The following is a 57,671-nucleotide window of genomic DNA, read 5'->3' on the forward strand; positions in this document are numbered from 1 at the left end:
GGGATTTTGGATTTTGATAAAAACGTTGTAAGGTATAACCTTAAATTAGGATACTTTGATGGTTTAAAGGCTTTAAAAGGACTAAAGGGAGATAAGTATTATATCGAGCCGAAAGGGGAAAAGGAATATTTTATCCGTTACCTTATGAATTTAGAAGAAAGAAGAATTGAGAATTTAAAGGATATCTTTAGAGTAAATAAAGAAATTCCAGCAAAGAGAGCTTTGTTTGAAGTTATTATTCCTAAATTGTGCTCCTTATTGGATTTGAAAGTTGATGCCGATTACGATGAAATATTTTTAACTCTTTTAGAAAATCTGGCGGAGATTTATGAAATAGAGAGATTTAGGGTTTATACCTACGAAAAGCTAATTAGCGCTGTAAGGGAGAAAATTAATTGTGACAAAGAAGCTGTTGAGGAAGATAAAGAAGAAATAGAAGAAATAATAGAAAGTGTAATTAAAAAGATAGATGTGCTTTCTATATTTACTAAAAACGAAGTTATAAAGGAAGTCGGGAAAGTTATTTTTAGCTAACTTACTGTAAGACTGCTTAATTAGAGGACGGATAAAATGGAGATAGAGAGGTTGATAATCATTTTCTTGTGTGATATTATGAAACCAAAGAAATATGACCTTGTCTCTTTTAGGATGTATCCTTATGGAATTACAAGTGAAATACATGGATTTAGCAAAGGAGCAATTTTGAGTGCAAACACTTTGAGATTTGAAACTGTTTTTTTAATAGTTTTATGGCTTTTAGTGTAGGAAGAAGGAATAATGTATGATTATTTTACTTAGTATTATAGAGTTCGGTTGCGGCTCTTTGATGTTTTCTTATTGGATAGGTCGTATGGTAGGTAAAAGATTAGAGGAAATACGGGATGGAAATCCTGGAGCTTTTAATCTTGGCCATGCGGCTGGCTTTAAAATGGGTGTTATTTTTGAGTAGTGTTGGTAGTTATTTACTTTTACTATGGATGCTTAACTTTGTTGTGCTTTTATATAAAAGAAAGAAGGATATGAATGTTGTTTTAAAGGCCAAAATGGTAAAATAATGATGTATATTTTGTATACTTTAATTAAAATCAAGTTGGGAGTGTATGAAGTGGAATCCATTTATATTGCAATAACCGGATGTCAACATTATTACGGTACAAAAGTTTTGAAACCAGGCACGATTGTAAGATTAGAAAAGGATTTAGACAATGACTATGACGATGAAGCAATAGCTGTTACCCTTGCGCCATTAGGGCAAGTGGGATATGTAGCTAATAGTGTAGGAACTGTTCCAAGAGGATGTTATAGTGCAGGTCGAATTTATGATAAATTTGAAAATTACGCTTTTGCTATGATAAAATTTGTGACAAAAGACTTTGCCATTGCAGAATTTTTAGAAGAGGACTTTGTAAAAGTTACTATAAAGTTCCGATTAAAAGAAAAAAGAAAGAAAAAGTACAAAAATAAAACTTAAATGGTGAGAAAATATGGAATACAAACAAGTATCTATATTTGATAATGAAGTGAAAAAAAATAAACCTTTGGCCGACAGGATGAGACCCAAAACTTTAGATGAGTTTGTAGGTCAAGAACATCTTTTAGGTAAAGGGAAATTACTTAGGGAATTGATTGAAAAAGACAATATTACTTCAATGATTTTATGGGGGCCGCCAGGGGTAGGTAAAACTACCCTTGCTATGATTATAGCCAATATGACAAATTCTAAATTTGTCACCTTTAGTGCTGTTTTATCAGGCATCAAAGAGATAAAGGAGATAATGGCAAAAGCTGAATTGGATGCTATGTATGGAACTAGAACTGTTGTATTTATTGATGAAATTCATCGATTTAATAAAGCCCAGCAGGATGCTTTTTTGCCTCATGTGGAAAAGGGGAATATAATATTAATTGGTGCAACTACTGAAAATCCCTCTTTTGAGGTAAATTCTGCTCTTTTGTCTCGTTCTAAAGTTTTTGTCATGAAACCTCTTACAGAAGAGGATTTACTTATACTGCTTAAAAGAGCGTTAAAAGATGAACAAAATGGATTTGGCATGTACAAAATTGGTATAACAGATGAACAGCTCAAAAAAATTGCACTTTTTGCAAATGGTGATGCAAGGGTTGCTTTAAACACATTAGAAATTGCGGTTATGGGGGCTAAAGTAATTGAAGGGGAAAGAATTGTCACAGATGATATATTAGCTGATGCAATGCAGAAAAAGACTCTGCTTTACGACAAACAAGGAGAAGAACACTATAATTTAATATCTGCTTTTCATAAATCTTTAAGAAATAGCGATTGGGATGCGGCAGTGTATTGGCTTGCAAGGATGTTAGAAGCGGGAGAAGACCCTCTCTATGTCGCAAGAAGGATGATACGCTTTGCTTCTGAAGATATTGGGCTTGCAGATCCTCAAGCTCTTGAAATGGCTGTTGCAGCATATAATGCTTGCCATTATATTGGAATGCCTGAATGTAGTGTAAATCTGGCACAGGTGGCAATATATTTAGCGTTAGCTCCTAAATCTAATGCGGTATACGTGGCATATAATAAAGCTAAAAAAGATGCAGAAAAGACAATTGCTGAAAGTGTGCCTATGCATTTAAGAAATGCTCCTACAAAGCTTATGAAAGAATTAGGATATGGCAAAGGGTATAAGTATGCACACGACTTTGAAGAGAAAGTAACAGATATGCAATGTCTACCGGATAATCTTAAAGACAGGAAATACTATGTACCGACGGATTCTGGTTTTGAGAAGGACATACAAAGGAGATTAGAGCAAATCACCAACTTAAAAAAGAAAGGAAAATAATTTTGAGCTGTTTAATAAAAAGGGGCAGTTGCCCCTTTTTATTAAACAGCGTTTTTAGGTTCTTCCCATATGATGATGCCAGGTACAAATAACAAAATTATCAAAATGATGATTATAATCCAAATCCATTGGTTTTCATGGTGTTTGTGTTTGTCAGACATAAACTTACCTCCTTTTTTAGGTTGACTTCTACTTTATAATATGAAAGATATATTATAATGGCTACAAATTATAAAAGTCTCCTAGCAGTACGCACTGCAAGGAGACTTTATGTTTTTAAACATTTGGGCCTGATTTTTTGATATCATCAGTTACACCTTTGTATTTTTCCGAAAAAGAGAGTGGTATCTCCATCTTTGCCCATATTTGCAGAACAGTGCATAGATAAAACTCCGCGCTTTGGCATCAGATAGTTCATGAGGGTAAAGATTGACTTTTTGATTTCCCCTCCATACTGAGAGCCACCGATTATAATTAGTTTTTTAGTGAAACTTAATATAATAAAAGCTTCAGAATTTACACCGTCTAATTCAGGTATAGAGTTGAACTTTGGTGCAGCAATTAGCGTGTATTCGGGGATGTGATTTCTAAGTTCTTCTTCATTAGGGCGAATGAACAATTGGCGTGCCAGTAAACTCTGATACGCATATTCTGTTATAACTCTTATAGGAATTCTATATTGAAGGTCAGCACCTACAAAACCGTCAAATATAAAAATGTCTCGATTTTGTAAATAAGCAGTTAAGCGGTTGTACAACCTTTCAAATTTATCCATAGAAATAGCTTTATTATTTTCCCACCATATATCTTCATGAACTTCTGGTTCATCCACAATAAATTTATCATTTGGAGAACGACCTGTGTATTTACCGGTATAAACATTAAAAGCACCATTATTTGCAAGTACTCCTTCTCCTCTTTTTATAGCTTCTTCAACTAATTTAGGGACGGGAAGATTACGGTAAACGTTTTTAACATTGATTATATTTAATTTTTCAAGACCGTACATTTAATATGCCTCCTTTTAATTTTATAAAAGCTAATTTGCATTTTAATGTGTTTAAAATTGCAAAAATATCTTATAAAGTTTAAAATTAACATTTACAATAAAATTCTAACATTATTCAAATATTTTTTCAAGTGGTACAAAATTTTTGGCTAAAATTTAAGGGATTTATGTCGAAATTTATGATATAATAGAAAAAAGTCCTTATCAACTTGAAATCGACGTGACAAGGAGTGAAACTAATGGAAAAGTGCTTTTGTGGTGGCAAAATAGAGATACAAAATGTAGAATATAAGTTGGTAAGGGGGAAAAGGACTATAATAATTAAAGATGTGCCGGCATATGTTTGTCAAAAATGTGGTGCAGTCTATTATGATACAGAAGTGCTTGATGAGGCTTTTAAAAATAAAGATAAGTACGAATATATTTCAACAAAATAGCTTATAATTAAAATTGCCAAAAGGATAAAAGAGGTCAGGGGACAATTTATTATAAGTGTGTGTCAATACCTTTTTAATTAAATAGCGAGAAAGATAGACTACATTTTCATCATTTATGACTTTATCTATGTCAAAAAAAGCTGCGGCGTCATTTTCTATTCCGTCAGAAGTAGGAGTTCCTGAAACATAATCTAACAAAAAAACAATGTATATTTCCGAATTGCCATCGGGAAGTATTATACTTCTTATAGAAATGATATTTTTTACACGGGTTTCTATTGAAGTTTCTTCTTTTATTTCTCTTAAAACTGCATCGTCTATATTTTCACCGGTCTCCACATGGCCGCCGGGTATTATCCATTTGCCTTTAAATTGGCCGTAAGTATGCCTTACCAATAAAACTTTATTATCTTTTATGACAATACCGCCTACTCCTACAATTATTTGTTTCATAAAATCACCAACCGCTGTATTTTATTTATAAATTGATTATACCACATAAATTTTTTGCATTAAAATAAATTAGAAAATGGTGGGAAAATGAGATTAATCGTTGGAGAAAATGAAAAGGGTGTTATATTAGAAAATTTTTTGAGGAACAAAGGTTTTTCTAAAAGACTTATTAGAATTTATAAGTGGCAAGGAGAAATATTAGTAAATGGCGTAAAAGAAAATGTACAAAGAATTTTACAACCAGGGGATGTGATTGATTTAATCCTTCCTGAAAATGATTCGAATATTGCTCCGGAAAAAATGGGTTTGGATATATATTACGAGGATGAGGAAATTTTAATTGTTAATAAACCTGCTAATATGGTTGTTCATCCTACCAAAAGATATCAGAGTGGGACTCTTGCAAATGGGGTAGCGTGGTATTTTAAAGATAAAGGAATAAAGGCTTTGATTCGACCTGTTAATCGCTTAGATAAGGGTACGTCGGGTCTGGTTGTATTTGCCAAACGCCCTTTTATGCAGTATTATCTTCAAATTCTAAAGCCTATGAGTAAACTTTATTTTGCAGTAGTAGAAGGAAAAATGGAAGGGGAAGGTCGAATTGACCTTCCCATATCGAGAAAACCACAAAGTGGAATTGAAAGAATGGTATCCGAGGAAGGGGACAGAGCTATCACCAATTACAAAGTGGTAAAAAGCAGTAAAAGGTTTTCTCTCCTCAAGGTAAAAATTGAAACAGGAAGAACTCATCAAATAAGAGTTCATTTGAGCCATATTGGTCATCCTATTGTAGGAGATACATTGTACGGCTCTTCTGATGATTATATTAAAAGGCAAGCATTGCATGCATATAGACTTACTTTTGTACACCCTTTAGAAGAAAAAAGTATTTCTGTTTATTCACCTTTGCCACAAGATATACAAAATTTACTAAAATTATTCTAATCCTTCCAAGTCAAAATCGGGAATGTAGTCTTCACTGGCGCTTTCCATTTCTTGAATTAGTCCATTTTCAAGACCGATATCAAAGAAAAAATTTATAGCTTCATCATATTCTTTAGGAGTGATTTTTCTATTTATTTCTGGATACTTTTGAGCTTGATAATAAGGGGTATATTGACTCATTAAGCTTACATATATTTCTTTTGGGAGGTTTTCTTTAATCCACAAAAGAATTTTTTTAGTGTCCTCTACACATCCCGGCATTATGAGATGTCTTATCACTAAGCCTTTTTTTAGTATTCCTTCTTCATCAAATTGAGGTATTCCTACCTGTCTGTACATTTCTAATATTGCTTTTATTGCATGCTCAAAATAATTAGGGGCTTTGGAATATTTTTTTGCAAGAGTGTCATCGTAATACTTAAGGTCGGGAAGATATATGTCAATTAGTCCTTCCAACATTTTTAAAGTTTCTACATTTTCATAGGCGTTTGTATTATATACTATAGGTATTTGAAGCCCTTGCCTTTTTGCTAATAAAATCGCCTCTTTTATTGAGAAGACATGGATTGTAGGAGTAACAAGGTTTATGTTATGGGCACCTTGCTTTTGTAAATTTAAAAATACTTGTGCTAATTCTTCTACTGTTAGAAATTTACCAAATTGGTATTGACTTATTTCGTAATTTTGACAAAAGACACACTTTAGGTTACAACCACTGAAAAAAACTGTTCCAGAGCCTCTCGTACCACTTATAAAAGGCTCTTCCCAATGATGTAGATATGCTTTTGCTACTTTTACCTGCCAAGGAATGTTACAAAGTCCTTTTGACTTTGACCTGTCTACATTGCAGTTTCTTGGACATATATTGCATTTTATTGCTGGTTCCATAGAAATTCCCTCCACTCAATATTATATCATTCTTTATTTTTTTGTATAAAGCTTGTATTTTCTATATTTTACACTTGCAATTTAGTAAGATTTGTCGTAAACTATAATTGTAAACGAAAAACCAAATGAATCCTGTGAAGTTTGTATTAGGCTAATTTGTTTTCAACCAACGCACCTTTTTCGGGAATCCGGGTTCATCAGTGGAAGAAATGCCTGCTAAGACAGGACTTCAGAAGCTGATGACAGGGTACCCACCTGCGAGAGCGGGTATGAAAACATAGCCTTACGGCTTCGTGGGACAAAAATTAAAAGTCCTTCCGGAAGGAAGGGCTTTTAATTTTTGTTACAATAATGTATAATCCTAGTGAGGTGGTTTTATGAAAATTGCTATTGCGGGTGATATTTATGAATACCCAGAAGGGACAAAATTAGAGGATATTGCCAAAGATTTTGAGCATCTTTACAATGGGATAATAGTAGCTGCAAAAGTGGATAATGAGCTAAAAGATTTAAACTGCACAGTTTCAAAGGATAGCACAGTGGAATTTGTAGATACAACGATTGAGGAAGGTACGAGGATTTACAGAAGGAGTTTAACTTTTGTTTTTATTAAAGCTGTAAAAGAGCTACTTCCCGGTGCTACTGTAACTATAGAACACTCACTAGGTAAGGGTTTATACTGCGAAATACATGGTTACTCTTTAAACAATAAAATTGTCTCTATGATTAAAAAGCGGATGGAAGAAATAATAAAAAAAGACTTCAAAATAGAAAGAAAAATGTTACCTAAAGAAGAGGCAATAAAATTATTTAAAAAAGAAGGATTGACTGAGAAAATAAAATTGTTTAAAGATACTGACAAAGAGAAGGTTTCTGTTTATTATTGTGATGGTACAGTAGATTTTTTCTACAGCCCTTGTGTACCTTCTACAGGGTATCTAAAAGTATTTGATATACGTTTTTATTTTCCAGGCATTATTTTAATTGCTCCAGATGTATATAATCCCCGCTCTTTGCCTGTATTTGTGGATGTTCCAAAACTTGCTTCAATTTTTAAAGAGGCAGAGGACTGGGCAAGTATTTTAAACATAAGTTATGTTTCTTCTTTGAACGACATGATAAAACAAGGAAGAGGTAGAGATTTAATATTGGTTTCTGAAGCATTTCATGAGAAGAAAATATCCAAAATTGCAGATTATATAGCTTCAAACAAAATGATAAAAGTAGTGCTTATTGCTGGACCCTCTTCTTCAGGGAAAACCTCTTTTATTCATAGACTTAGTGTGCAGTTGAGGGTAAACGGACTAAAGCCTTTTCCGATATCATTAGACAATTATTTTGTGCCAAGAGAACTTACTCCGAAAGATGAGTTTGGAAATTACGACTTTGAGTCCATAGATGCATTAGATTTGCCACTTTTCAATGAGCATTTAATAAAGCTTATTCAAGGGGAAGAAGTAGAAATCCCTATTTTTAACTTTAAAACAGGGGAAAGAGAGCCAGAAGGAAGAAAAGTAAAACTTGACAAAAATCAAATTATTTTGATGGAAGGGATTCACGGTCTAAATGAAAAATTGACATTGCAAATACCCAAAGATAATAAATACAAAATATATGTAAGTGCTATTACGCAATTAAATCTTGACGAGCACAACAGAATACCTACTACTCAAACGAGGTTGATACGACGCATAGTGAGAGATAGCCAATTCCGGTCCAGCGATGCTGCAGAGACTATAAACATGTGGCCTATGGTCAGAAAAGGAGAAGAAAAATGGATTTTCCCTTATCAAGAACAAGCGGATGTCATGTTTAACTCTTTTTTACCTTATGAGCTACCTGTATTAAAAAAATATGCAGAGCCTTTGCTTAAGAAAGTTTCCCAAGACAATCCTGCTTATTCTATCGCTAAAGAAATATTAGAGTTTTTGAGTTATTTCCTTCCATTAGAAGATGAATTAGCAATACCTCCCAATTCTATCATAAGAGAATTTATAGGCGGCAGTTGCCTTGATGTTTAAGTTTAGGAATCCTCAATGGATTCCTACTCGATTTTGTAGAATTTTTGCAAAAAAAGAAGGAATATTTAAAGTTTTGTAGAAATAAAGAGAAAAGGCTTTATATTTTTTGCAAATGCCAAATTTACGTATTAAATCAGGAGGAAAGGGGGATAAAAATGAATATAAGTATAGATGAGAAGGTAAAGGAATACCTGAAAAAGAAGGGTGAGTCAGCCATAACAATCAAACTGGTGACTGCTGATAACTGCTGTGTACCCGGTGCCTTTCCATCAGTTGAGATTGGAAAGCCCAAGGATAATGAACTGGATAGGTTTAAGAGATTCGATATAGATGGTGTCGATATCTATGTGCATAAGATGATAGAGGTTAAGGAGAGAGGCCTTAAGATTTATATGGAGGGCCTATCATTCTTGAGCAGGCCAGCTGTAGATGGTGTAAAGGTTTTATAGGGGGGGTGAACTATGAGGATAGATATGGGAGATAAGGCCGGGCGCACATAAAGTAGGAATCCTCAATGGATTCCTACTTTATTTTGTAGAATTTTTGCAAAAAAAAGAAGGAATATTTAAAGTTTTGTAGAAATAATAAAAAAAGGCTTTACATTTTTTTGCAAATGGCAATGTTGTAATTAATGCAACTTAAAGAGGGGGGAATTTTATGCTTAAAAGTATCAAATTTAGGCTTTTGATGTACGGAGGTATTTTAGCTGGTGTAAACAGTATTTTAGTTGCTTTTACGGGTTATTGAAGGAGAAATAACAGTAACAGATCCTTACATTTCTTTAGCGACAAACGAAATTTGTACCACAATTGCAATTCCTGTTTACAATTCAGAGAAGAAAATAATAGGAGTTTTTGGAGGAGATGTGCAATTAGATAAATAAAATAGTACTTGTAAGCATAAAATATAATAAATATTACTTGAAATGTTGTTTTTGAAGTGGTATAATATCACTGAAATGGAATTTTGGTTTTTTGGGTTAATTTGATGTTTTGGGATAAAAAATAAAGTAGAGGAGGAATTATTATGAATGTGATTGACCCGCTTGTCAGTACCATTATTAACTATGTGGATAAAAACCCAGAGAAAAATTTAGACACGTTAGCCAACCTCATGTCAAAAATTGCAATAATGCCACGGCATAAACAACAGATAGAAAGTGTGAAAAGATTTTTAAATGATAAGGAGAGCAACTGGTACAAATTTACAGTAAAGGGCCTTAAAAATATTGACAAAAATATTTTAAAAACGTTAGTGGTTAATTTCTTAGTAAATGCCAGTTTGAAAGGTATTCCTAAGCAGCAAGAGTGGGAAGAAAAGTTAGGTGTTTCTGTGCCATGGGCAATTTTAATGGATCCAACAGAGGCTTGCAATCTCAGATGTGTTGGTTGTTGGGCAGGACAGTACAAACCCCATAATCTCTCCTTTGAAGTGATGGATAGAGTATGTGCAGAAGCGGAAGAGTTAGGTATATATTTTATAGTTTTATCAGGGGGAGAGCCTACTGTCAGGATGAAAGATATTATAAAACTTGCGGAAAGGCATAAAAACCAGGTATTCCATTTATTCACTAATGGAACTTTAATTGACGAAGATATGATAAAAGAGGTTAAAAGAGTCGGAAATATCACCTTTGCAGTAAGTATTAATGGTTTCAGAGAAAGTAACGATGCAATACGTGGAGAAGGTACTTTTGATAAAATTATGAGAGCAATGGATTTGATGAGAGAAAATGGATTGCTGTTTGGATATTCAGCTACATATACAAGAACAAATGTAGAGGAAATTTCAAGTGATGAATTTGTAGATATGATGATAGATAAAGGTGCATATTTTGCTTGGTACTTTACTTACATTCCTATTGGTAGAGATCCAGATGTCAAGTTTATAGTAACCCCTGAACAGAGAAAGTACATGTATGAAAGAATAAATTATATAAGAGCTACAAAAGAGCTTTTCGCAATAGATTTTTGGAACGATGGTGAATTCAGCGGTGGATGTATTGCAGGTGGCAGAAGATATTTGCACATAAATGCAGCGGGAGAAGTTGAACCTTGTGCTTTCATCCATTATTCCAATGTAAATATAAATGAAGTGAGTTTGAAAGAAGCGCTGCAGTCTCCTATTATGAAAGCTTATAGAAAGAGACAGCCTTTTAATCAAAATCACTTAAGGCCTTGCCCACTGATTGATAACCCAGAAAAACTTTTAGAAATAGTAGAAGAGTCAGGAGCTAAACACACAGAAGCTAGTGAAGCCTCTCACATCAAAAACCTCTACGATGATTTAAGAGTGGTTGCTGATAATTGGGGTAAAGTAGCCAACGAAATTTGGGAGAAAAAAATGGAAATGAAAAAAGAGGCTTGACATAAATACTAAAATCCCCTATAAATTTAGATAGTATTACTTAATGGGGTGTTGAGATGCTGACAAATAGGAGGGTGGAATTTTTAAAAACACTAACTGAACTTTATGATTCAAAAGGTGAGCCTGTTCACTATACAGATGTGGCGCAGGCAATGAAAATTAGCAAATGGACAGCTTATGATATTTTAAAGGAATTAGAGAAAGGTGATTTTGTCAAGACTGAGTATTACCTTGGGGAGGAAAAAAGCCAAGGAAGATCTACTTTAAGATTTTTACCAACAGAAAAAGCTTATGAAATATTTAAAAAAGCGGATAAAGATGAATGGAATTCCCTGAGAGATACTTTGATTAAAAAAGTAAAAAATAGTAAGTCTAATTCTCTTGAGGAAATATTAAATGAGATGTTCCAGGCTACTAAGCCTATAGAATTTTGTGCATATGCTATTACTGTATTTTTACTAAAACTTAGGATGACGGGAGGCCTTTCCATGGAGAGTATAGAAAATTTACTGGCCTCTGTTAATCCTACTTCTTCTTTAGTTTTATTTGTAGGAGCAGTATTAGGTGTTTTGTTGTACACTAAAGTAAAGAGCGATATAGACAAAAAATTGGCTGAAAACATTCAAAAATTTTATATCAATTTAAATAAACTGAATTCGCAAGATGTCAATTTACTCAATAACTTTTTGAGAGAACTCCTTGCAATTGTATAAGGCTATATGCCTTATTTTTTTGCATATTTTCAAAGAGAAAGTTAAAAACTATTGAAGCAATGGAAGGTTAATGATATAATGTATGTGTAAAATTTTACATAAAAAGATTAGGAGGTAATGGTATGAAAGTTTATGTTGACCAAGACGAATGCATAGCTTGTGGGGTTTGCATAGACATGTGTCCAGATGTTTTTGACTGGAATGATGAAGGAAAGTCCCATGTAATCGTAGATGAAGTTCCAGCAGATTTAGAAGATTGTGTGCAAGATGCTATGAGTTCTTGCCCAACAGAGGCAATAAAAGAAGAATAACCCGGATTTTTCCGGGTTTCAGTTTGTTGACAAAATTAAAAAATATTCAAAGGAGATATTTTGCATCGTCGCTCCGATGTTCCAAAGCGACAAAACTAAAGCTCGACCTTCAGGTTCCGGCAGGGTACCGGGCACAATCGGCATCCATGCCTTAAGGTGCCCGCCTCCGCCATCCTTGGCTTCGGCCCCGCCTCCACCCTCGGTCTTGCTAAGTTTTGTTACCGCTTTGTAACAAGTCGCTCCTTATGCAAAATATCTCCTTTACGAAAGTTTGTCAACAGTCTATAACCCGGTTTTACCGGGTTTTTTTATACATTTTTAAAGAAGCTTTAGGGGAAAATATTGATAAAACGAAGTATGGAGGGTTTTTATGGGGAAAAGAAAAAAGTTATACCCTAAAGCTGAGGATGAGTTAGATTCTTTGAAGCAAGAAGTTGCTGAAAAGCTTAATTTAGATGACGATATTGAAAAACGCGGATGGGAAAATATGACTACAAGAGAGGTAGGTAAAATAGGAGGAAACATGGTAAAGAAAATGATAAAATTTGCAGAAAAAGAAATGGATGAAAGAGACGGAAAAATTGATGAAGAAGATTAATTGGCTGGAGGACTATCCTTCAGCCAAAATTTATTCTTTGTGTAAAAAGAGGAAAAATTGATTTGTTGGCGAATAATTATTATTAAAAAGATTGGGTGGGTGTTGTTATGGGAAAGTTGAGTTTTAACAGATTAAAAAGATATGTAAATCCAGAAGTTTTTGATTTTGACACAACTGAAGAAATCCCTCCATTAGAAGGAATAATAGGACAAGACAGAGCGAAAAAGGCAATGGAATTTGGAATTAAAATAAAACAGAAAGGTTACAACATATTTATAACAGGAATAACTGGAACTGGTAAAACTAGTTTTGCCTCCAGTTACATAAAGAAGATTGCAAGAACGGAAGAAAGGCCAAATGATTGGGTTTATGTATATAATTTTGAAAAACCTGCTCAACCAATAGCGATAGAATTACCAGCTGGAATGGGCAAGCAATTCAAAAAAGACATGGAGGATTTTGTGGAACAACTCCAAAGGGATATACCTAAAGCTTTTGAATCGGATTCTTATGATATGCAAAAGAGTGAGATAATAAAGAAATACCAAGAAAAAAAGAGTGAGCTAATGGAAGAATTAAATACGCTTGCGAAAAGTTTTGGATTTGTCTTAAGAGATACTCGCACAGGCATTATAAGCATTCCTGTTATTGAAGGAAGGCAAATAAGTCAAGAAGAGTTTCAGCAATTGGATGAAGAAACAAGAAAAGAAATTGAAAAAAGAGCTGCAGAATTTGAAGTAAAGGCCATGCAGATATGGAAGGAAATACAATCTATTGACAAACAAGCGAGGGATGAAATTAAAAATTTGGACAATAATATAGGTCTCTTTGCTGTAGGTCATTTAATTGAGGATTTGAAGGGAAGATATAAAGTCAATGAAAATGTGCTTAAGTACTTAGAAAGTGTCAAAAAGGACATTTTAGAAAATATTGAAAGCTTTAAGAGTACTGATGGAGAAGATATGCCATTTCCTTTTTTGATGAGGAAAGAAAAAGCCTTTTTAAAAAAGTATATGGTTAATTTGTTTGTGGACAATAGCAATACTGAGGGTGCTCCAGTTGTGTTTGAGTATAATCCTAATTATAATAACATAATAGGAAGTATAGAATACGAAAGTGACTTTGGAGTTGCTACAACGGACTTTACTAAAATAAAAGCTGGAGCATTACATAGGGCAAATGGCGGTTATTTAATTTTGCAAGCAAAAGATTTGTTATCTTATCCTTATGCTTGGGATGCTTTAAAAAGGTCTTTAAAGACGGAAAAAATTATAATTGAAAATATATCTTCTCAATATGGATTTTTGTCAATTTCTTCTTTAAAACCAGAGCCTATAAAGTTGGATGTAAAGGTGATTTTAATAGGTACCCCTTATCTTTACTATTTGCTTTACAATTATGATGAGGACTTTAGCAAACTTTTTAAAATAAAAGTAGATTTTAACGAAGAGATGGAGCTAAATGAAGAAAATATGAAAAATATGGCTTCTTTTATAAAGACCCACTGTGTAGAAAACAATTTAAAGCCCTTTGACAGGGAAGGTGTTGCAAAAGTTATAGAGTATAGTACTAGACTTTCTGAGGACCAGGACAAATTAACTACCCGCTTTAACGAAATTGTGGAAGTATTGTATGAGGCAGATGCCTGGGCAGGTTTGGAAGGAAGTCAAGTAGTTACAGGAGTCCATGTTAAAAAGGCTATAGAAGAAAAAATAAAGAGGGTAAATAAGCTAGAAGAAAAAGTTTTAGAATATTTCAAAAGGGACATATATCTTGTTGATGTTGAGGGAGAAAGAGTAGGAGTTGTCAATGGATTAGCTGTTATAAATTTAGGGGATTATGAATTTGGTAAGCCTTCAAGGATAACTGTCACCACATACCCAGGGGAAGAAGGGGTAGTAAACATTGAAAGAGAATCAAAAATGAGTGGTAGAATACACGACAAGGGAGTTATGATATTGACAGGTTATTTAGGGAGTAAATTTGCAAAAGATTTTCCTTTGACTCTTTCTGCTAGAGTTGTTTTTGAGCAGTCTTATGAAGGAGTAGAGGGAGATAGTGCTTCCAGTACAGAGCTGTATGCACTCCTTTCCAGCCTTGCAGAAATTCCTATAAAACAAGGAATTGCTATAACAGGGTCAGTCAATCAATTTGGGGAGATACAACCGGTGGGAGGAGTGACCCATAAAATAGAGGGATTTTACAAGGTCTGTAAAGAAAAAGGTTTGACAGGGGAGCAAGGAGTAATAATTCCTCATCAAAATGTCAATAATTTGGTTTTGACAGAAGAAGTTATAGAAGCAGTTAAAGAAGGGCTTTTCCACATCTACAGTGTAAAAACAATTGAAGAAGGGATAGAAATTTTGACAGGAAAAAGCTTTGAAGAAATTTACGATAAAGTTTATAGAAAGCTTAAATATTATTATGGATTATTGTCTAATAAAAAAGAAGATAAAGGGGATAAATAGTGGATTGTGTAACTAAGGAAGAGATAAAAAAATTTGCACAACAAATTGGTGTTGACTTAGTAGGTTTTGCAAGTCCTGATTGTTTGAAAGAATATGATAATTTTCTAAAAGAAAGAGAAAATTTAGGCTATAGTTGTTCTATTGAGGAGAGAGATATTCAAAAAAGAATCTCTCCTGAATTTATTTTGCCTGAAGTGAAATCCATTATAGCCATAGCTTTGTCATATAATGTAGAATATGAGATTAAATATTACAGCAGAAGCTTTGGTATAGTTTCAAGAAGCAGTTGGGGAATAGATTATCATAAAGTTTTAAAAGAAAAGATGGAAAAACTTTCTGAATTTATAAAATCAAAATGTGAAGGAGTAAAAACAGTATGTTTAGTGGACAATAACCCGCTTTTAGAAAGAGAAATTGCCTACCATGCAGGGATAGGATGGTTTGGAAAAAATGGACTTATAATAAACGATGAATATGGTTCATATATTTTTTTAGGAGAAATACTCATAAACAAATATTTTGAGCCGGATGCACCGCAAAAAACTAAATGTGGGGATTGTGATTTGTGTATAAAAGCTTGTCCTACAAATGCTATAGTTGAACCTTATATAATAAATGCTCATAAATGTTTGTCTTATATCACAGTCAAAAAAGGGAAAATAGAAGAAAAAATGTCTAAGAAAATGGGTAGAAGAATATATGGCTGTGATACTTGCCAGCATGTATGTCCTTTTAATAAAAGAGCAAAAAAGGTAGTAAGGTCAGAATTTGTACCGGATAAGTTACTGCCAAGGCATGACTTAATAGAAATTTTAAATATGTCAAAAAAGGAGTTTGCAGAAATTTTTGGACCAACTTCTTCCTCTTGGAGGGGAAAAAGTATTATAATAAGAAATGCTATAATTGCTTGTGTCAATACAAAGGAAAAAAGTTGTATAGAGCCTCTAAAAAACTTGTTGAAGTCACAAAGTCCTCTTTTGAGAGGATATAGTGCATGGGCTCTTTCTCATTTGTGTGACAAAGAGATTTTAAGTGAAATAGAAAATGCCTTACTTAAAGAAAAAGATGAAATGGCAAAGAAAATGATGATAGAAGTATTAAATAAATTAAAGGGTGATAAAATTGAGAATAACGAAAGATGAAGCTTTAAAAGTTATAGAAATATTAAAAGAAACATATCCTAATGCTAAGTCAGGGCTTAAATTTACTAATCCGTTTGAACTTTTAATCGCTACAATTTTGTCAGCGCAATGTACAGACAAAAGAGTGAATATAATTACTGACAGGCTTTTTAAAAAGTATAAAACGCCGGAGGATTTTTTAAAGCTTACTCCAGAAGAACTTCAAGAGGAAATAAGGGAATGTGGTTTGTATAGGAATAAATCAAAAAGTATATTAGAGACATGTAAAATTTTAAAAGAGAAATACAATAGCAAAGTGCCTGAAACCTTAGAGGAATTGATGACATTGCCAGGGGTGGGGAGAAAGACTGCCAATGTAGTTTTAAGCAATGCTTTTTCCAAGCAGGCTATAGCAGTGGATACTCACGTTTTTAGAGTGTCCAATCGCATAGGTCTGGCGGACAGTAAAGATGTTTTTACAACGGAAAAACAGCTTATGGAATTAATACCAGAAAACTTATGGTCTTTGTCTCATCATCTTTTAATACATCACGGAAGAAATTTATGTATGGCGCGAAAGCCTAAATGTGATGAGTGCCCTGTAAATCATCTGTGTTTGTATTTTAAAGAAAGAAAAAATTAATATTTTTGTAACTTTTTTAAGAAATTATTAATTGTATTATAAAGCTAATTATAATATCATACTATTGTAAATGGAAGAAATGAATAGGAGAGAAGAAAATGCAAGCGAAGGGTGGTACTAAAAAAAATAATTATTTTTATATTGCAATTATTTTATTGCTTTTGATTTTTTTATCCTTTTCTTTTGCGTATTTTTATTTAATGCTCAATTCTAAAGTTATTGCAAAGGGAATTTTTGTAAATGGCATAAGCATAGGAGGGATGACAAAAGAGGAATCGGTAAATTTTCTTAAAGATAAGATAAAAATTTCTTCTTTTTCCGTTACAGCTAAGTATCAAGATAAAATTTTTGTTATCACATCAGAAGATATCAATTTATCTTATAACTATCAAGAAATGGTAGAAGAGGCTTACAAAATAGGTAGAGAAGGAAATCCTGTTGAAAGAATAAGAGAAATTTATGTAACAGAAAAAGAAGGAAAATATTTTAGCTTTTATCCCAAGTACGATGAAAATAAATTAAAAGAGTTTGTTAATAGAATTTCTCAAGAGATTGATAAAGAGCCAATTAATGCGAAAATAAAAATTACAAGAGGAGTAAAACAAATTACACCAGATGTAGAGGGTGTAAAAGTTAATAAAGACAAAACTTTAAAAAATTTAAAACAGCTTATGGATGAGTTAATAAAAGGAGAGACAGAGAAGCCAGAAGTAGAGATTGTTGCGGATAAAGTTGAAGCAAAAGTTACAAAATCAATGCTAGAAATGATTAATGGACGAATTTCTACTTTTTCTACTGTATTTAATCTTCAAGATGCAAACCGTTCAGGGAATATAGCAGTGGCGGCAAGAGCTGTAAACGGTACCTTGCTTATGCCAGGTGAGACATTTTCTCTTAATAAAACTTTAGGGCCGAGAATAATACAAAACGGTTACAAAGAAGCCCCCGTGATAATAGGCAATAAACTTGTACCGGATATAGGAGGAGGAGTATGCCAAATTGCTACAACCTTGTATAATGCAATTTTACGAGCGGATATAGCAATTACTGAAAGATACCATCACAGTTTTCCGGTAGCTTATGTACCACCAGGACAAGATGCTACTATTTCGGGAGATGTTTTAGATTTAAAATTTAAAAATTCTACTCAATATCCCATATATATTGAATCCTACATAGAAGGCAACAAATTAGTAATGAACATATATGGTTATGTGAAAAATCCTTCAAGATGGATAGATATTCAGTCAGAGATTGTTGAAAAATATGAGCCTAAAATAAAATATATAGATGACCCGACCTTGCCCCAAGGAGAAGAGGTTGTGGATATACAGCCCCATACTGGCTATAAAGTCAATACATATCGTTTGATTTATGAAAATAACAAATTAGTTAAAAGAGAATTTTTATATACAGATGTGTATAAGCCAGTAGATGGAGTAATTAAAAGAGGAACTAAAAAAGTAGAAAATTCAAAATCTCAAGAGCCACCTAAAACAGAAAAGGAAAATAATGCTCAAGTTAATCCGGAGCCACCACAGGATAATTCAGAAGAAGATCCTGCTCAGCCATAGCATGAAAGCACCTCCCATTTTTATCAATAAAAATGGGAGGTGCTATTTAATTATTAATATTAAGTTTATGCTGGCAAGCCGGACAATAACCGTAGAAATAGAGTTTTTGTTCTACAAGTTTGTAGTCAGTATGCTGACTAACTTCCTCTAAGACGTCTTTTAGAAGAGATTCATCAAGGTCTTCTACTTTGCCACAACTTATACAGACCACATGGGGATGAGAATTGGTGTTAGCATCGTATCTGAAGCTACTTTCCCCTACATTCAATTCTTGTATTAATCCCATGTTTTTCAAAACTTCTAATGTTTTATATACAGTCGCTAAGCTCATTGTGGGAAAATCAGAGGCAAGCTTTTTGTATATAGTTTCTGCTGTAGGATGTTCTTTTGAATTTCTAAGTAGATTAAGTATTGCTAATCTTTGAGGTGTTACTTTAAGCCCTTTTTGCTTTAAGAGGGCAGCAGCTTCCTCCATTATATCACTCCATTTCATAAAAGATAATATTTTTCTTTTAATATTTTGTGTCTTAATTATATCTCTCTTCATTAATAATGTCAATTATTTTTGAACAAATCGACGATATGGCAATTTACAGTGATATAATGTATAATATAATTAAACACAATAAAATAAGGAGTTGAAAAGGATGCAATACAAACTAATTGCCGTCGATATGGATGATACTCTTCTAAGACATGATAAAACTATTTCTAAAGAAAATATAGAAGCATTACATAAAGCTCGGGAAAAAGGAGTATATGTAGTAATATCTACAGGAAGGGTTTTTGCTTCCGCCTATGCCTACGCAGATATGATTGGTTTTAGAACTTACATAATTGCAAGTAATGGTGCTTTGATAAGGGACCCTAACAATAATACTATTTACGAAAGTATTTTAAACTATGACAGCATGGTAGAAATTATAAAGGTTTGTCAAAAGTATAATACATATTTTCAGCTTATAAGTGAAACGACAGTTTTTTCGCCAGAGATTACAAATAAATTTCAAAGATACGCTGAGTGGAATGAGCTTTTTAAAACAGAATTAAAAGTAAATGTTAAAGAGATAAAAGAGCCATTAAAAGACATAGATAAACTAAAAGACAATGTTTTAAAAATCATAGTTTTTAATGATGATATTGAGGTATTAAAAAGCATAAGAGAAGAATTGTCAAAAAATGATTCAATCCAAATCACCAGTTCCTACATGGACAATATTGAAATTGTCAACAAAGGAGTTAGCAAAGGAAGGGCTCTTGAAATTTTGGGAGAATATTTAAGTATAAAAAAAGAAGAAATGATAGCAATAGGAGATAGTGAAAATGATATTGAAATGATCAAGTTCGCAGGGTTAGGAGTAGCAATGGAAAATGCGATTGAAGAAGTGAAAAAGGTAGCAGATTTTATAACAAAGTCTAATATGGAAGATGGTGTAAAGTACGTTATTGATAAATTTATATTAAAACAATAAAAAGAAAGGAGTATTTTTATGAAAAAAACTGTATACTTGCGCATAACCGGACATGTGCAAGGGGTGGGGCTGAGGTATTCTGTGTATCAAAAGGCAGTTTCTTTGGGAATTGCAGGTTATGCGGAAAATCTTTATGATGGCAGTGTAGAAGTTGTTGCAGAAGGGGAAGAGGAAAGTATTAAAGAATTGATAAATTTTATTAAAACAGGTTTGAGATGGGCAAAAGTAGATAATGTAGAAGAAAGATGGTCGGATTACAAAGGGGAGTATCGGGATTTCCGGATTTATTAGTTGCTCTTTTTTTTATTCAATAAAACGTTTAAATGTGATATAATAATTAAAAAATAGTTTTACTATTTTAATGAGTTAATTTATTAATAGCGATTGAGGGTGCATGAATATGAGGATGGAATTCGATTTAAAACTTCAACAAACTCAAAAACTTATAATGACTCCTGAACTAAAACAGGCTATTGAGATTTTACAATTAAATTCCTTAGAACTTAATGCTCTTATAGAACAGGAATTAGAGACTAATCCTCTTCTTGAAAAAGAAGAAGTTATCGAAGAAGATATATATGAATCTAATGATTTTACTGAGTTGGCTAAATATATACGAGAAACAGAAGAGAGAATGTATTATGATGATTCCGATGATGAAGAAATAGAAGAAGTCAATTATGAAAACTTTGTGTCTCCAAAGCCCTCTTTGAGCGACCACCTTTTGTTTCAACTTCACATAACACCTATTCCTCACAAAATCAAAAAAATATGTGAATATATAATATTTAGTCTAAGTCCGAGTGGTTATTTGAGAGAAGATATAAAAGACATTGCGAAGATTTTAGAATGTTCTGAAGAAGAGGTGTTAGAAGGGTTATCTATAGTCCAATCTTTTGACCCTCCAGGAATTGCAGCTCGCAATTTGCAAGAATGTTTAAAACTCCAACTTTTAGCTCAAGATAATTACAAAGGTATTATAAAAGAGTTGGTAGACTATCATCTTGAGGAAATTGCAGAAGGTAAGTATTCATAGTTAGCAAAGTTGTACAATATTTCCTTAAGAGAAGTGCAACAAGCTGTAGATTTTATAAAAAAACTCAATCCTAAACCAGGAAGTAGCTTTTCTTCTACAGCAGATGTAGGATATATTGTACCAGATGTGGAGGTAATAAAAAGAGAGGGAGAGTATTTTGTTATAGTAAACGATTCAGTCACTCCTAAGCTCAAGATTAATAATTACTATCATTCTATTTTAAATAGCCATGATGAAGAAGCTAAAAAATATATAAATTCAAAACTGCAATCAGCCATGTGGCTTATAAAGAGTTTAGAAAGTAGAAAAGAAACTTTGTATAAAGTAGTTAAAGCAATAGTGGAGTTACAAAGGGATTTTCTTGACAAAGGTATCAATTACTTAAAGCCTATGACACAAAAACAAATTGCTGATATTGTAGGTATCCATGAATCTACTGTCAGCAGAGCTATAAATGGGAAATATGTTGCGACTCCAAGAGGGCTTTTTGAACTAAAATTTTTCTTTCAATCTGGAATTTCTAATAAAAATGGGAATGAATTTTCTGCTGAAACTATTAAAAATCTCATAAAAAAATTGATCGAAGAAGAAGATCCAACAAATCCTTTAAGTGACCAGAAAATAGCGGATATTTTAAAAGAAAAAAATATTAATATTTCAAGAAGAACAGTGGCAAAATATAGAGAGGAATGCAACATTCCTTCTACTATCAAAAGAAGAAGATATTAAATGGGCATGTAAATGCCCATTTAGGCTATTGAAAAAGCTTTATTAATAGTATAAAATAGTTAATGTAAATACTTTTTATGAAATGTGGGACATTTATAGAATAACGGGACTTTAACCGTCCTGAAGAGGGAAATGGCATGAAAGATATTATAGCTTTACAACAAAAGATAGTACCAGAGTTAATAGATTTACTTCAAAAGAGATATACTATAATGCGAAACATATATTTTAATCAACCTATAGGACGACGGGCACTTTCGCACCAGTTGAATATGGGGGAACGAATAATTAGAACTGAGGTATCTTTTTTGAAGGCTCAAGGTTTGGTGGATATAAATCCCTTAGGTATGACTATCACAAAAGAGGGAGAAGAATTAATTGAGAATTTGAAGGATTTTATACATGAGCTTAAAGGCCTTAACAATATTGAGAGTTTGTTAAAGGACAAGCTGGGGATTGAGAAAGTGATAATCGTACCAGGCGACATAGAACAAGATCCTATGATAAAAAAAGAATTAGGAAAATCAGCAGCGAATTACCTAAAAACTATAATAAATTATGACAGTATTATTGCTTTAACTGGCGGTTCAACTGTGCTGGAAGTGGCTAATGGAATGCCTCAGCTTTATTCCAAATCAAACATGGTAGTTGTACCTGCTCGTGGTGGATTGGGGAGAGAAGTAGAAAAGCAAGCGAATACAATCGCTTCAATTTTAGCTAAAAAACTTGGTGGTACATATAAAATGTTGCACGTGCCGGATAATTTAGGCAAAGAAGCGGTAAAAAGCCTTATCAAAGAGCCGGATATAAAAGATGTGGTAGAAACCTTAAAAAAAGCTGATATTTTAATATTTGGAATAGGTCGCGCAGATGTAATGGCAGAGAGAAGAAATTTACCCCAAGATATTAGAGATTTTTTAGTAAGGAACAATGCTACAGCTGAAGCTTTAGGATATTATTTTGATAAAGAAGGAAAAGTGGTCTATGCAACACCAAGCATTTTCTTGACTTTAGAAGACCTAAAGCTTGTTAAAAATTTAATAGCTGTATCTGGTGGGAAAAATAAAGCAGAAGCGATTGTCTCTACTTGTAGAAGTGGCAATGTACAAGTGCTTGTCACTGATGAAGGAGCTGCATTTGAGATTTTAAAAATTGTTTAAAACACCTTTTCAGGTGTTTATAAAATAAAAATCAAGGAGGAATACATAATGGGTGTTAAAGTTGCTATTAATGGTTTTGGAAGAATTGGAAGAAATGTATTCAGAGCTGCATTTAAGAAAAATGTTGACCTTGAATTTGTAGCTATCAACGATTTAACAGATGCAAAAACATTGGCTCATCTATTAAAATACGATTCTACTTTTGGTAAATTTGAAGGAGAAGTATCTTATACGGAGGACGCGTTAATTGTAAATGGCAAAGAAATTAAAATTTTCAAAGAAACTGATCCGGCTAAACTTCCTTGGGGAGAATTAGGAGTAGACATTGTAATTGAATCTACAGGAAGATTTACAAACAAAGATGATGCTATAAAGCACATCCATGCTGGAGCGAAAAAAGTTATAATTTCTGCGCCTGCTAAAAATGAGGACATAACAATTGTTATGGGCGTTAATGAAAACATGTATGACCCAGCTAACCATCATGTAATTTCAAATGCTTCTTGTACAACCAACTGCTTAGCACCAATAGCTAAAGTAATTAATGATAAATTCCGTATTAAAAAAGGTATGATGACAACAGTTCACTCTTACACCAATGACCAGAGAATACTTGATTTACCTCACAAGGATTTGAGAAGGGCGAGGTCTGCTGCTATGTCAATAATACCTACTACAACTGGTGCAGCAAAGGCTATTCACTTAGTAATTCCTGAATTAAAAGGAAAAATGAATGGTTTTGCGATGAGGGTTCCAACTCCAGACGTATCTGTTGTTGATCTTGTTGCAGAAGTTGAAGTACCTGTTACAGTTGAAGAGGTTAATGCAGCATTAAAAGAAGCTTCTGAAACATATATGAAAGGCATTTTAGGTTATTCTGAAGAGCCATTAGTTTCAATGGACTATAAAGGTGACGATAGGTCTTCTATAGTTGATGCACCACTTACAATGGTAATTGAAGGAACATTAGTAAAAGTTGTTTCTTGGTATGACAATGAATGGGGTTACTCCAACAGAGTTGTAGACCTTGCAAAATATATTGCTGAGAGACTCTAAGTAGTAAAAGGTCCGTGTCCTTTTATGGACCGGACCTTTAAATCCTAGTATAAGGAGGTTTTTGTGATGAAAAAAACTGTGCGGGATATAGATGTGGCGGGAAAAAGAGTGCTGGTAAGGGTAGACTTTAATGTGCCTATGGATGAAAATAAAAATATAACAGATGACACTCGTATAAAAGCAGCACTGCCCACCATTCAATATCTCATAAACAATAACGCAAAAGTAATACTTGTATCCCATTTAGGAAGGCCAAAAGGGAAAGTAAATCCAGAATATTCTTTAAAACCTGTGGCAAAGAGGTTATCTGAACTTTTAGGTAAGCAAGTTTCTATGGCAGAGGATGTAATTGGAGAGGATGCAAAAGCGAAAGCAGCCGCATTAAAAGAAGGCGAAGTATTGCTCTTAGAAAATGTGAGATTCCATGCAGAGGAAGAGAAAAATGACCCTCAATTTGCAAAAGAATTAGCTTCTTTAGCAGATATATATGTAAATGACGCTTTTGGTACGGCTCACAGAGCTCATGCTTCAACAGCAGGGGTGGCAGCGTATTTACCAGCAGTATCAGGCTTTTTAATTGAAAAAGAACTTACAATCATGGGAGAAGCTCTTGAAAACCCAAAAAGACCTTTTGTTGCAATATTGGGAGGAGCTAAAGTTTCTGACAAAATAGGGGTTATAACAAACCTATTAGAAAAAGTAGATAGCCTTTTAATTGGCGGTGGTATGGCTTACACCTTTATAAAAGCAAAAGGATATGAAATTGGTAAGTCGCTTTTAGAAGAGGATAAAATAGAGTTAGCTAAAGAATTAATGGAGAAGGCTAAGCAAAAGGGTGTTAATTTGATGCTTCCTGTTGATACAGTTATTGCTAAAGAATTGAAATCAGGCGTACCTTATGAAGTAGTCGATATAGACAAAATGCCTCAAGACCAAATAGGAGTAGACATTGGACCTAAGACTATTGAAGAATACTCAAAAGTGATAAAACACGCGATGACAGTAGTGTGGAATGGGCCTATGGGAGTTTTTGAAATTCCTGAGTTTGCAAAAGGTACAGAGGCTATTGCGAAAGCTTTGAGTGAATGCAAAGGTATTACTATAGTAGGCGGCGGTGATTCTGCAGCTGCTATAGAGCAATTAGGATATGCGGATAAAGTCACTCATATTTCTACTGGAGGAGGAGCTTCTCTAGAGTTTTTGGAAGGCAAAGTGTTGCCGGGAATTGAAGTTTTAAATGACAAGTAAAGGGGTGTTTGTTTTGAGAAGACCAATAATTGCAGGTAATTGGAAAATGCACATGACCCCTTCTGAAGCGGTGAAATTAGTTGATGAATTGATACCTCAAGTGAAAGACGCAAAAGCAGAAGTGGTAGTCATACCTCCCTTTGTGGATTTGACAGAGGTAAATAAAGTAATTCAAGGTACTAATATTCTTCTCGGAGCACAAGATATGTTTTGGGAAGAAAAGGGCGCATATACGGGGGAAATTTCACCTTTAATGCTTAAAGAGATTGGGGTAAAATATGTTGTAATAGGCCACTCTGAAAGAAGGCAGTATTTTGGTGAGACGGATGAAATGGTCAATAAAAAAGTTTTATCCGCTCTATCTCACGGCTTAAGTCCTATTGTGTGTGTAGGAGAATCTTTTTCTCAAAGAGAAGAAGGAAAAACTTTTGAAGTAGTTTTAAGTCAAACTAAAGAGGCTTTAAAAGGCGTTACCCACGATGATATTGTAAATGTAGTAATAGCTTATGAGCCAATTTGGGCTATAGGTACTGGCAAAACGGCTACAGCTAAAGACGCCAATGAAGTGATAAAAGCTATAAGAAATACTATAGCTTCCCTTTATGGAAAAGAAAAAGCAGATCTGGTTAGAATACAATATGGGGGGAGTGTAAAGCCCGAGAACATCTCTGAACTCATGGCAGAGAGCGATATAGACGGGGCTTTAGTGGGGGGAGCAAGTCTTGTAGCATCAGATTTTGCAAAGATTGTCAATTATTAAGGAGAGGATTATATGCCTGAAAAATTAACCATGCTAGTTATACTAGATGGGTTTGGACTATCAGTCAAAAAAGAAGGAAATGCAGTATATCAAGCTAATACTCCAAATTTAGATTTTTACTTTAAAAACTATCCCCATACGACTCTTTCCGCCAGTGGCCTTGCAGTAGGACTTCCTGAGGGACAAATGGGAAACTCAGAAGTAGGGCACTTAAATATTGGAGCGGGAAGAATAGTATATCAAGAACTTACAAGAATTAGTAAAGATATAAAAGAAGGTACCTTTTTTAAGAAAAAAGAATTTTTAGATGCGATAGAAAATGTAAAGAAAAACAACTCAAAACTACATCTTTTTGGCCTTTTGTCAGATGGAGGGGTTCACAGCCACATAACTCATTTATTTGCTTTAATGAAATTGGCAAAAGACCAGGGGCTAAAAGAAGTATATATTCATGCTTTCTTAGATGGAAGAGATGTTCCACCCGCTTGTGCAAAGGAATATATAAAGCAGTTTGAAGAAGAGTCGAACAGGATTGGTATAGGAAAAATTGCAACGATTTCTGGAAGATATTATGCAATGGATAGAGACAAAAGATGGGATAGAACTAAAAAGGCTTATGATGCAATAGTTTTGGGAAAAGGTGTTTATGCTCATTCACCAATGGAAGCAATAGACATAGCTTATTCAAAAGACCAAACTGACGAATTTGTAGAACCAACTGTAATTTTGGAAAATGGAAAGCCAGTTGCTACAGTAGATGCTGGGGATTCTATAATATTCTTCAATTTTAGACCTGACCGAGCAAGGCAACTTACCAGAGCTTTTATTGACGAGGTATTTAATCATTTTGAAAGAGAAAAAAGGTATTTGCCTGTATTCTTTGTGTCTATGACGCAATATGATGAAACCTTTGAAAACATACATGTGGCGTATAAGCCAGAAAGACTGGAGAATACTCTTGGTGAATACTTAAGTAAAAAAGGGATTAAACAGCTTAGAATTGCAGAGACAGAAAAATACGCCCATGTGACTTTCTTCTTCAACGGTGGCGTAGAAGAGCCAAATGAAGGGGAAGAAAGAATTTTAGTTCCTTCGCCTAAAGTAGCTACTTACGACCTAAAGCCAGAAATGAGCGCTTATGAGGTTACAGATACTGTAATACCTAAGATTATGTCAGATCAATATGGCTTTATTCTTTTAAACTTTGCAAATCCTGATATGGTAGGGCATACAGGAGTTTTAAATGCTGCAATAAAAGCGATTGAAGCAATAGATGAGTGCCTTGGAAGAATAGTAAATGCTGTTCAAAGTGTAGGAGGAACAATAATTATAACCGCTGATCACGGCAATGCAGAAGAAATGATTGACCCTGTGACAAAAGAGCCACAGACGGCTCATACTACAAACCCAGTTCCATTTATTGTTATAGGCGAAGGAGATATTGATTTGAGAAAAGATGGAATACTGGCTGATATTGCTCCGACTGTATTAGACATAATGAAATTGCCTATACCTCAAGAGATGACAGGTAAATCTTTAATTATTGGAAGAAAATAAAATTTAAAAAGAAAGGAGAAGTTGTCATGTCATCAATAATTGATATTTTTGCAAGAGAAATACTTGACTCCCGTGGAAATCCCACAGTTGAAGTAGAGGTAGAATTAGATAGCGGTGCCGTAGGAAGAGCTGCTGTGCCTTCAGGGGCTTCTACAGGAGCTTTTGAAGCAGTTGAATTAAGAGATGGAGACAAATCAAGGTATTTGGGAAAAGGAGTGCTAAAAGCTGTTCAAAATGTCAATGACATTATTGCTCCTGAGCTAATTGGCATGGAAGCACAAGACCAAGTAGCAATTGACAAAGCGATGATTGAACTAGATGGAACTCCCAATAAGAGCAAATTAGGAGCAAATGCTATCTTAGGGGTATCTTTGGCAGTGGCAAAGGCAGCAGCTGAGGAATGTGGTTTACCTTTGTATCAATACATTGGTGGAGTAAATGCAAAAACTCTTCCTGTGCCAATGATGAACATATTAAACGGTGGAAAACACGCTGATAACAATGTAGATATACAAGAGTTTATGATAATGCCTGTTGGTGCTCCAAACTTCCGTGAAGCATTAAGAATGTGTTCAGAAGTTTATCATAATTTAAAAAACGTGTTACATTCTAAAGGGTTAAGTACAACAGTTGGTGATGAAGGAGGTTTTGCTCCCAACCTTACCTCAAATGAAGAAGCTATACAAGTCATATTGGAAGCAATAGAAAAAGCAGGATATGTTCCGGGAGAAGATATTGTTTTAGCATTAGACCCTGCGGCTACTGAAATGTACAAAGAAGATGGGAAATATCATTTCGAAGGCGAAGGCATTGTAAGGACCTCGGCTGAAATGGTAGATTTTTGGGAACAACTTGTTAACAAATATCCTATTGTCTCTATTGAAGACGGTCTTGCAGAAGAAGACTGGAACGGATGGAAACTATTGACTGAAAGATTAGGCAAGAAGATACAGCTTGTAGGAGACGACTTATTTGTAACGAATACTCAAAGACTTTCAAAAGGTATAAGCATGGGAGTAGCAAATTCAATCCTTATAAAACTCAATCAAATAGGAACTTTGACAGAAACTCTTGATGCTATTGAAATGGCAAAAAGAGCAGGTTACACAGCTGTTGTGTCTCACCGCTCAGGAGAGACAGAAGATTCTACAATTGCAGACCTTGTAGTTGGAGTAAATGCAGGGCAAATTAAAACTGGAGCACCTGCAAGAACTGATAGAGTCGCAAAATACAATCAGCTTTTAAGAATTGAAGAAGTTTTAGGAAGCACAGCTCAATATCTTGGCAAAAATGCTTTTTACAATATTAAGAAATAAGGGGATCCAAAAAGGATTCCCTTTTTATATAAAAACCTCTTGATCAACATAGCAATTCTTTGTATAATATAAACTGTGGTATTGTGTTTCAAAAATTAGGATAAGGCGGTGTAAATATGCTAAAAACTGTACTCATGGTTATACATGTTTTAGTTAGTCTTTTCTTAATAGCTGTGATACTTTTGCAAAAAGGTAAAAGTGCAGGCATTTCAGGAGTAATAGAAGGAGGAGCAGAAACCTTTTTTGGGAAAAATAAAGCTCGAACCATGGAGGGGACATTAGAAAAGCTCACAACCATAGCGGCAGCGTTGTTTATAATTTTGTCTATGGTGTTGACCGTAATGATGGCTAAATAAAAAAGACGGTATCAAGAAAAGAAATGGAAAAACCCTTTTATGGGTTTTTATTTTTACCACCATAAATAAAAAAGGTTAGGTGGTCAAATGAAAATTAGAGAAATTACAGAGGAATTAGAATATCAACTGCTTTCTCCTTATGCGACAAAAAGCCGTGAAACTCGCGGCAGGGATAGAGAAGAAGAAAAATGCGATATAAGAACAGAGTTTCAAAGGGATAGAGACAGGATTATTCATAGCAAAGCTTTTAGAAGATTGAGCCACAAAACACAAGTCTTTATTTCTCCAGAAGGTGACCATTATAGAACAAGGCTAACTCATACTTTAGAAGTAGCTCAGATTGCAAGAACAATTGCAAGAGCTTTGAGGTTAAACGAAGATTTGACAGAAGCTATTGCTTTAGGTCATGATTTAGGACATACTCCTTTTGGCCATTCTGGTGAGGAAGTTTTAAATAGACTTTTAAAAGATGGCTTTAGACATAATGAACAAAGCATTAGAGTGGTTGAGATTTTGGAAAAGGATGGAAAGGGTCTTAATTTGACTTGGGAAGTTAAGGACGGCATTTGTAACCACTCTACCTCAGGAAATCCCCAGACTTTAGAGGGACAAGTAGTACAAATTTCTGATAAAATAGCTTATATTAACCATGATATTGATGATGCGATAAGGGGAAAAGTTTTAAATCCGGAGGATTTACCAAAAGATTTAATAGCAATTTTGGGTGATAAGCATAGTAAGCGAATAGATACAATGGTAAAAGATGTTATAAATAATAGCTTAGGAAAGCCGAAAGTTTCAATGAGTAAAGAGATTTATGAGGCTACTTATAGCCTGAGGGATTTTTTGTTCAAAAAAGTTTATATTGGGTCAAAAGCTAAAAAAGATGAGGAAAAAGCAAAAAGAATAGTAGAACAATTGTTTTATTACTTTTATGACAATATTGAAAAGATGCCTCAAGAATTTATAAAACTTGCTGAGATTTATGGAAGAGAAAGAGCTGTTGCTGATTATATTGCTGGTATGACAGACAAATATGCTTTTTTAAAATACAAAGAGATTTTTTTGCCCAGTCCTTGGTTTGAGTAAAATATTTTTTGATTTTAATAAAAATTTAATAAAACCAAAGAAGGATTTTTGAATCTTTTGTCGAATATATATTGGTCGTCACTAATAAATTAATTTGGTAAAGAGGAATTTAACAATTTTTGTCGAATAGAATAATTAGGTGATATTGATGGCTTACTCAAAAGAAATGATTGAAAAGGTCATAGAAGCAAATGACATAATAGATGTTATATCAGAGTATGTAGAACTAAAAAAAGCGGGAAAAGAATTTAAAGGTCTATGTCCTTTTCATAGAGAAAAAACCCCATCTTTTATGGTAAGTCAAGAAAAACAGGTTTATCACTGTTTTGGCTGTAATGCCAGTGGAAATGTTGTTACTTTTATAATGGATATTGAAAATTTGACTTTTAAAGAAGCAATTGAATTTTTAGCAGATAGAGTAGGAATAACTCTTGAAGAAACTGTGCTTACAGAAAGGGAGTACCAAAGAAAGAAACTTATTGACGAAATATATAAAATAAATAAATTAGCAACTATGTATTTTTACAATAAGCTTTTTTCTGAAGAAGGTAGACAGGCTTTAACCTATATAAGAAAAAGAGGTTTGACAGAAGCAACGATAAAGAAGTTTGGAATAGGCTATTCATCACCTCATGGAAATGGACTTTTAAACTTTTTAAAAGAAAAAGGCTATACAGAAAGTTTTCTGGTAAAGGCTGGACTTTTGTCTCAAAAAAATAACCGCTATTACGACAGGTTTAGAAATAGAGTAATGTTTCCTATTATAGATGTAAAGGGTAATGTTATAGGTTTTGGAGGCCGTTCTATTGATGATAGTTTGCCTAAATACTTAAACACTCCGGAGACAGAGGTCTTTAAAAAAGGCAAAACGCTATTTGCAATAAATTTTGCTAAAAAAACTCAACAAGACAAATTTATAATTGTAGAAGGATACATGGACGCTATTTCCTTACATCAAGCCGGAATAGATTGTGCTGTAGCATCTTTAGGAACCGCTTTGACAGAGGACCAAGCAAGACTCATAAAAAGGTATAAAGGAAATGTTGTAATTGCTTATGATGCGGATGAAGCTGGTATTAGTGCCGCATTAAGAGGACTTGACATTCTTGATGAATTGAATTTAAATATAAAAGTACTGACTATTCCTTATGGGAAAGACCCTGATGAGTTTATAAAAAAAGAAGGAGTAAACGCATTTAATCAATTAATAGAAAATGCCGATAGTTTAATTGAGTTTAAAGCAAAGGTATTTAGAAAAAATCTCGACCTTGATAATCCTCAAGATAGAATAATATATGTTAAAAAAATTGCAAAAGATATTGCAAAACTTTCTGATGAAGTGAAAAGGGAAGTCTATATTTCTTCAGCTGCTAAAGTTGCTCAAATACCTGAGAATGCAGTGAGAACAGAGGTTGCGCGTTTTGTCAATAGGGAAATTGAAAAAAATCAAAAAAATATGTATATGGCTGGCAATATAAGGCATAATATATACAGTAGTAGTAAAATATCACCAGAAAAGTACTTAATTGCATTGCTGCTGTATGATAATAATCTTTACAAAAGGGTGAAAGAAACAATTACCGCCGATATGCTGGAGAATGTTAAATTAAAGCCAATTTTTGGAGAAATAATGTCAAGGTTGGAGGATGGGAAAAAAACTCAAATAAATGATATTGTTTATTTATTACAAGAGGAAAATCTCATATCTGATTTTAATGATATTATTAAAGCTTTTTATGAGAGTGAAAATGTTACTGAACAAGCTGTTGATGATATTATAAACAAGATTCTCATTAACAGTTTGGCAGTTAAAAGAGAAAAGATTAAAAGAGCTATCAATGAAGCTCATATGTTGGGGGATATAGAGAAAGAAAGGCAACTTTTAATAGAATTACAAAATTGTGAAAAGGAGATGCTAAAGATAAAAAATGGCTAAAAAGAAAGAAACCCATAGGGAGGGGAAACCTATGAACAACGAAGAATTGTCTAAAGAAGCCATTACAGAACTTATCAATAAAGGAAAAAAAACTGGGATGCTCACCTACAATGAGATAATGGATTCTTTAGAAGATATTGATTTAAATCCTGACCAAATTGAGAAAGTATATGATGCTTTTGAAGACATGGGAATTGAAATTGTTGGGGAAGAACCTCGTCAGGAAGAAATAACTGAAGAAGATTTAGATTTAGACCTTTCTCTTCCTGAAGGAATCAGTATAGATGACCCTGTTAGAATGTATTTGAAGGAGATAGGCAAGATTCCCCTTCTCACTCCTGAAGAAGAGATTGAATTGGCAAAAAGAATCGAACAAGGAGACGAAGAAGCTAAAAAAAGACTTATAGAAGCTAATTTGAGATTGGTTGTAAGCATAGCCAAAAGATACGTAGGAAGAGGAATGCTTTTCTTAGATTTGATACAAGAAGGAAATTTGGGGTTACTCAAAGCAGTTGAAAAATTTGACTATAGAAAAGGCTATAAATTTAGTACTTACGCTACATGGTGGATAAGACAGGCTATTACAAGAGCTATTGCAGATCAAGCAAGAACCATAAGAATCCCTGTACACATGGTAGAAACTATCAATAAATTGATAAGAGTCCAAAGGCAATTGCTGCAGGAATTAGGTCGTGAGCCCACTCCTGAAGAGTTGGCAAAAGAGATGGGGATGCCAGAAGAAAAAGTAAGAGAGATAATGAAAATAGCACAAGAACCTGTATCTTTAGAAACTCCTATTGGGGAAGAGGAAGACAGCCACTTAGGCGATTTTATACCCGATGAAGATGCACCAGCTCCAGCAGAAGCTGCTGCTTTTACAATGCTAAAAGAACAGTTGATGGATGTTCTTGATACCCTAACGCCAAGGGAAGAGAAAGTACTAAGACTTAGGTTTGGCCTAGATGACGGTCGAGCAAGAACTTTAGAGGAAGTAGGAAAAGAGTTTAATGTTACAAGAGAACGCATAAGGCAAATTGAAGCAAAGGCTTTGAGAAAATTGAGGCATCCCAGCAGGAGCAAAAAATTAAAAGATTTCCTTGATTGAATAAGCTTCTTGACAATAGGGCAAAAATCTGTATAATTATTATTGTATTCCTCAGTAGCTCAAGGGTAGAGCAACCGGCTGTTAACCGGTAGGTTGTAGGTTCGAATCCTACCTGAGGAGCCACTTTTTGGGCCTTTAGCTCAGCTGGCAGAGCGGTCGGCTCATAACCGATTGGTCCGGGGTTCAAATCCCTGAAGGCCCACCATTTAGAGAAAAAAAGCATTTAGCTTTAAATGCTTTTTTATTTTTTTTATACTAGGTGATTGCAAAATGAGATAAATATTAGAGTAAAAAAGTTACATTACAAGGAACAAAATAAAGAAATTACATTTTAAAGGCACACTCAAGACGGAAAAAGAGAAATGGAAGAAAGATACAAATTCAAAAAAGACAATACTTAACACACCTTTTTAATGTAAAAAGATGACAAACAAATCAAATCATAAGAACAAGTTATCAAGCCAAAAGTTTTTTCAAAGATAAAGGATGTTCAAAAGTACCAAGCTTTGCAGTAATAATTAAACCAATATGTTGAGTGATAGCCCCAAGAAAAACATCAGCTTTGATTGACCTGGTATTTATGAGTTTAAAGCTATCAACAGCGATAGAACTTTTTAAAAGAGAAATAGATTTTTCAATAATAGGGCGTTTTTCATAAAGTTTGGACCACTTTTTAGAGTTACGAGGGACAAAAGTATTTTTTCTAAAATCAATATCAAGGGTAGTATAGAATATTCTGCCACATTTAGAAGAGGTACAGGGGTTATCACATTGAAGGATATAAGTAGTTTTACCATTTAGTCTAACTTTTTTGGACATAGGGCAAAGCCATTTAATTCTGGTAGCTCTACCTTTTTCCCGAACGATGCCATCATAGGACATTTTAAGAGAAGGGTCACGGGGGCAGGTAGGGATACCATCAGAGTTAAAAGTAGGCTGAGGTAAGTTTTTAGAATTTCGAGGGTTAATAGGGATAATAGGGATTATGCCAAGCTTTGAGAACAAGTATTTATAATTATCAAAAGAATCAAACCCAGCGTCACCTAAGAAGTATCTATAAGAGAAATTAGGATGTAAATTAAAGAATTCCTTAAGAGAAGGGATTAAAGTTTTAGAATCGTACAAATCTTTAGACTCGGCAGCAGATTTAGCAGTATTGACATTTAAAGAATCATCGTCATAGAAACTAATATGCTGAATAATGCCTAAGCCATTAGTGAGGATGGTAGCTTTGATAGAGTAACAATAATGGCCATTAATATAAGAGAATTTAGCATCAGGATTAGAGTGAGCGAACTTAGGCATTTTAGAACAAGCATAAGAGTGGGCATCAAAATCAGGATTAGATTTAGAGAACTTTTTAATATTTCTATAAAGGGAATCAAAGAACTTAGGATTATTTTCTCTGACATAAGGTTCAAAGCCAGTAGTATCAGCGATGAGGATATTAGAAAGTGAAGGATTAATAGCCTGACAAATAGGCTCAGTTAAATTAACAAGATTATTGAAGAAATTCTCCAAATCTTTGAGGAAAATGGATTTAAATCTAGAGAATTGAGAAGGATGAGGGACTCTTTTAAAGCCACAAAGCTCTCTTAATTCTTTAGATAGTTTAAGAACATGTGCAAGGAGTTGAACAGTAGGGATAGAGAGAATTTTTTGGATAATCAAAGCAGTGAGCATAGATTCAAGAGAAAAATCTCTATGACGTCCAAAGTGGGAATAATAGTGGGCATAAAAAGAAGATGGAATAAGTTCAGATAAATCAACAAAGGAATCAAAGAGTTTAATAAACTTGGGTTTATCTTCTTCAAAGAAGGATTGAACATCATCGTAAATATCGGAGAGAGAAAGTTGTTTAGCTTTGATTTTCATAGGATTTCCTCCATTTCTTTTTGGGATTTGGTTCTCTATATAAATTCGACGAAAGTGGAGGAATTCCTTTGAAAATATATAGCAGAATCCCTTAATCCATAAGGATTTTGGGATTCTGCAAAGACCTAATTTTTTTATACTTTTAGGAGGATTACATGAAACTTACAGAACGATTAAGGAAAATTGCTGAATACATTCCTCATGGGTCAAAAGTTGCAGATATAGGTACTGACCATGGTTTTATTCCTGTTTACCTTATCAAAAGTAAAATAGCTACCTACGTTGTTGCTTCAGATTTAAATAAAGGTTCATTAAATAAAGCTGTAAAAGAAGTTCAAAAGCGAAATTTGCAATCTTTGATAGACACAAGGTTAGGGAATGGTCTTAATGTTTTATCGCCAGGGGAAGTAGACGTAGTTGTTATTGCAGGTATGGGAGGAATTTTAATTACAAAAATATTAGAAGAAGGAAAAGATATTGCAAAAACTATTAAGAAATTTATACTTCAACCTATGAAAGATTCTGCATATTTGAGGAAATACTTAATAGAAAATGGATATAAAATTTGTGATGAGGAATTAGTTAAAGAAAATCAAAAATATTATGAAATAATAGTAGCAGAACATGGTAGACAAAAAGTCAAAAATGACATATATTATGAAGTAGGGGAAAAACTCATACAAAAAAAGCATCCACTATTAGAAGAATTCTTGCAGTATAAAATCGACAAAATGAAGAAAATCATAAATAAACTTCCCAAGACCAATGAAAAGCGTAAGCAATTAGATGAAAAAGTAAAGAAATTCGAGGTGTTGATAAATGGGCTTAAAATGCCAAGTAATAGCTTCCATAATGGATAAGCTTGCGCCGCGTAAATTCGCTGAAGAATGGGATAACGTAGGATTATTGGTAGGAGATGGTTCTAAAGATGTCTCAAAAATTTTAGTAGCTTTGGATGCCACTTTTGAAGTAGTTAAAGAAGCAATTGACAAAAAAGTAGATATGATTGTAACTCATCATCCGTTAATTTTTAAGCCAATAAAAAATGTCAAAGCTGATAATCCAGTGGGCTCATTGTTAATACAACTTATTAAAAATGATATCTCGCTTTATGCAGCCCATACCTCTTTTGATATAGCTCCAAATGGGATGAATGATATTTTGTGTAACGTCTTAGGAATATATGATAGGGAAGTTTTGGATGTCACTTATTCCGAAGGATATAAAAAAATTGCAGTTTATGTGCCACAAGGGTATGAAGAGATTGTAAAAAATGCTATGTGCAATGCAGGAGCTGGTTTTATTGGAAATTATAGTAATTCTACTTTTCAGACCCAAGGCATTGGAACTTATAAGCCTTTAGAGGGGACGAATCCATTTATTGGTGAAATAGGGAAGATAGAAAAAGTGGAAGAAGTAAAAATAGAAACAGTAGTGCCTCAGAAATATTTAGAAAAAGTAATAAATGCAATGCTAAATGTTCATCCCTATGAAGAGGTTGCCTATGATGTATATCCTTTGGAAAATCTTAAAGAAGAATATGGGCTTGGAAGAATTGGAACTATTTCAGAAACAACTTTAAAAGAATTGGCACTACAAGTAAAAGCAAAACTTAAAATCAATAATTTAAGAGTGGTAGGAGACCCTAATAAAAAGATAAAAAAAGTGGCTGTGTGTGGTGGAAGCGGTGCAAGTCTTATTCACAAAGCTGTTTCTAGAGGAGCAGATGTGTTGATAACGGCAGATATTGGCTATCACGATGCTGTAGAAGCCCAGCACCTCGGATTATCTTTAATTGATGCGGGACATTTTGCTACAGAGAATATTGCAGTTAGGTTTATTGCAGAATATATAATTGATGAAACTCAGAAACAGGGCAACGAAATAGAAGTATTAGTTAGTGAAAGTCAAAAAGATCCTTTTATGTATCTATAATTATGTTGACAAAAACGGATATATATGATAATATATACTCGCCTGATATTAGAAAGATATATAAGAAATAACGTATGTGAGTAAGTCGGATGGCCGCGTGCGATTTTCGCACGAGGAAAGTCCGAGCTCCACAGGGCAGGGTGCCGGGTAATACCCGGTGGAGGCGACTCCAAGGAAAGTGCAACAGAGATATACCGCCTGGCACTCAACTTGCTGAGTGCTGGGTAAGGGTGGAAAGGTGAGGTAAGAGCTCACCAGGGACCAGGCGACTGGTCTGCTCTGCAAACCCCACCCGGAGCAAGGCGAATAGGAGGGAGTAGGTGGCCCGCCGTTTCCCTCGGGTTATGCCGCTGGAGGTGTCAGGCAACTGACCCCCTAGATAGATGGCCATCCTCGACAGAACTCGGCTTACAGACTTGCTCACATGTGTTTAAAAATACCATAATTTTGTGGTATTTTTTATTTTTTTTTATACAAAATTAAAAAAATGTTTGATCCATAAATTTTTGTTTGATTTAAAAGTTGTTTTTTGCTAATATTATATATGGGCAAAACTATTATAGAAGGAGAGATTTAAATGAGCATACATATTGGGGCTAAAGAAAACGAAATCGCTCAAACGGTGTTGTTGCCAGGAGATCCTTTAAGAGCTAAATATATAGCAGAAAATTTTCTTGAAGATGCAAAATGTTACAATGAAGTTAGAGGAATGTATGGTTTTACAGGATATTATAAAGGGAAAAGAGTGTCAGTTCAAGGAACAGGGATGGGAGTACCTTCCTTGTCTATTTATGTAAATGAGCTTATAAACAGTTACAACGTGAAAAATCTTATAAGGATAGGTACTTGTGGCTCTTTACAACCAGATATCAAGCTTAGAGATATAGTAATTGCCATGAGTTCTTCGACAGACTCTGCAATAAATAAAATTAGATTTAATGGTATGGATTATGCTCCTACAGCAAGTTTTAAATTATTAAAAAAAGCCTATGATAAAGCAATGGAGTTAGGGATACAACCTAAAGTAGGGAATATTCTTACAACCGATACTTTTTATAACGATGACCCAGACAGTTGGAAACTATGGGCGAAGTTTGGTGTTTTGGCAGTAGAAATGGAAACGGCAGGACTATATACTTTGGCTGCTAAGTACAATGTAGATGCTCTTACAATATTGACAGTGAGCGATAGCTTGGTTACCGGAGAAGCAACGACAGCTGAAGAAAGGCAAAAGACTTTTATGAACATGGTAAAAATTGCACTAGAAATAGCTGAATAATAATTTTTTAAAAGAGGATAACCTTGTTTATCCTCTTTTAAAATAATCGAAAAAGGAGCTGATAGTTGATGAAACCTTTAAAATTTAAGCCTATTTTTATGGAGAGAATATGGGGAGGTACTGCATTAAGAGATAAATTTGGATTTGATATTCACGAGGGTAAAAAAATTGGAGAATTGTGGACAATATCTGACAATAGAACAGCTGTCAGTGTAATTGAAGGTGGAGAATTTGACGGGCAAAAATTAAGTGATATAACTTACAAATTTTCTGAGGATATATATGGCAAGGGGGTAAATTATCAAAGATTTCCTTTGCTTATCAAAATAATTGATGCGCAAGACAAACTTTCTGTCCAAGTTCATCCAGATGATGAATATGCTTTTAAATACGAAAATGGCGATTCTGGAAAAACAGAGATGTGGTATATAATAGATGCAAAACCAGGGGCTAAACTTGTATGTGGTTTAAAGGAAGGAACTACAAAAGAAGAATTTAAAAGGCTATTGGAGGAAGAAAGATTAGAAGAATGTTTAAAAGAAATAGAAGTAAAACCAGGAGATGCTGTTTACATACCTTCAGGGATGGTGCATGCTATAGGTGAAGGAATACTTATTTGTGAAATTCAACAAAATTCAGACCTTACCTATAGAGTGTATGATTACAATAGAGTAGATGAATTCGGCAGGAAGAGAGAGTTACATATAGAAAAAGCATTAGATGTTATAGATTTTAATTTAAAAACAGATAAAATAATACCTGAATTTGAAGAAATACAAGGCGGACGCATATCTCACGTTGTTAAATCTCCATATTTTCAGGTAAGTATAATTGAAATAAATAAAGAAGTAGATATAGATACAAAGGGAAAATTTAACACTTTAACAGCTGTAGAAGGATATTGTAAAATTGCCTATACTGAAGGCACCACTGAATTAAAAGCAGGAGAGACTGTATTAATACCTGCTTCTATTCCGAGTTATACAATAGAGGGAAATTGCAAGGTGCTCAAAGCTTATATATAGAAAGCGTAAATATTGACAACCTTTTATTAAAATTGTATAATAAAAAAGCAAGGAGTGGGGTTATAGCTCAGCTGGTCAGAGCGCTACGTTGACATCGTAGAGGTCACAGGTTCGATCCCTGTTAACCCCACCAATAATATGAAGGCTTTCCGCATCTATTTAATGTCGGAATTTTTATTTTGGTGCCGTTTTGGTGCCCAAAAATTTTTCTATTTTTTGTATGGCTTCTTTTTTTATTTCAGGAGTTGTAGCTAAAAATTATCCTACAGTAACTGGACCGCTGGGGGATATATACCGGCCTTAGGAAAATGGAGAACTGTGCCGGGTTTTTTGTGGCCTGCGACCTGCTCTTTCTGAACGCAGAGCTCATAAAAGAATTGCTCAACGGCTTCGAGAGCTTCAATGTGGTGTGCTCCCGATACCGGGACTGCTGGAGCCTCTTCACGCCGTTTACAACAAAAACTGCATTGATGCCATCGAGGTCCTTCCATCGAGGTTATTATTGAAAAGAGTGGTCCCGTTCGGATCAGGGACCTTTTTGTTCTGGTCAGAACCCGCCTCAAATTTTTTGCATTAATACCAGTGAAGACTATGAAAGAGCGCTGTTGTTGGAAAAGGATTCGATTCCGGTAAACCGATTTTTAAGGAGGGTTCACTCGTGACCTTACTGGAACTTGCCATAATACTGGGAATATCCAGGATCGGCGGTTATCTGGCGGCAAGGTTCAACCAGATGAACGTACTGGGCCAGATCATCGCCGGCCTTCTCATAGGACCTTCGGTCTTCGGCTTGGTCCACTCCGATTATGTGCTGGAGTTCATGGCCGAAATAGGTGTGGTCCTGCTAATGTTCCTGGCAGGCCTCGAGACCGACACGTCGGAACTTATAGCGTCAGGATTTTCGTCTACGGCCATCGCCGCCGGAGGGGTTATAGTGCCCTTCGCTGCAGGTGCTTGGGGCGGACTGGCTGCGGGTGTTACCCTGCCCGAGGCCCTGTTCCTGGGGACCATGTTGACAGCCACCTCTGTCAGTATAACAGTGCAGGCACTGAGGGAAATGGGAAAGCTGAATTCAAAAGAGGGTATTGCCATTATGGCTGCTGCGGTAATCGACGACGTGATAGGTATAATCGTCCTCACCTTTGTGACCGGCTATATCTCCGGTGGAACCAGGATCCTGCCGCTGATGGAGAAAATAGGAGTATTTGCGGTCGCAGTGGTAGTTATTACAGTCGTGCTTCGGAGATACGGTGAACGCATAATGGAATTAATGAGACCGGGAACCAGGATCATAACCTTCGCCTTGGTACTATGCTTTAGCGTGGCTTACTTCGCCGAAAAGGCGGACATTGCCGCCATCACCGGTGCTTACATAGCGGGCTTGATTCTTTCAAACTACAGTACAAAAGAAAAAATTGTCCGCGGCATAGAAGAAATAGCCTACCTTTTCTTCACGCCCATATTTTTCATCAGCATCGGACTGAAGACTGATGTAAGGGCTGTGCTAGGCGATATCGGCTTCAGTCTTATCATAATAGCCATTGCTGTGCTCGGCAAGATCATCGGCTGCGGGCTGACGGCAAGGCTCGTGGGATTCAACTGGAGTGAGGGCTTTACAGTAGGCGCGGGCATGGTGCCCAGGGGAGAAGTGGCCCTGATCATCGCCAACCTGGGCTTGAAAAAGGGTATTGTTTCCCAGAGGATTTTCGCTGTTTCGGTGCTGATGGTTCTTGTAACTACTCTTATTGCCCCGCCGCTTTTAAAGCTGTTTTTCCATAGGGCAGAAAATACAGAAAACGGGGAGTGAAGGCAATGTACCTGATCGTTATCATCCTTAACCGGCCAGAACTTTTAAAAAAGCTCCTGACGGTAATGAAAAGGAACGGGGCCAAGGGGGCCACGGTGCTGGACTCCATGGGTCAGGGCGTTATTATGAAAAGTTTTGAAGAAGACAGGTCAATGATCGCCAGCATTAAAAAATTGAAAGAAGAGGGACTTTTCGTGAATAAGACCATCCTTTCGGTTATAGAAGACAAGCAAAAGCTCCAGAACATAGCCGATGCCGTAGAAAGAGAGATAGGTAGTTTCGCCGAAGACAGCGAAATGGGTATAATGTTTTCTGTGCCCCTCAACATGGTTAGGGGCGGTAAGCTCGGCCGTTACGATGGGCCATTCGAATAAGAAAAGACTCTTAGAGTTGTGCTCATGAAAGGAACAGGATCAGTAAGGACCGTAGCCTGCACAGTAGCTATAAAAGCAAGAGACTTTAAATTGCATATAAAAAGGTTTGCAACAAAATAAGAGGTGCAAAAATTGCACCTCTTATTTTGTATATTCTTCAATGTATTTTTTAATTTCATCTTTTGTTGCAACTCTGCCTGCAACTTTGACTTCTTCATTAATCACGAGAGCAGGTGTAATCATTACGTATTCTATAATTTTATTTAAATCCTGAACTTTTTCGACTTCTGCTTCAATTCCTAGTTCTTGTAATGTAGCTTTTGTATTTTCCTCCAAAGCTTTGCACTTTGCGCATCCCATTCCAAGAATTTTAATATCCATTGTATTTTCCTCCTTTAATTTCATTTATTTGCTTTATTTTCATATAAACATTTTAATTTTATCATAAATTTTTAAAAGAAAATCATTTAATCTAAAATAGTTTTAAAAAAAATTTCCAAAAACAAATCCAATAAAAGTCGACATTATAATTACTAAACTTACATAGGTAACAGTCTTTTTTGGTCCGAGGACGCTATTAATTACAAGCATGCTGGGGAGACTCAAAGCAGGTCCTGAGAGCAAAAGTGCGAGGGCAGGACCTTGCCCCATACCGTAACCCAAAAGGCCCTGAATTATGGGAACTTCTGTAAGAGTAGAAAAATACATAAAAGCACCTATTATTGAAGCAATGAAGTTTGAAAGTAATGAGTTTCCACCGACAAGAGCTTCAACATACCTTGAGGGGAGTATTCCCGCATCATACCCAGGCCTTCCCATTAAAAATCCTGCTATCGCAACACCTGCAAAAAGAAGGGGAAGTATCTGTTTGGCAAGACTCCAAGTAGCTTCAATCCATGAGGTAATTTCTTCTTTTTTGAACCATTTAACAAGGATTATTGTAAGGATCACAAGGAAAAATACTGTCAAGTACCATTTTACGTTATATACAGTACTGAAAAATCCTACAGGCTGTGCGGGTTTACCCCATGCTGCAAAAATTAATATAAATACAAGGCTTGCAAAAAACAAAAAATCCTGCAATAGGCTTCTTCCTTCATTTTTTGTTGAAACTTGATAGATTTTTGACAACCTTGCCACATCTTCTTTTTTAAATATTATTTCCATGATTAAGCCAATAACAATTGAAAATAACACTGCCCCAACTGCCCTTGCTATTCCCAATTTGTATCCCAAAATTCTTGCTGTCATTATTATTGCAAGGACGTTTATTGCAGGTCCCGAATACAAAAACGCTATTGCGGGACCAAGACCAGCTCCTCTTTTATAAATTCCCGTGAAAAGTGGCAAAATCGTGCACGAGCAAACAGCAAGAATTGTTCCGGATACTGAGGCGACCGCGTAGGAAAGCCATTTTTTTGCCCCACCGCCGAAATATTTCATAACCGCCTGCTGGGAAATAAAGTTTGAAATTGCACCTGCTATGAAAAGAGCAGGTATTAAGCAGGTTAATACATGATGCCTTGCATAATCTTGAAGCATGTAAAGGGATTCTATGACAGCCCCTTTAAAGTGCATGCTCTCTAAAGGCATATAGTAAACAAAAAAGAAAACACCTGCAATGACTAGAATTTTTTTAATTTCTTCCTTCATTTGTGGCCTCCTTTTTGATAAATTTTAATATTAACAAAATTATTCAACTTTCTACTTACTGGAGTCAATAAAGGAAACCTTAGTTACAAGATCACACTTTATGGTTTTGTCAATACAGATAAAATAATCTTTCATACAAGGGAATCTTACTTTGTAAAATACTGAAAGACCTTCTTTTTTGCTTTCTAAAATGCCAGCTTTTTTTAATATATTTAAATGTTTTGATATTGTTGATTGATCTACACCTATTTTATTTACAATTTCGCATACGCAAATCTCCTTTTCATTTAAAATTACGTCTAAAATTTTCAGCCTTGTCGGATGAGAAAGGGCCTTAAAAAATTCTGCGCGGAGTTCATAGATGTTTTCTGCCATGGGATTCACCTCCTATATTTCCTATATTAGCATATAGGAAATATTAGGTCAACAAAAAATTTTCAAAAACCCAATAAGACAAAAGTTGGCTCATTAATAATTAAATACAACAAGAAAAAAAGGGAGTTAAAACAAAAAAACCAGTACGATATTGATATTGATACCAAATCAAATACATGGAAGATTGTTGTGGAGGTGCTTATTAAAAATAGTACAATCCAGATTCTGACAAAGTTTATCTATTTATTGAAATTTTAGGAGGTCCGAATCAGGAATATTAAAAGCCGCCACGACAAAGTGAAAAGGCAGATGCAAAAAGTATCTGCCTTTTTGTATGTGCGCCCGGCATGGGCGATAACTAGGCGGTGAAAGTCCGCTGTGGGCTTGGTAGTGGGAACCACTAGCCAAGAGCAAGGGTGTCCATCGTGAGGTGGAATCTGAAGGAAGCTTAAGGCAAAATCTCGGTCTGATGAACAAGAACCAGATAAGAGGCTGAATTGGGATGGATGAGTTTGCGTAACAAAACGAAGTCCAACACTACCCGAATCCCATACAGTAAATCTGGCAGATATATGAGATGAAAGTTATCGTTCTTACCCGGGGAGGTCTCAAGGATAAGTCACTAAAGTGAACTCTGAAGTGACAACCCATACAGTGATGTATGGTTGAACCTTGAGAAGTCAGCAGAGGTCATAGTACTTATCTAGTCATGAATAGATAAGGAAGGGCCGAACGTTAGGAGGTTTTGGAAATCTTATGGACTCGAAAGATATGCAGAGACTGCAGACAACTCAACAAAGAGGCTATCCGTTGAATAGAGAAATGGAATTTCAAAAGACAACGGAAGTGCATAGTATATCATCGGCGTCAAAAGATAGAAGAAACGATGTACAAAGATATACCAGCAAGATGCTTGAAATGATAGTAGAACGAGGAAACATGAGAGCAGCATACAAGCGCGTTGTTGCAAATAAAGGAAGCCATGGAGTCGATGGGATGGAAGTAGATGAACTTCTACCGTATCTCAAAGAAAACTGGCCAACCATAAAACAACAACTGCTGGAGGGGAAATACAAACCACAACCAGTGCGAAGAGTAGAAATTCCCAAACCAGATGGAGGAGTAAGACTACTAGGAATACCTACAGCACTAGATAGGTTAATACAACAAGCAATAGCCCAAATACTAAATAGAGTCTACAACCATACATTTTCTGATAGCAGTTATGGATTCAGACCAGGACGCAGTGCAAAAGACGCAATAAAAGCCGCAGAAGCATATATAAATGAAGGATATACATGGGTTGTAGATATGGACTTAGAAAAGTTCTTTGACAGAGTAAACCACGACATAATAATGTCCAAACTAGAAAAGCGGATAGGAGACAAAAGAGTACTAAAGTTAATAAGAAGATACTTAGAATCAGGAGTAATGATAAACGGAGTCAAAGTATCAACAGAAGAAGGGACACCCCAAGGAGGGCCATTAAGTCCCCTATTAGCAAACATAATGTTGGACGAACTAGACAAAGAACTTGAAAAGAGAGGACACAAATTCTGTCGGTACGCAGATGACTGCAACATATATGTAAAAAGCAGGTCTGCAGGAAACAGAGTAATGAAGAGCATAAAGAAATTCATAGAAAGCAAATGTCATTTCTCAAATTAATTTAGCCCAAAACCGATAAAATTTTTCAGATTAAATAATCTTGTGATAAAATTAATGCTAAAGGAATTTGATAAATTTTTTTCAGATTCCTTTAGCATTAATTTTAATTGGAGAGGTTACTTATGCAAATAGTTTTCCATGTTGATAACATTGAAGAGTATTTACGAAAGGGCAAAGATTACAATTTCCCTGCCCCGCCAGATAGATGTCCTTATCCCGATTGCAAGTGTAGAGTAAAACTAAAAAAGCACGGGTTTTATTACCGTTACTATTTAGACGGATCCAACTGTATAAAAATAGCCATAAGAAGATATATATGTCCTGTGTACAAAAGAACTCTTTCCTACCTTCCTGATTTCTGTCTCCCCCATTTTCAGTATTCTTTCAATATGATTGTAAAGTCTTTAAAAGAGACACTTCTCAGAGAAAAAACTCTCAGTTCTTTCATAAGTGACTTAAAAAGAAACTTTCCCACCATACTATTTTCAAGACAGCATATATATTTTTACACCAAAAGGATAATGAATAATTTAAGTTTTATCATATACGGATTAAGGCAAATAGACCCTTACATAAAGTTATCTGAGACTGACTCACAAAGAGAGAGGGCCAGAGAGATTTTGGACATAATAAGCATTGTACCACTCTTTTCCCAACGGTTTTATGCTCATTGCCAAAAATCATTTCTGGCCTCTCTCACATAATTTTAGCATTAAATCCGAAAGATTTAAATAAAAATTTTGATTTTTTCTTAGCAACATAACTTTTTCCTTTAATGTCCCCCAGGTATGAGCTAAAATTACGATTAAGAAATCAAAAAAGTGAAGGGGGAACATATAAATGCTTGATGAAAAAGCGAGAGAAGCTATAGCATTAAAGAGATTTTCACTGATAAGTCCGGTGCTAAACGGACAGGTAAAAAATCAGAAAGAATATTTTGATGCTCTTTCCGATAAACCTATTGAGATACCTTATCTTGGAATGAGAAGATATACTCCCAAGACACTTAGAGGGTGACTATATCAGTATTTAAGAGGCGGTATAGAAGCGTTAAAGCCGGGTTATCGAAGCGACAGAGGCAAATACAGAAAGATAGACTTTGAACTTTCAGAGAGAATAAAGCAAAAGAAGCTTGAACATCCTGAAATGCCCAACAAACTTCTTTATGAGACATTGATAGGAGAGGGAGTAATATCACCGGATAAAGTATCCCTTTCGACATTCTATAGGTTTTTGAAAAACATTCCTGTAAAATCTTTAGATAAAGAAAAAGAGGGTAAAACAAAGAGATTTTCCCATGAATCCATCAATGAACTGTGGCAGACTGATGTCATGTATGGGCCATATATTAAAGAAGGTAAAACAAAGAGACAAACGTACCTTATTGCATATATAGATGATGCTTCCAGGCTGTGTACCTATGCTCGCTTTTACTATACCCAGAATTTTTTAGCTTTAAGAGACTCATTTAAAGAAGCAGTGCTAAGAAGGGGAATACCCAAAATGCTCTACACTGACAATGGAAAGATATATAGAAGCACTCAATTTGAATATATATGTGCATCATTAGGTACATCTCTTATTCATGCTGAGCCCTTTTCACCTCATTCAAAAGGGAAAATAGAAAGATTCTTTCATACGGTGAGAATGAGATTTTTAAGCACAATAGATCCTACATCCATAAAGAGTATAGATGAGCTCAATATGATGTTTTTTAAATGGCTGGAGGATGATTACAACCGAAAAGAACATAGCAGTATTGGCATGAGTCCTTTAGATTTTTTCATGTCTCAAATATCAAGGGTAAATATGTGTGGTGACATAGATATGTTGAATGAATGTTTTCTCATAAGAGTAAATCGTAAAGTAAACAAAGATGCCACACTTAAAGTGGAAAATATACTTTACGAAACAGAAGAAAAGTTTAAAGGTATGCGCTTAGAAGTCAGATATGACCCGCAGTGGCTTAAGGATAATACACCCCTTTTACTTTTTCATGAAGGCAAAAAAGTAGGGGAAGCGTATAAGGTAAATTTTCATGATAATGCTAAAATTCCTGTAGAATATATCGAAGACAGAAAGGTTGTAAGCGAAAATGAAGATACTGTGGATTTTGCGGCAAAACCTAATTCCCCAGTAATATCCTTTAATGATATCATTGATTAAAAAAAGAGGTGTTTACAATGTTTACCCAATATTTTGGAATGAAATTTAATCCATTTTCTAAAGAGATAAGTGTAAACGACCTTTACATAAGTGAAGACATTGCTGAATTAAATGCCAGGCTAAAATATTTACAAGAAACAAGGGGTATAGGACTTGTCGTTGGGGAGGCCGGTTCAGGCAAATCTACCGCATTAAGAAAATATGCTGAAAGCCTCAATCGTTCTACATTTAAACCATGTTACTTTGCCCTTTCTACACTCACAGTGAGAGAATTCTATCAAGCATTGGCTATGATTTTAGGCGAAACCCCCTCATACAAAAAAGTAACGCTCTTTCACCAGATACAAAGAGCGATAACAGAACTTTACTATAGCCAGAAGATAACTCCTGTCATAATATTAGATGAAATACAACTGGTTTCTAATGATGTTCTTGAAGATTTGAGAATAATATTTAACTTTAATATGGATTCTCAAAACCCGTATATACTGATACTTTCAGGACAACCACACATAAGAAACAAACTAGCCTTGAATGTAAACAGTGCACTAAGGCAAAGAATTTCTATAAAGTATGTAATGCAAGGGCTAAAAAAAGAAGAAATTCAAGATTATATAAAAACAAGAATGAAAATAGCTGGAGTGATGGATGATATATTTACACCATCGGCATATGAAGCAATATATTCTCTAACAAAAGGGCTGCCAAGGATAATAAATAACCTGGTAACGGCTTCTCTTCTCTATGCGTATTCTAAAAGGCTAAGAGAAATAGATGAAGAAGTAATATACCAGGCACAAAATGAAATCAGTTTATGAGAGTAGTAGCTTTCGCTACTCTCATTTTTTATTATACTTCAATTAACCCAAATTGCCAATAACAGATATTAACATATTTTGGCGGTTATGCTCTTAAAAAGTGAAAAAAATTTTTAATCAGGCTGTGATAATTTGAGAAAAAATACTTTTATGCACTTAAAAAATGCCATTATAATTTGAAAATCTTTGGAGATTTAATTTGAGAATTGACAGTTAATATTGCTATGTTTGGATTGATATTAGGGTGGATTGGCATAATGGGAGAGTATATAGGAAGGATTATGGATGAAAGTAGGGGCAGGCCCCTATATATAATTGAAAGTATATTAAATTACAAGGAGATACCAGAGGAATATGGAAAGAATATCTGAACTGATAGATTACATTTATAATGGAAAATTAAAACATATAAGCCGCTTTGGAACAGTAGGAATAACCAATACTTTAATAGATTTTTTCGTGTTTACCGTATTCTACAAAATAATTGGAGTGAATTACGTTTTTAGTCAAGCTATAGGATATAGTTGTGGAGTGATAAACAGCTTTGTATTAAATAGAAAGTGGACTTTTGAAGTAAAAAATGCTAATAGTAAGATATTTTGGGAATTTGTAAAGTTTCTAGTATCGAATTTAATTTCTCTTGTGATTACAATGTTAACTATTGATTATTTAGTCAAAAATCTGCAATTAAATGTGTATATATCTAAAATAATTGTTACCCTTATAGCCCAAGTGATAAACTTTCTTTTATATAAGTTATGGGTATTTAGTTAGGAGGAATTACTGGTGAGGAAGATAAAAATTTCGAAGGAGATGTGTACATTATTACTAATTTTAACTTTGTCGACAGTATTAAATTTTACTAATTTAAGTATAGAAGGATATGGAAACAAGTATTATGCTGCTGCTGTAAAAAGCATGACCATGAGCTTAAAAAATTTTTTCTTTGTGTCTTTTGATCCGGCTGGGTTTGTATCAGTTGACAAACCGCCGTTAGGTTTTTGGATTCAGGCAATTTCTGCCAAAATATTTGGTTTCAGGGGATGGAGCTTAATTTTTCCTCAAGCCTTTGCCGGGGTTATTTCAGTAGCCTTGATATATGTTATCGTAAAAAAAAGTTTTGGCGGCACAGCAGGGCTCATTGCGGCTTTATCCCTCGCAGTAACGCCTGTTTTTGTAGCAGATAGCAGAAATAATACGATAGATAACTTGCTTGTTTTAACCTTGCTTTTAGCTTCTTTGTTTTTGCTTAAAGCCGCGGAAAAAGGTAAGTTGAGATATCTTCTTTTAAGCTTTGCCTTAGTCGGCATTGGCTTTAATATAAAAATGTTGCAGGCATATATGATCATTCCAGCTTTGTATTTTACGTATATTATTTCTTCTGCAGTACCTATTAAAAAAAGGATGTCCCAGTTGGCTATTGCTACAGTCGTTTTACTTTTAATTTCTTTGTCGTGGGCGATAATTGTGGACCTAGTACCTAAAGAGGATAGACCTTACGTAGGAAGCAGCACCAACAATACAGTAATGGAACTCATAATAGGCCATAACGGCCTTGAAAGGCTAGGAATTGGAAATAGCGGTTTTCCAAGCGGTGCGAACCGCATAAGAATTTCTGATAGGCAGGGTCAGCCTCCAATTAATGATAGAGATAGCAATTTTGCTCCTATTCCTCAAATACCAAACCAATATGGGCAAGATATGTTTGGCAAACAATTTGACGGATACAATCCGCCGCAGAATAATTTCGGCCTGGATGGTCAAAACAACATGATGCCACCAGCCAATAAGGGAAGAAATATACAGCAACGTGCAGGAGGAATGGGCGGAACTTTTGGAGGCCAAGAAAAAGCTAGCATAACCAGGCTATTTTCCAACAATAGCCTTTCTGATCAGATAATATGGCTATTCCCTATTGCAATATTTGGATTTATATCAGCCTCTATAAACACAAAATTAAAAAGGCCTTTTGATAATAAAGAAAAATTATCATTGATATTTTGGATTTCATGGCTATTGCCGGTTTTCCTGTATTTTAGCTATTCAACAGGTTTATTCCATCCATATTATTTAACCATGCTTGCACCACCAATTGTAGCACTTGTTGGCATTGGTCTTGTGTCAATGTGGCAATCTTATAAAACAGGTGGATGGACTTCATGGATTTTACCTGTTGCCCTCATTATAAACGGCTTAGTTCAGATTTTAATATTGTCGTATCATTATAATATGTCGAATATTCCTAAGATAATAATGATAGTATTGTCTGTTTTATGCTTTGCCTCAGCAGCTATACTTATTATTTTAAATTTAGTAAAAAGTAAAAACATGAAGCTAAGGAAGGTGCTGGTTGTTGCTGCTTTTGCAGGCCTTTTAGTAGCTCCTACAATTTGGTCAGCGACTACCATATTTTATCCAATGTCAGGGACTTTCCCATCAGCCGGTTTAGACCTTGCCTACAATAGAGAGGGTAGAAATCTTGACTCTACTACTGTTGATAATTCTAATGAGAAATTAATAAGTTTCTTACAAAAGAACAAAGGAAATGCAAAATATTTGCTTGTTGTTGCTTCAGCGCAGGATGCAGAAGACATAATAATTAAAACTGGTGAACCTGTAATGGCACTGGGAGGCTTTTCTGGTACTGACAATATACTGACTTTAGACCAATTTAAGCAGTTAGTCAAAAAAGGTGAAGTAAGATATGTACTAGTAAATGGAAGAGGAAATGGTTCAAACAGTGAAATAATGAATTGGGTTCAACAAAATGGCAAGGTTGTTTCGAAAAGTGAGTGGAGTGATACCAATACGACGTATAATCAGCAAAATCAAGTAGAAAATAATGTAAATTCAAATTTAGGCAATCCTAATATTGGCGGTTTTAATGATAGAAGTTTTGGGCAACTGTACGATCTAAAGGGGGTTAACATTAACGATTGATATATTCTGAAATGGCTATAATAATGTAGCCATTTCAGACTGCAGACAAAGCCCAAGGAATTCCGTATAATAAAAGGGATTCCTTGATTTAATGAAACAATTCCAACGCCAACGGCTTCCAGAAAAAATAAAAGTTCCTGAAAGTGCTTTTTATGTGATATAATATGAAGAAAAGATTTAATAGGAGGAGCACTTAAAAAGTGACAAGAGTAGATTTATCTCTTAAAAGAAATGGTCATAAAAAAGCTGTGGCTTTTTACACTTTAGGCTGTAAGGTAAATCAATATGAGACAGAAGTCATGGCTGAGCTTTTTAAAAAAGCTGGTTATGAAGTAGTTGATTTTGACGAAAAAGCGGATGTTTATGTAATAAACACTTGTACTGTAACAAATAGAAGTGATATGAAGTCAAGGCAGGAGATACGAAAAGCTAGAAAGAAAAATCCTGATGCGCTGGTAGTAGCTGTTGGCTGCTATGTGCAAGTAAGTCCAGAGGAAGCTTTTTCTCTTCCGGAAGTGGACATAGCGATTGGTACGAAAAATAAGGACAAAATAGTGGAATTAGTAGAGGAATTTACACAAAAAAATCAAAAGTTGAGTGTGGTAAATAATATAATGACTCAAAAGGAATATGAGGAATTTGGAGTAACAGCTTATACAGAAAGGACAAGGGCATATATAAAGATTCAAGACGGCTGCAATCAATACTGTACTTACTGCATAATCCCTTACGCCAGGGGACCTGTGAGAAGTAGAGACCCCAAAAAAGTACTAGATGAAGTAAAAAGGTTTGCTGATTCAGGGTATAAAGAAATTGTTCTCACAGGTATACACATAGCTTCCTATGGCAAAGATTTAAAAAATATTGGGCTTTTGGACATTATAAAGATGATTCATGAAATAGATGGCATAAAAAGGATAAGACTTAGTTCTATTGAGCCTACTTTTTTAACTGAAGAGTTTGTGAAAGAAATAGCTAACTTGCCTAAGATGTGCAGGCATTATCATGTATCCCTTCAAAGTGGATGTGATGAAACCTTAAAAAGAATGGGAAGAAGATATACTACAAAGGAGTACAAAAGTGTAATTGATAGGTTAAGAGAATACATCAAGGATGTGGCGATAACTACAGATGTTATGGTGGGATTTCCTGGTGAAACGGAAGAGGAGTTTCTCAAGACTTACAAATTTGTGGAAGAGATTTGTTTTAGCAAAATGCATGTTTTTAAATATTCAAGGAGAAAAGGTACAAGAGCATACAACTTTCCAAATCAAGTTGCAAATCATATAAAAGAAGATAGGAGTAAAAAGCTCATAGAATTGTCTAATAGGTGTGAATATAAATTTATGGAGAGTTTTATAGGGAAAACTTTGGAAGTCCTCTTTGAACAACCAGTAAAGAATATGGAGGGTTATGTAGAAGGCTTGACTGATAATTATTTAAGTATAGCTGTTAAAGGGGATATAAAGTTACTTAGAAATGAGATTTTTCCAGTGAAAATAAAAGAAATAAAAGATAATTTCTTAATTGGAGAAATTGAAGGAATTTAACCTGATGTGTAGAATATAAAAAGAGGAGGTGAAAGGATGTCAGATTGCATTTTTTGTAAAATTATAAATAAAGAAGTACCTTCCAATATAGTCTATGAAGATGATTTAGTAGTAGCATTTAGAGATATTAACCCCCAAGCACCTGTGCATATCCTCATTGTGCCAAAAGAACATATACCGACATTGTTAGATTTAAATGAGGATAACAAACATATAGTATCTCATGCTTATATGGTGGCAAAAGAATTGGCAAAAAAAGAGGGCATTGACGAAAAAGGTTATAGAATTGTATCAAACTGTGGAAATGACGGGGGACAAACGGTATATCACATACATTTTCATCTTTTAGGGGGTAGATTTATGACTTGGCCACCAGGTTAATCATTGACACATTATGGTTTTAGGAGTATAATAAAATGAGAATTTTCAGCAAGACATCGCAGCAGAATACGCAGCTTAGCTTGAGCAGTTTATCTGGAGGGAGGGAGAGTAGTGGCTGAAGTAAGAGTCGGCGAAAACGAATCATTGGACAATGCTCTGAGAAGATTTAGGCGCCAATGTTCCAAAGCAGGCGTTTTATCAGAGGTTCGCAAAAGAGAGCATTACGAAAGTCCCAGTGTAAAACGTAAGAAAAAATCCGAAGCAGCAAGAAAAAGAAAATATAAATATAATAAATAAAGGAAGTGCTTGCCATGCCCCTAAAAGAGCGAATATACAAAGATATGGTAGAAGCTATGAAAAACAAAGATAATTTCAAAAAGAATATTTTAAGTATGGTAAGAGCAGCTATTCTCCAAGTTGAAAAAGATACTCAAAAAGAATTAGACGATGAAGGGGTCATCAATGTAATTTCTAAGGAGATAAAGCAAAGAAAAGAAGTGTTGCCGGATTACGAGAAAAGTGGAAGGCAAGACTTAGTGGATAAAGCCAAAAAAGAAATTGAGATTATGCTTTCTTATTTACCGAAGCAGCTATCCGAAGAGGAAATAGAGGAAATAGTAAAAAAAGCTATCGAAGAAACTGGTGCTAAAACTAAAAGCGATATAGGAAAAGTGATGGGAAAGGTAATGCCAATCGTAAAAGGGAGAGCAGATGGCAACCTTGTTAAAGACATGGTAAACAAGTATCTACAGTAAACAAAGGACTTGATGCCATTAGGTATCAAGTCTTTTCTTCTTCAAATAATTTTTTGATTTCATTGTAATTATTGGAATAAGCAAGAGCTGCCATGAGTTTTATGCGAGCTTTTTGCCCTGAGAGATTACCTCCAAAGATTACCCCTAAGGACTCAAGATGCTTTCCGCCACCTTTATAACCGTAAGAGGCATCAACTCTTCCCATAGGACATCTTGAAACTAACACTACAATTACTCCCTTTGATATAGCATATTCTATGCCCTCAGCCAATTTTGGAGGTACATTTCCCCTTCCTGTTCCTTCTATTACTATTCCTTTTTCTCCGCTATCAACAAGGAATCTGATAATTTTATCCTCCATACCAAAGGCGACTTTTAGAAGACTGACTCTTGGCTCTAAATGGTCTACTGGTATATAATTTCTTGTCTCAATGTTCCTATAAAAATACGCTTTGTTATTATCTACAACACCTATTGGACCTGTTTCAAGGCTTTTAAAAGTGTCAATACTTGAAGTATGAGTTTTTGTGACATCTCGTGCTGCATGTATTTCGTTATTGAAAACTACTAACACTCCTTTATTTTTGGCTTTTTCTGAGGAAGCAGTAATTACAGAAGCAATTAAGTTATTGGGACCGTCGTATCCAACTTCAGAAGAATTTTTCATGGCTCCAGTCAAGACTATTGGCTTTTCAGAATTTATAGTTAAGTCTAAAAAATATGCTGTTTCCTCTAATGTATCTGTACCGTGAGTAATGACGACTCCTTTTACTTGTTGTTTGATTACGTTTTCAACTTCTCGTCTTAAATTTACCAATAGCTCAGGAGTAAGGTGAGGGCTTGGGGAATTACCAAATTGGATTATTTCAATTTGGGCAATTTCTTTTATGTTGGGAACCATTTTTAGTATGTCTTTTCCTGATAAAGAGGGTATAGCAGCATTTAAATTAGGGTCATTTTTCATGGATATAGTTCCACCCGTAAAAATTATTACTATTTTCTCCAAGGCAAATCCCCCCAAAAAATAATTTACAGTAATAGAAATATTTATTTTCTTACTTTCATTATAATACATTTTCTAATTACTCAAAAGGTCTATTACCTATAAAAAAGCAAGAGAATTTTTTTAATTTCTTCCTCATAAAATTTTAAAAGAAGGGAGGTTACTGTATGAAAGATGGGACAAAAAACGAACTTGTAAATGCAATAGACTTTCCAAAAGAGGTACTGTTGAATCTCCCTAAAATAACTTTGATAGGGAAAACCCATGTTACTATAGAAAACCACAAGGGAATTATTGAGTATATTCCTGAAAGGATTAGGGTAAATACAACAATTGGAGTTGTTAGAATATTAGGTAAAAATATGATTGTGAATTCTATAATGACAGAGATTATAACGATTAGTGGCGAAATAATGAATATAGAAATAATGGTATAGGAGGAGTATTTTTGGTTGCAATAAAATTATGGAATTTTTTAAAAGGATATGTTATTATTAAGATTGAAGGTTTGTCAATTGAAAAATTTTTAAATCTCATAATGGTAAATGATGTCTATATTTGGGATATTGAGCGTAAGAATTATACTACTATAGTTGCAAAAGTGAGTTTAAAGGGTTTTAAAGAAATAGTATCTTTTGCGAAAAAAACTAATTGTCGTGTTTCAGTGATTTCTAAAAAAGGATTGCCTTTTGTGATTTCTCGATTAAAAAGAAGGAAATTGTTGGTTTTAGGGGCAATAGTTTCTCTTATACTTATTTATGCATTTTCTACTTTTATATGGGAAATTAATATAGAGACCGTCAACAATGTAAATGAAAAAGTAGTTTTAGAAAAGCTTTCATACTTAGGATTAAAGCCAGGAGTTTCTAAATTTGCTATAGATGTTAATAAAATAGAGACAGAATTTTTATTACAAAATAATGATATATCGTGGATAGGAATAAATATAAAGGGTACTAATGCTTTTGTAAAAGTTGTAGGTAAAACAAAACCTCAAGAGGTATTGTCAAAAGATGAACCATGCAATATAATAGCTAAAAAAGATGGTATAATTTATAAGATGACGGTTTTAGAAGGGGAAGCGGTAAAAAAAGTTGGAGATACAGTAAAAGCGGGAGATATAATTGTTACAGGGATAATTGAAAAGCCAGGACTAGAGACAAGATTTGTACATGCTGATGGCCAAATTATTGGGAGGACATGGTATGAAGTTTATGCTGACGCCGAACTCAAAAAAGAAGTCTTTGAGAGGACAAACAACAAAATAACTGTTACAAAAATAATCTTTGGTAACAATACTATAACTATATCCCCTAAAAAAGTAGACTTTAAGAATTTTGAAAAAGAGGAAAAAGAGATAATATCAAAAAACTTTCCAGTTAGAATAATAAAAGAAGTATACTATGAAACCAAACCTAAAACTATTGTTTTATCTAAAGAGGAAGCAAAAAATATTGCTTTTGAAAAAGCACTAAAGGAGTTGGAGAAGGTTTTAGGCCCTCAAAGTAAGATAGTAAATAAAAAAGAAAGTTATGTGATTATACAAGATAAAATATTAAGAGCCAATATTACTGCAGAGGTTTTAGAGGAAATAGGAATGAAAGAAAAAATTTCTTATATAGGAGGGGAACATTGATTAAGGAGTTAGCTATTAATATTGAGGATATGGAGCAAGCTGCCAATTTGTTTGGCAACTTTGATGAAAATATTAAGTTAATAGAAGAGGGATTAGATGTCAAGATAGTGTTAAGAGGAGGAACTATTAAGATAACGGGGGAAGAAAAAAACGTGGAATCTGCTGATAAACTTTTTAACAAATTGATGGGAATGATTGAAAAGGGAGATGTGATTACTACTCAAAATGTTTTGTATACTATGAATATGATTGAGGCAGGAGAAGAAGAAAAACTAAAGTCTTTAATGTCTGATATTGTTTGTATAACAGCTAGAGGCAAACAGATAAGGTGCAAAACTTATGGGCAAATGAGGTATGTAGAAGCTATAAGAAAAAATCAGATTGTATTTGGAATAGGACCTGCCGGTACGGGCAAGACCTATTTGGCTATGGCAATGGCTATTACCGCAATGAAAAATAAGGAAGTAGGTCGTATAATTTTAACAAGGCCGGCTGTTGAAGCAGGAGAAAAGTTAGGTTTTCTGCCAGGAGATTTGCAAGAAAAAGTTGACCCTTATTTAAGACCTTTATATGATGCGCTTTACGACATTTTAGGAGCAGAAGTTTTCCAAAAATACATGGAGAAAGGCTTAATTGAGGTTGCACCACTAGCTTATATGAGAGGTAGAACTTTAGACGATTCTTTTATAATACTCGATGAAGCTCAAAACACCACTCCTGAGCAGATGAAAATGTTTTTAACCCGTATAGGTTTTGGTTCTAAAGCAGTTATAACTGGTGACGTTACTCAAATAGATTTGCCAAGAGGTAAAAAATCCGGGCTAAAAGAGGTTATGGAGATATTAAAAGGAATAGAAGGTATAGAGTTTGTAATGCTTTCTGAAGAAGATGTGATAAGGCATCCTCTTGTAGCTAAAATCATAAAAGCTTATGAAATTTATGAGAAGAACATGGGGGAAAACAAATCAGAAATCCCGGAGTGAGGGGAATAATATTATGAAAAAACTGGACAAACATATAAAAAATATAATTAAAAATGAGCAATTGATAATCATTTTTTTTGTTGTTTTTTATTTTGTTTCTTCCTATGCCTTAGTTTATACTAGTGTAACGCCTCCCAAATTTGACCTTAAGGTAGGGGATGTAGCTACTCAAGATATAAAGGCACCTAAAGACGTAGTGGACACAATAGCTACTCAAAAGAAGATACAAGAAGCAGTAAATGCGGTCAATCCTAAATATGATTA

56 protein-coding genes, 3 tRNA genes, 2 other RNA genes and 4 pseudogenes (2 of these 65 only partly in view) are annotated in these 57,671 nt (G+C 34.6%); 56 read left to right on the forward strand and 9 right to left on the reverse strand.

What is annotated here, in order from left to right; translation table 11 throughout:
• The 5 genes from TETH514_RS06480 to TETH514_RS06495 all read left to right on the forward strand — a co-directional run.
• Positions 1 to 534, forward strand: partial view of a patatin-like phospholipase family protein gene (locus TETH514_RS06480; protein WP_009052866.1) — the 3' end only. 687 nt of this gene lie to the left of the window's left edge; only the last 534 of its 1,221 coding nucleotides appear in the window; its start codon lies beyond the left edge, outside the window; the stop codon is at positions 532 to 534.
• A gap of 36 nt (positions 535 to 570) precedes the next feature.
• Positions 571 to 765: a hypothetical protein gene (locus TETH514_RS06485; protein ID WP_009052865.1), complete on the forward strand. Its 195-nt coding sequence runs from the start codon at positions 571 to 573 to the stop codon at positions 763 to 765.
• 16 nt (positions 766 to 781) lie between these two features.
• Positions 782 to 949 (forward strand): glycerol-3-phosphate acyltransferase, encoded by a 168-nt coding sequence (locus tag TETH514_RS12895; protein WP_009052864.1) that lies wholly within the window; start codon positions 782 to 784, stop codon positions 947 to 949.
• Between the two features lie 156 nt (positions 950 to 1,105).
• Positions 1,106 to 1,471, forward strand: coding sequence for an HIRAN domain-containing protein (locus TETH514_RS06490; RefSeq protein WP_009052863.1), 366 nt, complete (start codon positions 1,106 to 1,108; stop codon positions 1,469 to 1,471).
• Positions 1,472 to 1,484: 13 nt separating this feature from the next.
• Positions 1,485 to 2,816 carry a replication-associated recombination protein A gene (locus TETH514_RS06495; protein ID WP_009052862.1) on the forward strand — a complete coding sequence of 444 codons (1,332 nt, stop codon included), beginning with the start codon at positions 1,485 to 1,487 and terminating at the stop codon, positions 2,814 to 2,816.
• Between the two features lie 328 nt (positions 2,817 to 3,144).
• Here the strand turns inward: TETH514_RS06495 and TETH514_RS06500 are convergent.
• A pseudogene (locus TETH514_RS06500) lies at positions 3,145 to 3,825 on the reverse strand (phosphoenolpyruvate carboxykinase (ATP)); the annotation flags it as partial.
• A 239-nt stretch (positions 3,826 to 4,064) separates the two neighbouring features.
• Between TETH514_RS06500 and TETH514_RS06505 the strand changes: the two are divergent.
• Positions 4,065 to 4,262, forward strand: coding sequence for a YgiT-type zinc finger protein (locus TETH514_RS06505; protein WP_003868657.1), 198 nt, complete (start codon positions 4,065 to 4,067; stop codon positions 4,260 to 4,262).
• Here TETH514_RS06505 and TETH514_RS06510 read toward each other — a convergent pair.
• Entirely contained in the window at positions 4,251 to 4,715 is a 465-nt protein-coding gene (locus TETH514_RS06510; protein ID WP_003868658.1) for an NUDIX domain-containing protein, read from the reverse strand. The two genes, TETH514_RS06505 and TETH514_RS06510, sit on opposite strands and share 12 nt — an antisense overlap.
• Positions 4,716 to 4,802: 87 nt before the next feature.
• Between TETH514_RS06510 and TETH514_RS06515 the strand changes: the two genes are divergently transcribed.
• A complete protein-coding gene (locus TETH514_RS06515; protein WP_009052860.1) occupies positions 4,803 to 5,660 on the forward strand; it encodes an RluA family pseudouridine synthase in 858 nt (285 codons plus the stop codon).
• Here the strand turns inward: TETH514_RS06515 and TETH514_RS06520 are convergent.
• On the reverse strand, positions 5,652 to 6,548 hold the full coding sequence (locus TETH514_RS06520; RefSeq protein WP_009052859.1) for a radical SAM protein: 897 nt from the start codon (positions 6,546 to 6,548) through the stop codon (positions 5,652 to 5,654). The genes TETH514_RS06515 and TETH514_RS06520 overlap by 9 nt on opposite strands.
• A 126-nt stretch (positions 6,549 to 6,674) precedes the next feature.
• Here TETH514_RS06520 and ssrS point away from each other — a divergent pair.
• From ssrS to TETH514_RS06575, 12 genes are all read left to right on the forward strand, one after another.
• Positions 6,675 to 6,852, forward strand: a non-coding RNA gene (gene ssrS, locus TETH514_RS12315) — 6S RNA.
• Between the two features lie 73 nt (positions 6,853 to 6,925).
• Positions 6,926 to 8,569, forward strand: coding sequence for a nucleoside kinase (locus tag TETH514_RS06525; protein WP_009052858.1), 1,644 nt, complete (start codon positions 6,926 to 6,928; stop codon positions 8,567 to 8,569).
• Positions 8,570 to 8,724: 155 nt separating this feature from the next.
• Positions 8,725 to 9,018 carry a CC/Se motif family (seleno)protein gene (locus tag TETH514_RS06530; protein ID WP_003868662.1) on the forward strand — a complete coding sequence of 98 codons (294 nt, stop codon included), beginning with the start codon at positions 8,725 to 8,727 and terminating at the stop codon, positions 9,016 to 9,018.
• Between the two features lie 278 nt (positions 9,019 to 9,296).
• The gene (locus TETH514_RS06535; protein WP_009052857.1) at positions 9,297 to 9,452 is read left to right on the forward strand and encodes a PDC sensor domain-containing protein; all 156 of its coding nucleotides are present in this window, start codon (positions 9,297 to 9,299) and stop codon (positions 9,450 to 9,452) included.
• A gap of 143 nt (positions 9,453 to 9,595) precedes the next feature.
• Positions 9,596 to 10,936 carry a radical SAM protein gene (locus TETH514_RS06540; RefSeq protein WP_009052856.1) on the forward strand — a complete coding sequence of 447 codons (1,341 nt, stop codon included), beginning with the start codon at positions 9,596 to 9,598 and terminating at the stop codon, positions 10,934 to 10,936.
• A 56-nt stretch (positions 10,937 to 10,992) separates the two neighbouring features.
• Positions 10,993 to 11,649 (forward strand): transcriptional regulator, encoded by a 657-nt coding sequence (locus TETH514_RS06545; protein WP_009052855.1) that lies wholly within the window; start codon positions 10,993 to 10,995, stop codon positions 11,647 to 11,649.
• 122 nt (positions 11,650 to 11,771) lie between these two features.
• Positions 11,772 to 11,960: a ferredoxin gene (locus tag TETH514_RS06550; RefSeq protein ID WP_009052854.1), complete on the forward strand. Its 189-nt coding sequence runs from the start codon at positions 11,772 to 11,774 to the stop codon at positions 11,958 to 11,960.
• 370 nt (positions 11,961 to 12,330) lie between these two features.
• On the forward strand, positions 12,331 to 12,558 hold the full coding sequence (locus TETH514_RS06555; RefSeq protein ID WP_009053009.1) for an alpha/beta-type small acid-soluble spore protein: 228 nt from the start codon (positions 12,331 to 12,333) through the stop codon (positions 12,556 to 12,558).
• A gap of 107 nt (positions 12,559 to 12,665) precedes the next feature.
• Complete coding sequence (locus TETH514_RS06560) at positions 12,666 to 15,026, forward strand: Lon protease family protein (protein ID WP_009053010.1); 2,361 nt, start codon at positions 12,666 to 12,668, stop codon at positions 15,024 to 15,026.
• On the forward strand, positions 15,026 to 16,168 hold the full coding sequence (gene queG, locus TETH514_RS06565; protein WP_009053011.1) for a tRNA epoxyqueuosine(34) reductase QueG: 1,143 nt from the start codon (positions 15,026 to 15,028) through the stop codon (positions 16,166 to 16,168). Before TETH514_RS06560 ends, queG begins: the two co-directional genes overlap by 1 nt.
• Positions 16,149 to 16,790 carry an endonuclease III gene (gene nth, locus TETH514_RS06570; protein WP_009053012.1) on the forward strand — a complete coding sequence of 214 codons (642 nt, stop codon included), beginning with the start codon at positions 16,149 to 16,151 and terminating at the stop codon, positions 16,788 to 16,790. The genes queG and nth overlap by 20 nt, the downstream gene beginning before the upstream one ends.
• 98 nt (positions 16,791 to 16,888) lie before the next feature.
• A complete protein-coding gene (locus TETH514_RS06575; protein WP_009053013.1) occupies positions 16,889 to 18,364 on the forward strand; it encodes a VanW family protein in 1,476 nt (491 codons plus the stop codon).
• A 46-nt stretch (positions 18,365 to 18,410) separates the two neighbouring features.
• Here the strand turns inward: TETH514_RS06575 and TETH514_RS06580 are convergent, their stop codons facing one another.
• Complete coding sequence (locus TETH514_RS06580; protein ID WP_009053014.1) at positions 18,411 to 18,839, reverse strand: Fur family transcriptional regulator; 429 nt, start codon at positions 18,837 to 18,839, stop codon at positions 18,411 to 18,413.
• A gap of 172 nt (positions 18,840 to 19,011) precedes the next feature.
• Here TETH514_RS06580 and TETH514_RS06585 point away from each other — a divergent pair, with 172 nt between their 5' ends.
• The 15 genes and pseudogenes from TETH514_RS06585 (at position 19,012) to TETH514_RS06655 (ending at position 33,389) form a co-directional block, all read left to right on the forward strand.
• Positions 19,012 to 19,836, forward strand: coding sequence for a Cof-type HAD-IIB family hydrolase (locus TETH514_RS06585; RefSeq protein ID WP_009053015.1), 825 nt, complete (start codon positions 19,012 to 19,014; stop codon positions 19,834 to 19,836).
• Positions 19,837 to 19,854: 18 nt separating this feature from the next.
• On the forward strand, positions 19,855 to 20,127 hold the full coding sequence (locus tag TETH514_RS06590; protein ID WP_003870203.1) for an acylphosphatase: 273 nt from the start codon (positions 19,855 to 19,857) through the stop codon (positions 20,125 to 20,127).
• A 109-nt stretch (positions 20,128 to 20,236) separates the two neighbouring features.
• Positions 20,237 to 21,601: pseudogene (rpoN, locus tag TETH514_RS06595) on the forward strand (RNA polymerase factor sigma-54).
• 137 nt (positions 21,602 to 21,738) lie between these two features.
• Positions 21,739 to 22,761 (forward strand): sugar-binding transcriptional regulator, encoded by a 1,023-nt coding sequence (locus tag TETH514_RS06600; protein ID WP_009053016.1) that lies wholly within the window; start codon positions 21,739 to 21,741, stop codon positions 22,759 to 22,761.
• Positions 22,762 to 22,809: 48 nt separating this feature from the next.
• Entirely contained in the window at positions 22,810 to 23,817 is a 1,008-nt protein-coding gene (gene gap / locus TETH514_RS06605; protein WP_009053017.1) for a type I glyceraldehyde-3-phosphate dehydrogenase, read from the forward strand.
• A 66-nt stretch (positions 23,818 to 23,883) separates the two neighbouring features.
• Positions 23,884 to 25,065 carry a phosphoglycerate kinase gene (gene pgk / locus TETH514_RS06610; protein WP_003867203.1) on the forward strand — a complete coding sequence of 394 codons (1,182 nt, stop codon included), beginning with the start codon at positions 23,884 to 23,886 and terminating at the stop codon, positions 25,063 to 25,065.
• A gap of 13 nt (positions 25,066 to 25,078) precedes the next feature.
• The gene (gene tpiA / locus TETH514_RS06615; protein WP_012268685.1) at positions 25,079 to 25,825 is read left to right on the forward strand and encodes a triose-phosphate isomerase; all 747 of its coding nucleotides are present in this window, start codon (positions 25,079 to 25,081) and stop codon (positions 25,823 to 25,825) included.
• Between the two features lie 12 nt (positions 25,826 to 25,837).
• Positions 25,838 to 27,382, forward strand: coding sequence for a 2,3-bisphosphoglycerate-independent phosphoglycerate mutase (gene gpmI / locus TETH514_RS06620; RefSeq protein ID WP_009053019.1), 1,545 nt, complete (start codon positions 25,838 to 25,840; stop codon positions 27,380 to 27,382).
• Between the two features lie 26 nt (positions 27,383 to 27,408).
• Complete coding sequence (gene eno, locus TETH514_RS06625) at positions 27,409 to 28,698, forward strand: phosphopyruvate hydratase (RefSeq protein ID WP_009053020.1); 1,290 nt, start codon at positions 27,409 to 27,411, stop codon at positions 28,696 to 28,698.
• Positions 28,699 to 28,814: 116 nt separating this feature from the next.
• Positions 28,815 to 29,054, forward strand: coding sequence for a preprotein translocase subunit SecG (secG, locus tag TETH514_RS06630; protein ID WP_009053021.1), 240 nt, complete (start codon positions 28,815 to 28,817; stop codon positions 29,052 to 29,054).
• A gap of 87 nt (positions 29,055 to 29,141) precedes the next feature.
• Positions 29,142 to 30,143, forward strand: coding sequence for a deoxyguanosinetriphosphate triphosphohydrolase (locus TETH514_RS06635; RefSeq protein ID WP_009053022.1), 1,002 nt, complete (start codon positions 29,142 to 29,144; stop codon positions 30,141 to 30,143).
• 148 nt (positions 30,144 to 30,291) lie between these two features.
• Positions 30,292 to 32,079, forward strand: a complete 1,788-nt coding sequence (gene dnaG, locus TETH514_RS06640) for a DNA primase (protein WP_009053023.1) — start codon at positions 30,292 to 30,294, stop codon at positions 32,077 to 32,079.
• A 31-nt stretch (positions 32,080 to 32,110) separates the two neighbouring features.
• Positions 32,111 to 33,184 carry an RNA polymerase sigma factor RpoD gene (gene rpoD / locus TETH514_RS06645; protein WP_003867211.1) on the forward strand — a complete coding sequence of 358 codons (1,074 nt, stop codon included), beginning with the start codon at positions 32,111 to 32,113 and terminating at the stop codon, positions 33,182 to 33,184.
• A 48-nt stretch (positions 33,185 to 33,232) separates the two neighbouring features.
• A tRNA-Asn gene (locus tag TETH514_RS06650) sits at positions 33,233 to 33,307 on the forward strand.
• A gap of 6 nt (positions 33,308 to 33,313) precedes the next feature.
• A tRNA-Ile gene (locus TETH514_RS06655) sits at positions 33,314 to 33,389 on the forward strand.
• Between the two features lie 251 nt (positions 33,390 to 33,640).
• Here the strand turns inward: TETH514_RS06655 and TETH514_RS06660 are convergent.
• Positions 33,641 to 35,059 carry a transposase gene (locus TETH514_RS06660; protein ID WP_012268686.1) on the reverse strand — a complete coding sequence of 473 codons (1,419 nt, stop codon included), beginning with the start codon at positions 35,057 to 35,059 and terminating at the stop codon, positions 33,641 to 33,643.
• A gap of 155 nt (positions 35,060 to 35,214) precedes the next feature.
• On the opposite strand from TETH514_RS06660, the gene TETH514_RS06665 reads away from it, so the two are divergent.
• From TETH514_RS06665 to TETH514_RS06695, 8 genes are all read left to right on the forward strand, one after another.
• Positions 35,215 to 35,919: a class I SAM-dependent methyltransferase gene (locus TETH514_RS06665; protein WP_009053024.1), complete on the forward strand. Its 705-nt coding sequence runs from the start codon at positions 35,215 to 35,217 to the stop codon at positions 35,917 to 35,919.
• Complete coding sequence (locus TETH514_RS06670) at positions 35,879 to 36,994, forward strand: Nif3-like dinuclear metal center hexameric protein (protein WP_009053025.1); 1,116 nt, start codon at positions 35,879 to 35,881, stop codon at positions 36,992 to 36,994. Before TETH514_RS06665 ends, TETH514_RS06670 begins: the two co-directional genes overlap by 41 nt.
• 77 nt (positions 36,995 to 37,071) lie before the next feature.
• Positions 37,072 to 37,421, forward strand: an RNA gene (gene rnpB, locus TETH514_RS12140) — RNase P RNA component class A.
• Positions 37,422 to 37,571: 150 nt separating this feature from the next.
• Entirely contained in the window at positions 37,572 to 38,273 is a 702-nt protein-coding gene (gene deoD / locus TETH514_RS06675) for a purine-nucleoside phosphorylase (RefSeq protein WP_003867214.1), read from the forward strand.
• A 68-nt stretch (positions 38,274 to 38,341) separates the two neighbouring features.
• On the forward strand, positions 38,342 to 39,298 hold the full coding sequence (locus TETH514_RS06680; RefSeq protein WP_003867215.1) for a type I phosphomannose isomerase catalytic subunit: 957 nt from the start codon (positions 38,342 to 38,344) through the stop codon (positions 39,296 to 39,298).
• Positions 39,299 to 39,354: 56 nt separating this feature from the next.
• Positions 39,355 to 39,431: transfer RNA gene (locus TETH514_RS06685), tRNA-Val, on the forward strand.
• A gap of 525 nt (positions 39,432 to 39,956) precedes the next feature.
• Entirely contained in the window at positions 39,957 to 41,105 is a 1,149-nt protein-coding gene (locus TETH514_RS06690) for a cation:proton antiporter (RefSeq protein ID WP_003867216.1), read from the forward strand.
• Positions 41,106 to 41,110: 5 nt separating this feature from the next.
• Positions 41,111 to 41,479, forward strand: a complete 369-nt coding sequence (locus TETH514_RS06695) for a hypothetical protein (protein WP_009053026.1) — start codon at positions 41,111 to 41,113, stop codon at positions 41,477 to 41,479.
• 141 nt (positions 41,480 to 41,620) lie between these two features.
• Here the strand turns inward: TETH514_RS06695 and TETH514_RS06700 are convergent, their stop codons facing one another.
• The 3 genes from TETH514_RS06700 to TETH514_RS06710 all read right to left on the reverse strand — a co-directional run bounded on the left by TETH514_RS06700 (position 41,621) and on the right by TETH514_RS06710 (position 43,507).
• Entirely contained in the window at positions 41,621 to 41,860 is a 240-nt protein-coding gene (locus TETH514_RS06700) for a thioredoxin family protein (RefSeq protein ID WP_009053027.1), read from the reverse strand.
• Positions 41,861 to 41,962: 102 nt separating this feature from the next.
• Positions 41,963 to 43,132 (reverse strand): permease, encoded by a 1,170-nt coding sequence (locus TETH514_RS06705; protein ID WP_012268687.1) that lies wholly within the window; start codon positions 43,130 to 43,132, stop codon positions 41,963 to 41,965.
• Positions 43,133 to 43,183: 51 nt separating this feature from the next.
• A complete protein-coding gene (locus TETH514_RS06710) occupies positions 43,184 to 43,507 on the reverse strand; it encodes a helix-turn-helix transcriptional regulator (RefSeq protein ID WP_009052238.1) in 324 nt (107 codons plus the stop codon).
• A gap of 756 nt (positions 43,508 to 44,263) precedes the next feature.
• Between TETH514_RS06710 and ltrA the strand changes: the two are divergent.
• From ltrA to TETH514_RS06760, 10 genes and pseudogenes are all read left to right on the forward strand, one after another.
• Positions 44,264 to 45,157 (forward strand): annotated as a pseudogene (ltrA, locus tag TETH514_RS06715) (group II intron reverse transcriptase/maturase); the annotation flags it as partial.
• 140 nt (positions 45,158 to 45,297) lie between these two features.
• The gene (locus TETH514_RS06720) at positions 45,298 to 45,879 is read left to right on the forward strand and encodes a DUF6431 domain-containing protein (protein WP_009052240.1); all 582 of its coding nucleotides are present in this window, start codon (positions 45,298 to 45,300) and stop codon (positions 45,877 to 45,879) included.
• A gap of 136 nt (positions 45,880 to 46,015) precedes the next feature.
• Positions 46,016 to 47,341, forward strand: a pseudogene (locus TETH514_RS06725) (DDE-type integrase/transposase/recombinase).
• Between the two features lie 17 nt (positions 47,342 to 47,358).
• Entirely contained in the window at positions 47,359 to 48,159 is an 801-nt protein-coding gene (locus TETH514_RS06730; protein WP_009051793.1) for an ExeA family protein, read from the forward strand.
• Between the two features lie 354 nt (positions 48,160 to 48,513).
• Positions 48,514 to 48,933 carry a GtrA family protein gene (locus tag TETH514_RS06735; protein WP_009052241.1) on the forward strand — a complete coding sequence of 140 codons (420 nt, stop codon included), beginning with the start codon at positions 48,514 to 48,516 and terminating at the stop codon, positions 48,931 to 48,933.
• Between the two features lie 12 nt (positions 48,934 to 48,945).
• The gene (locus TETH514_RS06740) at positions 48,946 to 51,099 is read left to right on the forward strand and encodes a glycosyltransferase family 39 protein (RefSeq protein WP_009052242.1); all 2,154 of its coding nucleotides are present in this window, start codon (positions 48,946 to 48,948) and stop codon (positions 51,097 to 51,099) included.
• Positions 51,100 to 51,299: 200 nt separating this feature from the next.
• Positions 51,300 to 52,649, forward strand: coding sequence for a tRNA (N(6)-L-threonylcarbamoyladenosine(37)-C(2))-methylthiotransferase MtaB (gene mtaB, locus TETH514_RS06745; RefSeq protein ID WP_009052243.1), 1,350 nt, complete (start codon positions 51,300 to 51,302; stop codon positions 52,647 to 52,649).
• Positions 52,650 to 52,685: 36 nt separating this feature from the next.
• Positions 52,686 to 53,030: a histidine triad nucleotide-binding protein gene (locus TETH514_RS06750; RefSeq protein WP_003867925.1), complete on the forward strand. Its 345-nt coding sequence runs from the start codon at positions 52,686 to 52,688 to the stop codon at positions 53,028 to 53,030.
• Positions 53,031 to 53,141: 111 nt separating this feature from the next.
• Positions 53,142 to 53,327, forward strand: a complete 186-nt coding sequence (gene rpsU / locus TETH514_RS06755; protein ID WP_003867924.1) for a 30S ribosomal protein S21 — start codon at positions 53,142 to 53,144, stop codon at positions 53,325 to 53,327.
• Positions 53,328 to 53,341: 14 nt separating this feature from the next.
• The gene (locus TETH514_RS06760; protein ID WP_003867923.1) at positions 53,342 to 53,785 is read left to right on the forward strand and encodes a GatB/YqeY domain-containing protein; all 444 of its coding nucleotides are present in this window, start codon (positions 53,342 to 53,344) and stop codon (positions 53,783 to 53,785) included.
• Between the two features lie 25 nt (positions 53,786 to 53,810).
• Here TETH514_RS06760 and TETH514_RS06765 read toward each other — a convergent pair whose 3' ends face one another.
• Entirely contained in the window at positions 53,811 to 54,860 is a 1,050-nt protein-coding gene (locus TETH514_RS06765) for an asparaginase (RefSeq protein ID WP_009052244.1), read from the reverse strand.
• 95 nt (positions 54,861 to 54,955) lie between these two features.
• Between TETH514_RS06765 and yqfC the strand changes: the two genes are divergently transcribed.
• The 4 genes in view from yqfC to TETH514_RS06785 are tightly spaced (at most 13 nt apart) and all read left to right on the forward strand, a layout consistent with a single transcriptional unit that may run on beyond the window.
• The gene (yqfC, locus tag TETH514_RS06770) at positions 54,956 to 55,225 is read left to right on the forward strand and encodes a sporulation protein YqfC (protein ID WP_003867921.1); all 270 of its coding nucleotides are present in this window, start codon (positions 54,956 to 54,958) and stop codon (positions 55,223 to 55,225) included.
• Positions 55,226 to 55,236: 11 nt separating this feature from the next.
• Positions 55,237 to 56,424 (forward strand): sporulation protein YqfD, encoded by a 1,188-nt coding sequence (yqfD, locus tag TETH514_RS06775; RefSeq protein ID WP_009052245.1) that lies wholly within the window; start codon positions 55,237 to 55,239, stop codon positions 56,422 to 56,424.
• A complete protein-coding gene (locus TETH514_RS06780; RefSeq protein ID WP_003867919.1) occupies positions 56,421 to 57,407 on the forward strand; it encodes a PhoH family protein in 987 nt (328 codons plus the stop codon). The genes yqfD and TETH514_RS06780 overlap by 4 nt, the downstream gene beginning before the upstream one ends.
• Positions 57,408 to 57,420: 13 nt before the next feature.
• Positions 57,421 to 57,671, forward strand: the start of a protein-coding gene (locus TETH514_RS06785) for an HD family phosphohydrolase (RefSeq protein WP_009052246.1). 1,816 nt of this gene lie beyond the right edge of the window; only the first 251 of its 2,067 coding nucleotides appear in the window; it begins with the start codon at positions 57,421 to 57,423; its stop codon lies off the right edge, out of view.

The organism is Thermoanaerobacter sp. X514, assembly GCF_000019065.1.
GTDB classification, from domain to species: Bacteria; Bacillota; Thermoanaerobacteria; order Thermoanaerobacterales; family Thermoanaerobacteraceae; genus Thermoanaerobacter; species Thermoanaerobacter pseudethanolicus.

Excerpts from the sequence above, each read along its gene's own strand:
- eno (WP_009053020.1), top strand. The coding sequence starts at position 27,409 with ATGTCATCAATAATTGATATTTTTGCAAGAGAAATACTTGACTCCCGT.
- TETH514_RS06700 (WP_009053027.1), bottom strand. The coding sequence starts at position 41,860 with ATGGATATTAAAATTCTTGGAATGGGATGCGCAAAGTGCAAAGCTTTG.
- TETH514_RS06720 (WP_009052240.1), top strand. The coding sequence starts at position 45,298 with ATGCAAATAGTTTTCCATGTTGATAACATTGAAGAGTATTTACGAAAG.
- yqfC (WP_003867921.1), top strand. The coding sequence starts at position 54,956 with ATGAAAGATGGGACAAAAAACGAACTTGTAAATGCAATAGACTTTCCA.
- TETH514_RS06540 (WP_009052856.1), top strand. The coding sequence starts at position 9,596 with ATGAATGTGATTGACCCGCTTGTCAGTACCATTATTAACTATGTGGAT.
- TETH514_RS06550 (WP_009052854.1), top strand. The coding sequence starts at position 11,772 with ATGAAAGTTTATGTTGACCAAGACGAATGCATAGCTTGTGGGGTTTGC.
- TETH514_RS06555 (WP_009053009.1), top strand. The coding sequence starts at position 12,331 with ATGGGGAAAAGAAAAAAGTTATACCCTAAAGCTGAGGATGAGTTAGAT.
- TETH514_RS06580 (WP_009053014.1), bottom strand. The coding sequence starts at position 18,839 with ATGGAGGAAGCTGCTGCCCTCTTAAAGCAAAAAGGGCTTAAAGTAACA.
- TETH514_RS06590 (WP_003870203.1), top strand. The coding sequence starts at position 19,855 with ATGAAAAAAACTGTATACTTGCGCATAACCGGACATGTGCAAGGGGTG.
- TETH514_RS06665 (WP_009053024.1), top strand. The coding sequence starts at position 35,215 with ATGAAACTTACAGAACGATTAAGGAAAATTGCTGAATACATTCCTCAT.
- TETH514_RS06695 (WP_009053026.1), top strand. The coding sequence starts at position 41,111 with ATGTACCTGATCGTTATCATCCTTAACCGGCCAGAACTTTTAAAAAAG.
- TETH514_RS06735 (WP_009052241.1), top strand. The coding sequence starts at position 48,514 with ATGGAAAGAATATCTGAACTGATAGATTACATTTATAATGGAAAATTA.
- TETH514_RS06505 (WP_003868657.1), top strand. The coding sequence starts at position 4,065 with ATGGAAAAGTGCTTTTGTGGTGGCAAAATAGAGATACAAAATGTAGAA.
- secG (WP_009053021.1), top strand. The coding sequence starts at position 28,815 with ATGCTAAAAACTGTACTCATGGTTATACATGTTTTAGTTAGTCTTTTC.
- TETH514_RS06510 (WP_003868658.1), bottom strand. The coding sequence starts at position 4,715 with ATGAAACAAATAATTGTAGGAGTAGGCGGTATTGTCATAAAAGATAAT.
- TETH514_RS06760 (WP_003867923.1), top strand. The coding sequence starts at position 53,342 with ATGCCCCTAAAAGAGCGAATATACAAAGATATGGTAGAAGCTATGAAA.
- TETH514_RS06730 (WP_009051793.1), top strand. The coding sequence starts at position 47,359 with ATGTTTACCCAATATTTTGGAATGAAATTTAATCCATTTTCTAAAGAG.
- dnaG (WP_009053023.1), top strand. The coding sequence starts at position 30,292 with ATGGCTTACTCAAAAGAAATGATTGAAAAGGTCATAGAAGCAAATGAC.
- TETH514_RS06660 (WP_012268686.1), bottom strand. The coding sequence starts at position 35,059 with ATGAAAATCAAAGCTAAACAACTTTCTCTCTCCGATATTTACGATGAT.
- TETH514_RS06575 (WP_009053013.1), top strand. The coding sequence starts at position 16,889 with ATGCAAGCGAAGGGTGGTACTAAAAAAAATAATTATTTTTATATTGCA.
- TETH514_RS12895 (WP_009052864.1), top strand. The coding sequence starts at position 782 with ATGATTATTTTACTTAGTATTATAGAGTTCGGTTGCGGCTCTTTGATG.
- TETH514_RS06705 (WP_012268687.1), bottom strand. The coding sequence starts at position 43,132 with ATGAAGGAAGAAATTAAAAAAATTCTAGTCATTGCAGGTGTTTTCTTT.
- TETH514_RS06585 (WP_009053015.1), top strand. The coding sequence starts at position 19,012 with ATGCAATACAAACTAATTGCCGTCGATATGGATGATACTCTTCTAAGA.
- rpoD (WP_003867211.1), top strand. The coding sequence starts at position 32,111 with ATGAACAACGAAGAATTGTCTAAAGAAGCCATTACAGAACTTATCAAT.
- TETH514_RS06525 (WP_009052858.1), top strand. The coding sequence starts at position 6,926 with ATGAAAATTGCTATTGCGGGTGATATTTATGAATACCCAGAAGGGACA.
- TETH514_RS06750 (WP_003867925.1), top strand. The coding sequence starts at position 52,686 with ATGTCAGATTGCATTTTTTGTAAAATTATAAATAAAGAAGTACCTTCC.
- TETH514_RS06710 (WP_009052238.1), bottom strand. The coding sequence starts at position 43,507 with ATGGCAGAAAACATCTATGAACTCCGCGCAGAATTTTTTAAGGCCCTT.
- TETH514_RS06495 (WP_009052862.1), top strand. The coding sequence starts at position 1,485 with ATGGAATACAAACAAGTATCTATATTTGATAATGAAGTGAAAAAAAAT.
- deoD (WP_003867214.1), top strand. The coding sequence starts at position 37,572 with ATGAGCATACATATTGGGGCTAAAGAAAACGAAATCGCTCAAACGGTG.
- TETH514_RS06670 (WP_009053025.1), top strand. The coding sequence starts at position 35,879 with ATGGGCTTAAAATGCCAAGTAATAGCTTCCATAATGGATAAGCTTGCG.
- TETH514_RS06520 (WP_009052859.1), bottom strand. The coding sequence starts at position 6,548 with ATGGAACCAGCAATAAAATGCAATATATGTCCAAGAAACTGCAATGTA.
- TETH514_RS06680 (WP_003867215.1), top strand. The coding sequence starts at position 38,342 with ATGAAACCTTTAAAATTTAAGCCTATTTTTATGGAGAGAATATGGGGA.
- TETH514_RS06560 (WP_009053010.1), top strand. The coding sequence starts at position 12,666 with ATGGGAAAGTTGAGTTTTAACAGATTAAAAAGATATGTAAATCCAGAA.
- TETH514_RS06515 (WP_009052860.1), top strand. The coding sequence starts at position 4,803 with ATGAGATTAATCGTTGGAGAAAATGAAAAGGGTGTTATATTAGAAAAT.
- gap (WP_009053017.1), top strand. The coding sequence starts at position 22,810 with ATGGGTGTTAAAGTTGCTATTAATGGTTTTGGAAGAATTGGAAGAAAT.
- TETH514_RS06485 (WP_009052865.1), top strand. The coding sequence starts at position 571 with ATGGAGATAGAGAGGTTGATAATCATTTTCTTGTGTGATATTATGAAA.
- TETH514_RS06530 (WP_003868662.1), top strand. The coding sequence starts at position 8,725 with ATGAATATAAGTATAGATGAGAAGGTAAAGGAATACCTGAAAAAGAAG.
- TETH514_RS06545 (WP_009052855.1), top strand. The coding sequence starts at position 10,993 with ATGCTGACAAATAGGAGGGTGGAATTTTTAAAAACACTAACTGAACTT.
- pgk (WP_003867203.1), top strand. The coding sequence starts at position 23,884 with ATGAAAAAAACTGTGCGGGATATAGATGTGGCGGGAAAAAGAGTGCTG.
- TETH514_RS06765 (WP_009052244.1), bottom strand. The coding sequence starts at position 54,860 with ATGTATTATAATGAAAGTAAGAAAATAAATATTTCTATTACTGTAAAT.
- TETH514_RS06600 (WP_009053016.1), top strand. The coding sequence starts at position 21,739 with ATGAAAGATATTATAGCTTTACAACAAAAGATAGTACCAGAGTTAATA.
- gpmI (WP_009053019.1), top strand. The coding sequence starts at position 25,838 with ATGCCTGAAAAATTAACCATGCTAGTTATACTAGATGGGTTTGGACTA.
- TETH514_RS06635 (WP_009053022.1), top strand. The coding sequence starts at position 29,142 with ATGAAAATTAGAGAAATTACAGAGGAATTAGAATATCAACTGCTTTCT.